This is a genomic window from Nonomuraea sp. NPDC049725 (assembly GCF_040674795.1).
Taxonomy (GTDB): domain Bacteria; phylum Actinomycetota; class Actinomycetes; order Streptosporangiales; family Streptosporangiaceae; genus Nonomuraea; species Nonomuraea ceibae.
This window is the reverse complement of record NZ_JBFANJ010000002.1, coordinates 569,651-626,716: the sequence shown is the minus strand read 5'-3', so window position 1 is coordinate 626,716 and position 57,066 is coordinate 569,651. Positions and strand designations below refer to the sequence as shown.

48 protein-coding genes and 1 other RNA gene (2 of these 49 only partly in view) are annotated in these 57,066 nt (G+C 73.1%); 20 read left to right on the top strand and 29 right to left on the bottom strand.

Annotation, left to right across the window (positions count from 1 at the left end; genetic code table 11):
- Positions 1-1,546, top strand: partial view of an ATP-dependent RNA helicase HrpA gene (hrpA, locus tag AB0J53_RS07275; RefSeq protein WP_364169494.1) — the 3' end only. Its footprint begins 2,324 nt before the window's first position; the window shows 1,546 of its 3,870 coding nt (coding positions 2,325-3,870); its start codon lies beyond the left edge, outside the window; it ends in the stop codon at positions 1,544-1,546.
- On the opposite strand, the gene AB0J53_RS07270 is transcribed toward hrpA, so the two are convergent.
- The gene (locus AB0J53_RS07270) at positions 1,536-2,123 is read right to left on the bottom strand and encodes a Uma2 family endonuclease (protein ID WP_364169858.1); all 588 of its coding nucleotides are present in this window, start codon (positions 2,121-2,123) and stop codon (positions 1,536-1,538) included. The genes hrpA and AB0J53_RS07270 overlap by 11 nt on opposite strands.
- Before the next feature lie 49 nt (positions 2,124-2,172).
- Positions 2,173-4,176, bottom strand: coding sequence for a catalase (locus AB0J53_RS07265; RefSeq protein ID WP_357587264.1), 2,004 nt, complete (start codon positions 4,174-4,176; stop codon positions 2,173-2,175).
- Positions 4,177-4,281: 105 nt separating this feature from the next.
- On the opposite strand from AB0J53_RS07265, the gene AB0J53_RS07260 reads away from it, so the two are divergent.
- Entirely contained in the window at positions 4,282-4,938 is a 657-nt protein-coding gene (locus AB0J53_RS07260) for an HAD family hydrolase (protein WP_364169491.1), read from the top strand.
- Between the two features lie 10 nt (positions 4,939-4,948).
- On the opposite strand, the gene AB0J53_RS07255 is transcribed toward AB0J53_RS07260, so the two are convergent.
- From AB0J53_RS07255 to AB0J53_RS07235, 5 genes are all read right to left on the bottom strand, one after another.
- Positions 4,949-5,269: a DUF5709 domain-containing protein gene (locus tag AB0J53_RS07255; RefSeq protein ID WP_364169488.1), complete on the bottom strand. Its 321-nt coding sequence runs from the start codon at positions 5,267-5,269 to the stop codon at positions 4,949-4,951.
- A gap of 33 nt (positions 5,270-5,302) precedes the next feature.
- The gene (locus AB0J53_RS07250) at positions 5,303-5,836 is read right to left on the bottom strand and encodes a hemerythrin domain-containing protein (protein ID WP_364169485.1); all 534 of its coding nucleotides are present in this window, start codon (positions 5,834-5,836) and stop codon (positions 5,303-5,305) included.
- A 53-nt stretch (positions 5,837-5,889) separates the two neighbouring features.
- Entirely contained in the window at positions 5,890-7,185 is a 1,296-nt protein-coding gene (locus AB0J53_RS07245; RefSeq protein WP_364169482.1) for an MFS transporter, read from the bottom strand.
- A gap of 93 nt (positions 7,186-7,278) precedes the next feature.
- Positions 7,279-7,971 carry a Crp/Fnr family transcriptional regulator gene (locus AB0J53_RS07240; protein ID WP_364169479.1) on the bottom strand — a complete coding sequence of 231 codons (693 nt, stop codon included), beginning with the start codon at positions 7,969-7,971 and terminating at the stop codon, positions 7,279-7,281.
- A 51-nt stretch (positions 7,972-8,022) separates the two neighbouring features.
- Positions 8,023-9,756, bottom strand: coding sequence for an ABC transporter ATP-binding protein (locus tag AB0J53_RS07235; RefSeq protein WP_364169476.1), 1,734 nt, complete (start codon positions 9,754-9,756; stop codon positions 8,023-8,025).
- A gap of 58 nt (positions 9,757-9,814) precedes the next feature.
- Here AB0J53_RS07235 and AB0J53_RS07230 point away from each other — a divergent pair, with 58 nt between their 5' ends.
- Positions 9,815-10,234 (top strand): MarR family transcriptional regulator, encoded by a 420-nt coding sequence (locus AB0J53_RS07230; RefSeq protein ID WP_219511595.1) that lies wholly within the window; start codon positions 9,815-9,817, stop codon positions 10,232-10,234.
- 5 nt (positions 10,235-10,239) lie between these two features.
- Here the strand turns inward: AB0J53_RS07230 and AB0J53_RS07225 are convergent, their stop codons facing one another.
- Both AB0J53_RS07225 and AB0J53_RS07220 read right to left on the bottom strand, forming a co-directional pair.
- Complete coding sequence (locus tag AB0J53_RS07225; protein ID WP_364169473.1) at positions 10,240-11,247, bottom strand: hypothetical protein; 1,008 nt, start codon at positions 11,245-11,247, stop codon at positions 10,240-10,242.
- Between the two features lie 43 nt (positions 11,248-11,290).
- Positions 11,291-12,472 (bottom strand): helix-turn-helix domain-containing protein, encoded by a 1,182-nt coding sequence (locus tag AB0J53_RS07220; RefSeq protein ID WP_364169470.1) that lies wholly within the window; start codon positions 12,470-12,472, stop codon positions 11,291-11,293.
- Positions 12,473-12,578: 106 nt separating this feature from the next.
- Between AB0J53_RS07220 and AB0J53_RS07215 the strand changes: the two genes are divergently transcribed.
- Positions 12,579-14,696: a M6 family metalloprotease domain-containing protein gene (locus AB0J53_RS07215; RefSeq protein ID WP_364169468.1), complete on the top strand. Its 2,118-nt coding sequence runs from the start codon at positions 12,579-12,581 to the stop codon at positions 14,694-14,696.
- A gap of 75 nt (positions 14,697-14,771) precedes the next feature.
- Positions 14,772-17,288: a tetratricopeptide repeat protein gene (locus tag AB0J53_RS07210; protein ID WP_364169465.1), complete on the top strand. Its 2,517-nt coding sequence runs from the start codon at positions 14,772-14,774 to the stop codon at positions 17,286-17,288.
- Here the strand turns inward: AB0J53_RS07210 and AB0J53_RS07205 are convergent.
- Entirely contained in the window at positions 17,269-18,144 is an 876-nt protein-coding gene (locus AB0J53_RS07205) for a hypothetical protein (RefSeq protein WP_219511602.1), read from the bottom strand. The genes AB0J53_RS07210 and AB0J53_RS07205 overlap by 20 nt on opposite strands.
- Positions 18,145-18,217: 73 nt before the next feature.
- Here AB0J53_RS07205 and AB0J53_RS07200 point away from each other — a divergent pair, with 73 nt between their 5' ends.
- Positions 18,218-19,000, top strand: a complete 783-nt coding sequence (locus AB0J53_RS07200) for a tyrosine-protein phosphatase (protein ID WP_308126076.1) — start codon at positions 18,218-18,220, stop codon at positions 18,998-19,000.
- Between the two features lie 25 nt (positions 19,001-19,025).
- On the opposite strand, the gene AB0J53_RS07195 is transcribed toward AB0J53_RS07200, so the two are convergent.
- Both AB0J53_RS07195 and AB0J53_RS07190 read right to left on the bottom strand, forming a co-directional pair.
- The gene (locus AB0J53_RS07195) at positions 19,026-20,072 is read right to left on the bottom strand and encodes a Gfo/Idh/MocA family oxidoreductase (RefSeq protein ID WP_364169461.1); all 1,047 of its coding nucleotides are present in this window, start codon (positions 20,070-20,072) and stop codon (positions 19,026-19,028) included.
- Positions 20,065-20,964, bottom strand: coding sequence for a PAC2 family protein (locus AB0J53_RS07190; RefSeq protein WP_219511609.1), 900 nt, complete (start codon positions 20,962-20,964; stop codon positions 20,065-20,067). The genes AB0J53_RS07195 and AB0J53_RS07190 overlap by 8 nt, the downstream gene beginning before the upstream one ends.
- A gap of 94 nt (positions 20,965-21,058) precedes the next feature.
- Between AB0J53_RS07190 and AB0J53_RS07185 the strand changes: the two genes are divergently transcribed.
- Positions 21,059-21,445, top strand: a complete 387-nt coding sequence (locus AB0J53_RS07185) for an ankyrin repeat domain-containing protein (protein WP_364169458.1) — start codon at positions 21,059-21,061, stop codon at positions 21,443-21,445.
- A gap of 70 nt (positions 21,446-21,515) precedes the next feature.
- On the top strand, positions 21,516-22,517 hold the full coding sequence (locus AB0J53_RS07180) for a hypothetical protein (RefSeq protein ID WP_364169455.1): 1,002 nt from the start codon (positions 21,516-21,518) through the stop codon (positions 22,515-22,517).
- Positions 22,518-22,564: 47 nt separating this feature from the next.
- Here AB0J53_RS07180 and AB0J53_RS07175 read toward each other — a convergent pair whose 3' ends face one another.
- The 7 genes from AB0J53_RS07175 to AB0J53_RS07145 all read right to left on the bottom strand — a co-directional run bounded on the left by AB0J53_RS07175 (position 22,565) and on the right by AB0J53_RS07145 (position 35,040).
- Positions 22,565-24,679, bottom strand: a complete 2,115-nt coding sequence (locus AB0J53_RS07175) for an AAA family ATPase (protein WP_364169453.1) — start codon at positions 24,677-24,679, stop codon at positions 22,565-22,567.
- 206 nt (positions 24,680-24,885) lie between these two features.
- Positions 24,886-26,061 carry an FAD-dependent monooxygenase gene (locus AB0J53_RS07170; protein ID WP_364169450.1) on the bottom strand — a complete coding sequence of 392 codons (1,176 nt, stop codon included), beginning with the start codon at positions 26,059-26,061 and terminating at the stop codon, positions 24,886-24,888.
- 265 nt (positions 26,062-26,326) lie between these two features.
- Positions 26,327-29,647 (bottom strand): BTAD domain-containing putative transcriptional regulator, encoded by a 3,321-nt coding sequence (locus AB0J53_RS07165; protein WP_364169447.1) that lies wholly within the window; start codon positions 29,645-29,647, stop codon positions 26,327-26,329.
- Between the two features lie 75 nt (positions 29,648-29,722).
- On the bottom strand, positions 29,723-30,907 hold the full coding sequence (locus AB0J53_RS07160; RefSeq protein ID WP_364169443.1) for an FAD-dependent monooxygenase: 1,185 nt from the start codon (positions 30,905-30,907) through the stop codon (positions 29,723-29,725).
- A gap of 182 nt (positions 30,908-31,089) precedes the next feature.
- Positions 31,090-31,935: an ABC transporter permease subunit gene (locus tag AB0J53_RS07155; RefSeq protein WP_364169440.1), complete on the bottom strand. Its 846-nt coding sequence runs from the start codon at positions 31,933-31,935 to the stop codon at positions 31,090-31,092.
- Complete coding sequence (locus tag AB0J53_RS07150) at positions 31,932-34,586, bottom strand: alpha/beta fold hydrolase (RefSeq protein WP_364169437.1); 2,655 nt, start codon at positions 34,584-34,586, stop codon at positions 31,932-31,934. The genes AB0J53_RS07155 and AB0J53_RS07150 overlap by 4 nt, the downstream gene beginning before the upstream one ends.
- A gap of 46 nt (positions 34,587-34,632) precedes the next feature.
- The gene (locus AB0J53_RS07145; RefSeq protein ID WP_219518224.1) at positions 34,633-35,040 is read right to left on the bottom strand and encodes a PaaI family thioesterase; all 408 of its coding nucleotides are present in this window, start codon (positions 35,038-35,040) and stop codon (positions 34,633-34,635) included.
- Between the two features lie 25 nt (positions 35,041-35,065).
- Here AB0J53_RS07145 and AB0J53_RS07140 point away from each other — a divergent pair, with 25 nt between their 5' ends.
- Both AB0J53_RS07140 and AB0J53_RS07135 read left to right on the top strand, forming a co-directional pair.
- Positions 35,066-36,427, top strand: a complete 1,362-nt coding sequence (locus AB0J53_RS07140) for a cytochrome P450 (protein WP_364169433.1) — start codon at positions 35,066-35,068, stop codon at positions 36,425-36,427.
- A 127-nt stretch (positions 36,428-36,554) separates the two neighbouring features.
- Entirely contained in the window at positions 36,555-37,607 is a 1,053-nt protein-coding gene (locus tag AB0J53_RS07135; protein WP_364169430.1) for a hypothetical protein, read from the top strand.
- Here the strand turns inward: AB0J53_RS07135 and AB0J53_RS07130 are convergent.
- Together AB0J53_RS07130 and AB0J53_RS07125 are read right to left on the bottom strand one after the other, a co-directional pair.
- Positions 37,565-38,593: a CopD family protein gene (locus AB0J53_RS07130; RefSeq protein WP_364169427.1), complete on the bottom strand. Its 1,029-nt coding sequence runs from the start codon at positions 38,591-38,593 to the stop codon at positions 37,565-37,567. The genes AB0J53_RS07135 and AB0J53_RS07130 overlap by 43 nt on opposite strands.
- Positions 38,590-39,225, bottom strand: coding sequence for a copper resistance CopC family protein (locus AB0J53_RS07125; RefSeq protein ID WP_364169424.1), 636 nt, complete (start codon positions 39,223-39,225; stop codon positions 38,590-38,592). The genes AB0J53_RS07130 and AB0J53_RS07125 overlap by 4 nt, the downstream gene beginning before the upstream one ends.
- Positions 39,226-39,274: 49 nt before the next feature.
- Between AB0J53_RS07125 and AB0J53_RS07120 the strand changes: the two genes are divergently transcribed.
- Positions 39,275-40,033: a class I SAM-dependent methyltransferase gene (locus tag AB0J53_RS07120; protein ID WP_364169421.1), complete on the top strand. Its 759-nt coding sequence runs from the start codon at positions 39,275-39,277 to the stop codon at positions 40,031-40,033.
- A gap of 4 nt (positions 40,034-40,037) precedes the next feature.
- Here AB0J53_RS07120 and AB0J53_RS07115 read toward each other — a convergent pair whose 3' ends face one another.
- Together AB0J53_RS07115 and AB0J53_RS07110 are read right to left on the bottom strand one after the other, a co-directional pair.
- Positions 40,038-40,601: a TetR/AcrR family transcriptional regulator gene (locus tag AB0J53_RS07115; RefSeq protein ID WP_246646864.1), complete on the bottom strand. Its 564-nt coding sequence runs from the start codon at positions 40,599-40,601 to the stop codon at positions 40,038-40,040.
- Positions 40,602-40,693: 92 nt separating this feature from the next.
- Positions 40,694-42,031 (bottom strand): HAMP domain-containing sensor histidine kinase, encoded by a 1,338-nt coding sequence (locus tag AB0J53_RS07110; RefSeq protein ID WP_364169418.1) that lies wholly within the window; start codon positions 42,029-42,031, stop codon positions 40,694-40,696.
- Between the two features lie 160 nt (positions 42,032-42,191).
- On the opposite strand from AB0J53_RS07110, the gene AB0J53_RS07105 reads away from it, so the two are divergent.
- Genes AB0J53_RS07105 through AB0J53_RS07095 form a run of 3 tightly spaced genes read left to right on the top strand, consistent with a single transcriptional unit; the run spans position 42,192 to position 45,861 of the window.
- Positions 42,192-43,370 carry an acyl-CoA dehydrogenase family protein gene (locus tag AB0J53_RS07105; protein ID WP_364169415.1) on the top strand — a complete coding sequence of 393 codons (1,179 nt, stop codon included), beginning with the start codon at positions 42,192-42,194 and terminating at the stop codon, positions 43,368-43,370.
- Complete coding sequence (locus AB0J53_RS07100; RefSeq protein WP_364169412.1) at positions 43,367-44,398, top strand: acyl-CoA dehydrogenase; 1,032 nt, start codon at positions 43,367-43,369, stop codon at positions 44,396-44,398. The genes AB0J53_RS07105 and AB0J53_RS07100 overlap by 4 nt, the downstream gene beginning before the upstream one ends.
- On the top strand, positions 44,398-45,861 hold the full coding sequence (locus tag AB0J53_RS07095; RefSeq protein ID WP_364169409.1) for an AMP-binding protein: 1,464 nt from the start codon (positions 44,398-44,400) through the stop codon (positions 45,859-45,861). The genes AB0J53_RS07100 and AB0J53_RS07095 overlap by 1 nt, the downstream gene beginning before the upstream one ends.
- Here AB0J53_RS07095 and AB0J53_RS07090 read toward each other — a convergent pair.
- The 6 genes from AB0J53_RS07090 to AB0J53_RS07065 all read right to left on the bottom strand — a co-directional run bounded on the left by AB0J53_RS07090 (position 45,833) and on the right by AB0J53_RS07065 (position 52,860).
- Positions 45,833-46,960, bottom strand: a complete 1,128-nt coding sequence (locus AB0J53_RS07090) for a C45 family peptidase (protein ID WP_364169407.1) — start codon at positions 46,958-46,960, stop codon at positions 45,833-45,835. The two genes, AB0J53_RS07095 and AB0J53_RS07090, sit on opposite strands and share 29 nt — an antisense overlap.
- Positions 46,961-46,994: 34 nt before the next feature.
- A complete protein-coding gene (locus tag AB0J53_RS07085) occupies positions 46,995-47,957 on the bottom strand; it encodes a YafY family protein (RefSeq protein ID WP_357587219.1) in 963 nt (320 codons plus the stop codon).
- Positions 47,958-47,999: 42 nt separating this feature from the next.
- Positions 48,000-49,433 (bottom strand): Nramp family divalent metal transporter, encoded by a 1,434-nt coding sequence (locus tag AB0J53_RS07080; RefSeq protein WP_219517165.1) that lies wholly within the window; start codon positions 49,431-49,433, stop codon positions 48,000-48,002.
- Positions 49,434-49,490: 57 nt separating this feature from the next.
- Complete coding sequence (locus tag AB0J53_RS07075; RefSeq protein WP_364169403.1) at positions 49,491-50,294, bottom strand: GNAT family N-acetyltransferase; 804 nt, start codon at positions 50,292-50,294, stop codon at positions 49,491-49,493.
- 32 nt (positions 50,295-50,326) lie between these two features.
- Complete coding sequence (locus AB0J53_RS07070; RefSeq protein WP_364169400.1) at positions 50,327-51,355, bottom strand: membrane dipeptidase; 1,029 nt, start codon at positions 51,353-51,355, stop codon at positions 50,327-50,329.
- A gap of 74 nt (positions 51,356-51,429) precedes the next feature.
- Positions 51,430-52,860, bottom strand: coding sequence for an NAD(P)/FAD-dependent oxidoreductase (locus AB0J53_RS07065; protein ID WP_364169397.1), 1,431 nt, complete (start codon positions 52,858-52,860; stop codon positions 51,430-51,432).
- Between the two features lie 112 nt (positions 52,861-52,972).
- Between AB0J53_RS07065 and AB0J53_RS07060 the strand changes: the two genes are divergently transcribed.
- From AB0J53_RS07060 to AB0J53_RS07035, 6 genes are all read left to right on the top strand, one after another.
- On the top strand, positions 52,973-53,773 hold the full coding sequence (locus AB0J53_RS07060) for a Nif3-like dinuclear metal center hexameric protein (protein ID WP_364169394.1): 801 nt from the start codon (positions 52,973-52,975) through the stop codon (positions 53,771-53,773).
- Between the two features lie 2 nt (positions 53,774-53,775).
- Entirely contained in the window at positions 53,776-54,516 is a 741-nt protein-coding gene (locus AB0J53_RS07055; protein ID WP_364169391.1) for a C4-type zinc ribbon domain-containing protein, read from the top strand.
- Entirely contained in the window at positions 54,513-55,778 is a 1,266-nt protein-coding gene (locus AB0J53_RS07050) for a bifunctional RNase H/acid phosphatase (protein ID WP_364169388.1), read from the top strand. The genes AB0J53_RS07055 and AB0J53_RS07050 overlap by 4 nt, the downstream gene beginning before the upstream one ends.
- 148 nt (positions 55,779-55,926) lie before the next feature.
- Positions 55,927-56,331: RNase P RNA component class A (rnpB, locus tag AB0J53_RS07045), an RNA gene on the top strand.
- 42 nt (positions 56,332-56,373) lie between these two features.
- The gene (locus AB0J53_RS07040) at positions 56,374-56,817 is read left to right on the top strand and encodes a helix-turn-helix domain-containing protein (protein ID WP_364169385.1); all 444 of its coding nucleotides are present in this window, start codon (positions 56,374-56,376) and stop codon (positions 56,815-56,817) included.
- Between the two features lie 147 nt (positions 56,818-56,964).
- Positions 56,965-57,066: the beginning of a hypothetical protein gene (locus AB0J53_RS07035; protein ID WP_364169382.1), read on the top strand. 375 nt of this gene lie beyond the right edge of the window; the window shows 102 of its 477 coding nt (coding positions 1-102); it begins with the start codon at positions 56,965-56,967; the stop codon falls past the right edge of the window.

Genomic DNA, 57,066 nt, shown 5'->3' with positions numbered 1-57,066 from the left:
GGAGCTGGAGAACCGGGCCCGCCGCCGCGACATCATGGTCGACGACGAGGCGCTGTTCGACTTCTACGACCAGCGGGTGCCCGCCGACGTCGTCTCCGCCCGGCACTTCGACGCCTGGTGGAAGAAGGCGCGCACCGAGCAGCCGGAGCTGCTCACGTTCTCGCCCGACATGCTCGTCAACGAGGGCGCCGACGTCAGCGCCCGCGACTACCCCGACACCTGGCGGCAGCTCGGCCAGCGGATGAAGCTGACCTACCAGTTCGAGCCCGGGGCCGACGCCGACGGCGTCACCGTGCACGTGCCGCTGCAGGTGCTCAACCAGATCAACTCCGACGGGTTCGACTGGCAGATCCCCGGCCTGCGCGAGGAGCTCATCACCGCGCTCATCCGGTCGCTGCCCAAACACCTGCGCCGCAACTTCGTGCCCGCCCCCAACTACGCCAAGCAGGTGCTGGCCGCCGTCAAGCAGGGCGGCGAGCCGCTGCTGGAGGCCGTCGAGCGCGAGCTGCTGCGGCTGACCGGCGTCCGCGTGCCGCACGACGCCTGGCAGCTCGACCAGATCCCCGACCACCTGCGGATCACGTACCGGGTGATCGACGAGCGCAAGCGCACGATCGCCGAGGACAAGGACCTCGACGCGCTCAAGCGGCGCCTGGCGCCGCGCCTGCGCAAGTCGCTCTCGCAGGCGGGCGACGACCTGGAGCGCACCGGCCTGACCACGTGGAGCTTCGGCACCCTGCCCAAGGTGTTCGAGCAGGGCCGCATGAAGGGCTACCCGGCGCTTGTCGACGCCGGCGACTCCGTCTCCATCAAGATCTTCGAGACGGAGGCCGAGCAGCGCCGCTCCCACTGGACCGGCACCCGCCGCCTGCTCCTGCTCAACGTCACCAACCCGGCCAGGTCGCTGCTCGGCGGCCTGTCCAACCAGGCCAAGCTCGCGCTGTCACGCAGCCCCCACGGCGGCGCGGTCGCGCTGTTCGACGACATCGTCAACGCCTCCGTCGACAAGCTGACGAACGACGTCGGCGGCCCCGCCTGGGACCCGGTCGCCTTCGACCGCCTCTACCAGCACGTACGGGCCCACCTGTGGGACACCGCCGCCGAGGTGCTGTCGCGGGTGGAGCAGATCCTCACCGTCTGGCACGCCATCGGCACCCGCCTCGACGGGCTGCGCGCCGGCGCCTCCACCCAGGACGTACGCGACCAGCTCGGCAGGCTCGTCTTCCCGGGGTTCGTCACCGCCACCGGCCACCGCCGCCTCCCCGACATCCTGCGCTATCTGCGTGCCGTCGAGCGCCGCCTCACCAAGCTGCCCGAGGAGCCGTGGCGCGACGAGGAGTGGATGGACCGGGTGCACCGGGTGGAGGACGACTACCAGGACCTTCTCGACCGCCTGCACCCGGCCAGGCGCTCCGACCCGGACGTGGTGGAGATCCGGTGGATGATCGAGGAACTGCGGGTCAGCTTCTTCGCACAGACGCTCGGCACCCCGACCCCGGTGTCGGAGAAGCGCATCGCCAAGGCGATGGACAGGCTCAGCCCTTGAAGATCGACGTGTCCAGCTCGAACCCGACCGGCTCGGGCAGGGTGATCGGCGAGCCGACCGTCACCTTGGTCATCGAGGTGTAGGCGCCGTCGACCGGCTTGCTGTAGACGGTCACGCCCGGCTCGTCGCCGATCGGGTCGATGAGCAGGTAGACGGGCACCTTGCCCTTGGCGTAGACCTTGGGCTTGTCGTCGCGGTCGATGCGGGCGCTGCCCGGCGAGACCACCTCGGCCGCGAGGAGGATGCCGGAGGAGAGCAGCTCCAGGTGGCCCCAGCGGGGGCAGTCGGGTGGCGAGAGCACGTAGTCGGGCTGGCAGGAGTCGCGCGGGCCCTCGATGCAGACGTTGACGCCGCCGGGGGCTCCCCGCCAGCCGTGCTCCCTCCTGAGAGGCAGGAGCGCGTCGTGCAGGTCGCTCGCCATCCAGCTGTGCTCGGGGGTGCCTAGTGGGCTCAAAATGACCTTCCCTTCGATGACCTCTGCCCGGACGTCGGGCATGGGGGGTAGGGCGTCGAAGACGTCTCGGAGATGATGCGGTGCGGTGTCGCTCACGGCGGGCTCCGGCTTGCTGATCGTCATGGTCGCCATGAACATGTCCCTTCGTGTTCGAGCAGGCACGCTCAGTATTTCACGCGGGAAGGCTGGACACGTCCCGGTCGTAGAAGCGGTGGGCGGCGACGGCCTCGGCGAACGGCTGGGCGATGTCGTCGCCGGTGACGACGCCGGTGCTGCCGGGCAGGCGGGCGGCCTCCACGAGCTGCGCGCCGGAGCCGACGGCGCCGATGGGCTTGCCGTGCTTGTACGCCTCCATGATCCAGAACTGGGCGCGGCCCATGGCGGCCAGGGCCTGGCCGTCGGCGGCCACGACCGCGTCGTACAGGACCGAGTTGGCGGCGCTGAGCTGGCGGTCGACCGGGATGCCGCCGATCGAGCCCTCGTGCGGGGCGATGATCTCGCAGATCGCGCCCTGCCCCTCCAGCGCCTGCTTGAGCGCGGTGACGGCGGCGGCGTCGGTGCCGTCGGCCATGAGGATGGCGATCTTGCGGGTGGCGACGCCGCCGGGCTGGTTCGTCATGCTGAGCGCGGGCGAGGCGTCGGAGTGCACCGGGCCGCCCTGCGGCACGGGCAGGCCGAGGCCGTGGGCGACCTGTTCGGCCAGGTCGGGGTGGACCGAGCCGAGCTGCTTGAGCACGCCCTCCTTGATGTGCTTGCGCTCGACGTGTCCCAGCTCGAACAGGAACGCTGAGACGATGTGCCGCTTCTCCCAGTCGGCCATGCTGTTCCAGAAGAGCGTGGCCTGGGTGTAGTGGTCCTCGAAGCTGGGGCTGCGCTTGCGGATCTTGGTTCCGTCGATCTTCTCCTGGTAGTGCTTGTAGCCGTCGATGGCGGCGGGGCAGCCGCCGCTGATGGAGTTGATCGCGTAGCTGGTGCGCGACTCGTGGATGAGGTGCTGGTGGAAGCCGTCACGCTGGTCGTTGCGCACCGGGCTGACGGGCTGGTTGACGGGGATCTGCGGGAAGTTCGGGCCGCCCAGGCGCAGCAGCTGGGTGTCCAGGTAGGAGAAGAGCCTGCCCTGGAGCAGCGGGTCATTGGTGAAGTCGATGCCGGGCACCACGTTCCCGAGGTGGAAGGCGACCTGCTCGGTCTCGGCGAAGAAGTTCTGCGGGTTGCGGTTGAGCACCATCCTGCCGATGGGCTTCAGCGGCACCTGCTCCTCAGGGATGATCTTCGTGGCGTCGAGCAGGTCGAAGTCGAAGTCGTGCTCGGCCGACTCGGGCACGAGCTGCACGCACAGCTCGTACTCGGGGTAGGCGCCCCGCTCGATGGCCTCCCACAGGTCGCGCCGGTTGAAGTCGGGGTCGTTGCCCTGAATGCGCAGCACCTCGTCCCACACCAGCGAGTGGGTGCCGAGCACGGGCCGCCAGTGGAACTTGACGAACGTGGCCCGCCCCACGTTGCTGACGAACCGGAACGTGTGCACGCCGAAGCCCTGCATCATCCGGTACGAGCGCGGGATGGCCCGGTCGGACATCAGCCACATGACCATGTGCATCGTCTCGGGCTGCATCTGGACAAAGTCCCAGAACGTGTCGTGCGCCGACTGCGCCTGCGGGATCTCGTTGTGCGGCTCCGGCTTGACGGCGTGCACGAAGTCGGGGAACTTGATGCCGTCCTGGATGAAGAAGACGGGGAAGTTGTTGCCGACCAGGTCGAAGTTGCCCTGGCTGGTGTAGAACTTGGTGGCGAAGCCGCGCACGTCGCGCACGGTGTCGGCCGACCCGCGCGAGCCCGCCACGGTGGAGAAGCGCACGAACACGGGGGTCCGCGCCGTCGTGTCGTTCAGGAACTCGGCGCACGTCACGTCGGCCATCGACTCGTAGACCTGGAAGTAGCCGTACGCGCCCGAGCCCCGGGCGTGCACCACCCGCTCGGGGATGCGCTCGTGGTCGAAGCGGGTGACCTTCTCGCGGAAGTGGAAGTCCTCCATGATGGTCGGACCCCGGGTGCCGGCCTTCAACGAGTTGTCGGTGTCGTCGACCGGGCAGCCCTGGTCCGTGGTCATGGGCGCGTCGTCCAGCGGCACCCGGTACTGGCGGAGCTGGGTGTCCTTGGCGTCGGTCTCAGGCTTCATGAGGTCCCCCCTGGCTGTCGAACCACACCTACCCCGGGGGCATCACTGGCCACTCCGGCGGATCCGTACAGTGGAGGGAAAATTCCAGATAACGGATGGGTTTTGATGATCAAGGCAGTGGTGCTGGACGTCGGTGAGACGCTCATCGACGAGACGCGCATCTGGTCGCGGTGGGCCGACCGGCTCGGGGTGCCCAGGTTCGTGCTGATGGGCGCGCTCGGCGGGATGGCCGCGCTCGACCGGTCCCACAGCGACGCGTTCGAGCTCGTACGGCCCGGCTTCGACTTCGAGGCGGAGAACGCGGCGTGGGAGCGGGACGAGCCCGGCAGCCTGCGCAACCATTTCGACGCCGACGACCTCTACCCGGACGTGCGGGAGGCGCTCGCCGCGCTGCGGGCGGCCGGCTACCAGGTGATCATCGCGGGCAACCAGCCGGAGCGGGCCTACGACGCGCTGGTGGCGATGGAGCTGCCGGTCGACTCGGTGCACACCTCCGACGGGTGGGGGGTGGCCAAGCCCGCGCCGGAGTTCTTCGGCAAGGTCGCGGCGGTCGCCGGTCGGCAGCCGGGGGAGATCCTGTACGTGGGGGACCGGCTGGACAACGACGTGCTGCCGGCCTCGGCGGCGGGCATGCGCACGGCGCTGCTGCGCCGGGGGCCGTGGGGCTACCTGCACGCCGAGCGGGCACAGGCCGCCCAGGTCGCCGACGTCATCGTCGACGACCTGCACGCCCTGCTCCCCGCCCTGCGCGGCATGGCCTGACGGCGGGGAGTCACTCGTCGTCGCGCTCGATGTGCACGGCGCGTTCCTCGGCCGACAGGTCGCCGCCGTCCTCGCCCCAGTCGGAGCCGATCTCGCGGTCCTCCGCGTCGGCCTCCAGGCCCTCGTCCGGCTGGGTCAGCCGGTGCTCGGGCCGGGGCGGGTGGCGCAGCCTGTCGGGCAGCTCGCGTCTGAGCCGTTCGTCGAGTGAGTCGCGATGCCGGGGATCATCCTCGGTGATCTCGTGGTTGAGACCCCGGTCGTCGGTCCATTCCTCGACCGTGATCCCCTGCTCGTCGCTGTATCCGTATCGGTCCGGAGGCTGTTCGGTCATACGCGTCCCCTACCCCGTGGACGGGCCGAAATCCTAGGTTCCGGCCTGCCGCAGGGCGTCACGCAGTTCCTGCTTGTCCATCCGCGACCTGCCGGGGATGTCGGCGCGCTGCGCCTGCTCGTACAGTTCGGCCTTGGTCTCGCCGGTGACGGTCAGCGCGCGCAGCTCCTCGTCGCGGCGCTGCTTGAAGGCCTGGCCGAGCTCGCGCAGCCGTTCGGGGGTCGCGGACTCGGTCAGCTGGGGGAGGAGTTCGTCCTCTTCCTCCTTGACGTGGTGGGTGACCGCGGCCTCGAGCCGCTGGAGGGTCTGGCGGAACTCCGCGCTGCCGGGCTCGGCGCGTACCAGGGAGTCGAGCAGGACCTCGGCCTCCTTGTGCTCCTCCACGCCGTGGTGGGCGTCGAGCTGGGGGTAGACGCGGTCCTCCTCGGCGCGGGAGTGGGCGGTGAGCAGGGCGTGCAGCTCGGCCGCGGTGGCGGCCTGGTCGCCCTGGCCGCTCCTGAGCCGTTCGAAGAGGGCTTCGACCTCGCGGTGGTCCTGGGTGATGAGGGAGATGACGTCGCTTGTCATGAGCACCGGGGCTACCCCGCCGGCGGCGGTCCAATCACGGTGGCGGGCACCGGTCAGGCGTTCTCCAGAACCGGGTTCAGCGTGCGGGCGGGCGCGGGCCGTACGGGCTGCGGGGCGCGCTGCGGGGCCGGGGCGGGGGCGGGGCGGCGGGCGAGCCTGGCGAACGCCACGGCGGCCAGCAGCGTCGCCGCCACGCAGGCCACGCCGCCCGCCTCCAGGGCCGCGCGCGGGCCGAAGGCGTCGCTCAGCCAGCCGAGCACCGGGCCGCCGAGCGCGCCCGAGGCCGCGCCGACCATGCCGACCGCGGCGATGACCCGGCCGCGCATGGCGTCGGGGCTGTCGAGCTGTGCCCGCGCCGAGACCGTGGTGTCCACCAGGATGGCCCCGGCCGCGATCGGCAGCATGGCGACGGCGAACGCGGGCAGGGTCGGCAGCAGCCCGCTCAGCGCCTGCAGGACGCTGATGGCGAGGGCGGAGACGAGCAGCAGCCGCAGCGTCAGCCGCGCGCGGGAGGCGGTGATGACGCCGCCCACCACGGTGCCCACGGCGAAGACCGTGGACAGCAGGCCGTAGCCGCCCGCGCCGCCCTCCAGCGGGCCCGCGCTCATCGCGGCCATGGTGACCTGGTAGTTGCGCCCCAGGCTGCCCAGCACCAGCGACAGCGCCAGCATCACGAGCAGCCACGGGGTGCGCAGCACGTACCGGAGCCCGGCGGCGATGGCGCCGGGCTCGCGCGCGCCGCTCTCCAGCTCGTGGAACTCCGACGCGCGCATGGCGGCGACCGCCGCGATCACCGCGAAGAACGTGACCGCGTTGATCACGAACAGCCCGCCCTGACCGGTGACGGGCAGCATCACGCCCGCGATCGACATGCCCAGGATGCGCCCGGCGGAGTTGATGACGGAGCCGAGCGCCATCGCGTTCGGCAGGTCCTCGCGCGGCACCACCTCCGCGCCGAACCGGCCGAGCGCGGGCCCGCCGAGCGCCGAGACGACGCCGCCCGCCAGCGCCACCGCGTAGATGGGCAGCATGGAGTCCACGCCCGTCAGCGCGATCACGGCCAGCACGGCGGCCAGCGCGGCCTGGGCGAGCTGGGCCGCGATCACCACCGGGCGGCTCGGCAGCCGGTCGGCCAGCGCTCCGCCCCACATGCCCAGCAGCAGCGTCGGCAGCGCCTGCATGACCAGGCTGAGGCCCATGCTGGTGGCCGACCCCGTCATGGACAGCACGAGCCAGTTGACCCCGAGGACCTGCATCCAGGTGCCGGTGATGGAGACCAGGTCCGCGCCTGCCCAGAGCCGGTAGTTGTGATGACGGAGGGCGCGGAACGTGGAGGAGGTGAGGGACAAGACTTTTCCTGTGCTTGACGGGGGCGACAGGTGGTGAACACGCGCTTTACGGACACGGATTCCGGTATGTCCGAAAAGTGAGGTAAGTCACGTTTAAAACGCGCGGAAGTCGGCCAGGGTCGCCAGGGCCGTCACGTCCAGGATCTCGATCCGCCCGTCGACCGGCCGGATCAGCCGGCGTCGCCGCAGGTCGCGCAGGGCTTTGGCGGCCAGGTCCGGGTCGGCGCCCGCCAGCGCCGCCAGCTCCGGCCCCGACAGCGGCACGCCGACGTCCAGGCCCCGAGTCCCGTGCCTGCCGTGCCGCCCGGCCAGCGACAGCAGCAGCCGTGCCAGGCACGCCCCCGTGTCGTAGCCGGCCAGGTCGAGCCTGCTCTGCTCGGCCCAGCGCAGCCGGTCCACGATGAACCGGCTCATCGCCAGCCCCGCGGGCGCCGAGCTCCTGACGAAGTCCAGGAACGCCGGCCCGCTGACGACCGAGGCGCGCACGGCGCCGCAGGTGGTCACGGTGGCCGTGTGCAGGCTGTGCGTCAGCGGCACCATGTCGCCCACCACGTCACCGGCCACCCGGACGGCCAGCAGCGACTCGTGGCCGCCGGCCGGCCTGGCCGACACCTTGGTGACGCCCTCCAGCAGCACGAAGATCGGCGTGCTGGCCTCGCCCTGGCGCATCAGCACCTGCCCGGCCGCGTAGTGGACCTCGGCGCCCAGGGCCAGCAGCCGCTCGCGCACGGCGGGCGGCAGGTAATGGAGGAAGGTGCCCTCGGGAAAGCTGCGCAGACCGGTCATGTCCCCCTCCGGCATCCCTCGCCTGTCGCGAATATGGCACCGGATCGGGGATCAGACCAGTTCGAGTGGGCTATCCCGGTTGGCCAGAGCCGCGTAGTGCCCGCCGGCGGCCATGAGCGTGTCGTGGGTGCCGCGCTCCACCACCCGGCCGCCGTCCAGCACGACGATCTCATCGGCGTCGCGGATCGTCGACAGGCGGTGCGCGATCGTGATCGTGGTGCGGCCCCTGGCCAGCGCGTCGAGGGCCTCCTGGACGGCCCGCTCGGTCTGGGTGTCGAGCGCGCTGGTGGCCTCGTCCAGGATCAGCACCGGCGGGTCGCGCAGCAGCGTGCGGGCGATGGCCAGGCGCTGCTTCTCGCCGCCGGAGAAGCGGTGGCCGCGCTCGCCCACGAGCGTGTCGTAGCCGTCGGGCAGCGCGGCGATGTGGTCGTGGATGCGGGCAGCCCGCGCCGCCGCCTCGACCTCCTCGTCGGTGGCCGACGGGGCGCCGAAGCGCAGGTTGTCCGCGATCGAGGCGTGGAAGAGGTACGTCTCCTGCGAGACCACGCCGACCGTCTCGGCCAGCGACTCGAAGGTCAGCTCGCGCACGTCCACGCCGTCGATCGTGACCCGCCCCTCGGCCACGTCGTACAGCCGGGGCGGCAGGTAGCCGAGCGTCGTCTTGCCCGAGCCCGTCTCCCCCACCACGGCCAGGCTGCCGCCCGCCGGGACGGTGAGGTCGATCCCGCTGAGCGTGGGCGCGTCGCCGTAGGAGAAGCCGACGCCCTCGAAGCGGACCTCGCCGCGCACTCCGCGCAGCGTGCGGGTGCCGGGGCGGATGTCGACGGGCAGGTCCAGGTACTCGAAGATGCGCCCGAACAGCGCCAGCGAGCTCTGCACCTCCACGCCCAGCCGCAGCAGCGACACCGTGGGCCTGAACAGCGCGGCCTGCAACGTGGTGAAGGCCACCAGGGTGCCGACCGAGATCGCGCCGGTGTGGCCGACCGCCCAGTAGACGGCCGCGGGCATCGCCGCCATGATCACCTGGATGGTCGACTGCCGCCACCGCCCGGCCATGCTCGCCTTGACGCCCAGCGCGGCCAGCTCGTCGGAGGAGCGGGCGAAGCGCCCGGCCAGGTCCTCGGCGCGGCCCATCGTCCGGCCGAGCAGGATGCCGCTGATCGACAGCGACTCCTGCACCATGGCGGAGATCGCCGCCAGCTTGCGCTGCCGCTCGGCGGTGATGCGCTTGCGCTCGCGGCCCACCTTGCGGCTGATCCACACGAACAGCGGCAGCAGCAGGAGCGAGACCGCCGTCAGCCGCCAGTCGAGCGCGAGCATCGCGACGATCGTGGCGATCACCGTGGTCAGGTTGGAGACCAGGGAGGTGGCGGTCGAGGTGACGACCGCCTGCATGCCGCCGATGTCGTTGGCGATGCGCGACTGGATCTCGCCCGTCTTCGTGCGCGTGAAGAAGGCCAGGGACATGCGCTGGAGGTGGCCGTAGACGGCGGTGCGCAGGTCGTGCATGACGTGCTGGCCGACGGTGGTGGACACCAGCGTCTGCACCACGTCGAACACGCTGGTGGTGACGGCGACGGCGATCATGCCGAGCGCGAGCAGCGTGAGCAGGCCGGTGTCGCGGGACGGGATCGCCACGTCCAGCACCTCGCGCAGCAGGAACGGCGAGGCGAGCGAGACCAGGGAGGCCAGCAGGATCAGCGCGCCGACCAGGGCCAGGCGGCCGCGGTAGGGGCGGAAGAGGGTGATGATGCGCCGCAGGGGCGCCCGTGGCTCATCGGCCAAATCAGTACCTCGTTTCTGATGTTGTCTCAAACTGAGGTTACCTCAGTAAGCTGGCGTCATGGAGGACACAGAGCTCGCCGAGCTGTTCCACCAGGTCGGGCGGCGGCTGCGGCACCGCTACGCGCACCTGCTGGAGCCGCACGGCCTCAACCCGGGCCAGGCGCGGGCGCTGCGCGCGCTCGCCGACGCGGGGCGCCCGCTCAGGATGGTGCAGCTCGCCGAGGCGCTGCGCATCGTGCCGCGGTCGGTCACGCCCGTCGCCGACGCGCTGGAGGAGGCGGGGCTGGTGCGCCGGGAGGTCGACCCGGCCAACCGCCGCTCGACGCTGGTCGTCCTCACCGGCGCGGGCCGCGCCGCCGTCGAGCGCGCCCGCGAGGCGCGCCGCCAGGCCGGGCAGGAGCTGTTCGCGGTCCTGTCCGAGGACGAGCGCGACCGGCTCAAGGAGCTGCTGCGGGCGGTGGACGGCCAGTTCTCCTGAAGGGCTCAGGTGACCGTCCGGCCGCCGACGACGGTGCCCAGGCAGCCGGACCCGCCCAGCAGGGCCGCGTACGGGTAGCGTCCCCGGGCGTCGAAGACCGCGAAGTCGGCCCGGCCCCCGGCGTGCAGCGAGCCCGCGCCGCCCGGCCCGCCCGCCATCCCCAGCGCCCGCGCCCCGCCGAGCGTCGCCGCCCGCACCAGCCGCTCGTCCAGGTCCCGCACCCGGCCGCCGAGCCCGCGCACGCCCTCGCGTACGGCCGCCGCCCGGGCGAGCGGGCCGGCCGCGGGCGCGTCCCCGGGGCCGGTGCCGAACGCCAGGACGTTGCCCTCGTCCAGCAGCGCCAGCCACTCCTCCGGGTACGGCGGCGACGGGCACAGGGCGACGGCGGCGCCGCGCAGGCGCAGGAGCTTGCGCTCGCCGGGGTCCAGGGCCCGGGCGCAGGCGACGTGGCAGTGCGGGCCGAGCAGGCCGGCCTCGTCGAGGGCGGCGGGCGCGTGCCGGTCGAGACGCACCAGCAGCCGCAGGCCGAACGTCCTGGCCAGCACCGCCACGTCCTCCAGCACGTGCGGGTCGCGGGTGACCGGCGCGACGCCGACGCCGCACGGCCGGTCCACCTCGCGGATCGCGGTGATGAGGGCGTCGCGCCCGCGTTCCTCCCACTCCCGTTCCGAGGCGCAGCGCACCTCGGCGTAGCAGACGCCGGGGAGTGCGCCGGGGTCGGCGGCCACGACGGCCCGCGCGGTGACCCCGGGGGCGGGCGGGCCCGGCGCGGCGCAGGCGTCGACCAGCCCCGCGACGATCATCCCCGGCCAGCGCCGCTCGCTCGCCACGGGGCAGGAGGCCAGCAGCTCCGCCCGTGGGCCCACCGCCAGCACCCGCTCGCCCCGCACGGCGACGGCGCCGTCGCGGACCGGTCCGGCGGTGATGGGCAGGACGAGCGGGGCGGAGTGCAGGACGACGGGTGCGGGCGCGCGGGCGTTCAGCGTGGTTCCGGAACGCCGCGCGGACCTCATCGGAGCTCCCGTCTCGACTGGCGGATTGTCCCCCTTTATGGCATTAAACGGGGTCTTGTCCTACCTGCGCAATCACCTGGTGAACGCCACGCGGGCGGTAACGGCCCGACAGCCGGGCCAGCTTGAGGCTCAGGTGGAGCGCCAGCCGCTCGCCGCCGTCCTTCAGGTCCGTGCGGGCCAGCTCCTCCACCCGTTGCAGCCGGTAGTAGAGCGAGGTCCGGTGCAGCCGCAGCGCCCGCGAGGTCGCCACCGCGCTGCCCGCCAGGTCCAGGTACGTCTCCAGCGTCTCCAGCAGCGGCAGGTGCTGGTCCTCGGCGAGCAGCAGCTCCAGCCCGGGGTGCAGCTCGTGGTCGGGCAGCCCGGTGAGCATCCGGTAGACGCCGAGCCGGTCCCAGCGGGCCGTGTGCCCGAGCCCGGGAACCCGCGCCGCCACCTCGGCCGCGTGCCGGGCCTCGGCGTACGAGCCCGCCGCCTCGGCCAGCGACGGCCGGGGCCGCCCGACGCCGACGACGACCCGGACCGACAGGGCGGCGTGCAGCTCGTCCGGCGCGAGCGGGGCGCCGGACACGAGCAGCACGGCGTGGTCGTAGCGGACCAGGTGCAGCGGATGGTGGCCGCTCAGCCGCCGCCGCACCGCCAGCAGGCCCTGCTCCAGCGCCAGCCGCACCGCCTCGTCCGGCTCGCCCGACGGCGGCCTGGCGACCAGCGCGGTCACCGGCTGGCCCTGCGGGAACGCGCCGGCCTCGATGAGCTGCCTGGCCGCGTCGCGCTCGCCGCGCAGCAGCCCGGTCACCGCCTCCAGCTCCCGGTGCGAGGCCAGGCCGGTGGCCAGGCTCTCGTGGTAGAGCGCCAGGGCCAGCCCGGGTGCCGCCGCCGCGGCCTCCTCGACCTGGTCGGCGGTCATGGGCGGCGGGGCGTCGATGAACCACAGGAAGCCCAGCAGCCCGGCCTCGTGCCGTACCGGGACGCACACGCGGGGCAGCAGGCCGAGGTGGGGCGCGCCCGGGGTGCGCAGCGGGCCGGGGGAGTCGTGCGCCCCGGCGTCGCGCAGCCACTGGCGGACCTCGGGCGTGGTGTGGCGGCGCAGGATGGAGTCGCGGCGGATGTCGTCCATGACGCCGTTCTGCTCGCTGTAGGCGACGACCCGTTGCAGGCGGTCCTCCAGCAGCAGCGGACGCTCGAGCCGAGCGGCGAGCTCGTCGACGATCCGCTGAAGATCCGCCACAGACGCCCCTTTATGTGGGTTTTTCAACAAATGTCGGAACGGCCACTACAGCTCTTCCCTACAACTGAACGGTGATCTCGGTCAATAGGGTCTATACCGTCAACTCGTGAACGCCCCGAAGAAGCTGCTCAAGGGCTTGCTAGCGGTCATCGTGACGATCCCGCTGAGCCTGATGGCGACCCCCGCTTCCGCAGCACCCCCCGCAGACGACCCCGAGCACCCCTGGCGGCTGGAGCACTGGCCGCAGACCCAGCCGTGGCAGCGCGACGCGCCCGAGGAGGCCCCGTCGCTGCGCCGCGACCGCCCCTCCACCGGCGTCAAGCCGATCGACCCGCAGAACTGGGTCAACCCCGACCACATGACGTGGGCGGACTACAAGCAGATCCCCGGCACCAAGTGGAACGACCCCGCGGTCAAGGGCTCCAAGCGCACCTTCAAGGGCGCCCTCGTCCTGCTGGACTACCCCAACCAGCCGTTCGTGGTGACCCAGCCCCGGGGCTCGACCATCTTCGCCAACCCCAGCGCCCAGGCCCACGACGTGCCGCGCGACCAGGTGGCCAAGTTCTACCAGGACTTCCTCAACACCCCGAACGACCTCAACCGGGGTCACACCATCCACGAATACTGGATGGAGGACTCCGGCGGCCGCTACGGCGTCGAGCTGACCGGGTTCGGCCCGTACACGATGCCCGGCAAGGACCACGAGTACGCCATGGAGATGCAGGGCGGCGAGGGCTGCCCCTCGGGCGACTCCTGCAACAAGAACCTGCGCGCCGACGGCAACGCCGCCTGGCTGGCCGACGTCGGCAAGGAGACCGCCGACCAGTTCGACTTCGTCTTCTACCTGAGCGCCGGCCAGGACGAGTCGTCCACCTGGCAGGAATTCGGCATGATGAAGTTCCCCACCAAGGAGGACGTGCCCGACGAGTGGGGCCCCGAGGGCGACCCCGCGCTGCCCAACTGGTCCAGGACCCGCTACGTCGAGTGGACCTCCTGGCAGTCCGGCTCCACCTTCTGGCCCAACGCCCGCTTCGGCGTCGACTCCGTGCAGGCCGAGAGCTCCGGCATGGGCGTCTACGCCCACGAGCTGAGCCACATCATGGGCATCGCCGACAACTACAACAACCCGTACGGGAAGCCGCCCCGGCGCGCCTACACCGGCATCTGGGAGATGCTCAGCCGCGGCAGCTTCAACGGGCCGGGCGGCCCGCACTCCCGCTGGCTGATCCCGCCCACCTCCGGCGGCTCGATGGGCGCCCAGCACATGCTCCGCAACAAGATCAAGCTGGAGATGGTCGACGAGGCCAACGTGCTGCGCCTGTCACGCGAGGCGCTCGACGAGTCCGGCCTGGTCACCGCCCGGATCACCGCCCGCGCCGCGCAGCCCGGCCCGAAGGGGCTGGCCGGCGTGAACATCCAGTTCGACACCCGCGACGAGAGCACCGGCTCCTGTGACGAGAAGGTCGACCCGCTCTGCGACGGCGGCGGCTACGACAACTACACCGTCGAGGTCGTGGACCGGATGGGCACCGACTCCTTCACCCCCGACTCCGGCGTCCTGCTGGCCAAGACCAAGAACATCGACGACGCCCCGTTCGAGTGGGTGATCGACGCCAACCCGCAGGACATCGGCATGACCGACTACGTGATGCCCGACGGGACCAAGGTGCCGATCACGATCGGCGACTACCGGCAGCTGTCCGACGCCCTCTTCCACGCCGGCACCGACTCCGGCAGCGAGTACGAGTACGTCGACGAGGCCAACCGGCTGCACTTCTACATCACCGACGTGCACCGCGACCGCCAGGGCGTGCTGTCCTACACCGTCGCCGTCCGCTCCCTCGACGGCGCGGGCCCGCAGCGGCGCGGCGTCCGGCTGCTGCCCGCCGCCGGCGTCCCGACCGGCAAGAACCTGTCCACGTGCAAGTTCCCGCTCTTCAACACCGGCCGCTCCGGCCCGGTGCGCGGGCAGCACCCCGAGGACGTCAGCGCCTACCTCGGCTCCGACGTCTACCGTCTCAAGGCCGAGGTGTCGGGCAAGGGCTGGACCGCCCAGCTGCCCAACGCGCTGGCCTCCGTCGCCGCCGGCGAGCACGCCAAGGTGACGGTCAACGCGCTCCGCGGCGACGGCGGCTCCCGCCTCGCCCGGGTCAAGCTGACCGCCACCTCGGAGAGCGACCCGGCCAAGTCGATGACGGCCACCTGTCACGTGATCGGCCTGTAGCTGAACGACGGGGCACGGGCTGGCGCGGCCCGTGCCCCGTCGGTTTGAATCACCCCCGGAAGGGGGGTCACGTACGTGACAGCTGAGTTGGACAAGCCGCAGCGCCGGCGCAAGCTCGGGGTGGCCGCGCCCGTCGCCGCCGGCGTCGCGGCCGCCGCGGCCAGCATCCTCGCGGCGGCCCTCGAATGGGAGATCCCGCCCCTGGCCAAGGTCGGGGTCACCGCCGGCGCGGCGCTCCTGGTCGGCCTGGCCACCTGGGCCACCACCGAGAGCCGGCCCCGGCGCGGCGTCCCCGCCGAGCCGTCCTCACGCCCGCCCGACCAGTGGCCGCCCGTCCCCGAGCACTTCACCGGCCGCGCCGAGAGCCTCGCCGAGCTGCGCGAGGTCTTCGCCGCCCGCCGCCGGTCCGCCGCCGGCTCCCCGCCGCTCGTGGTCTCCCTGTACGGGCGCGGCGGCGTCGGCAAGTCGGCCCTCATGACCCGCTTCGGGGACGAGGTCGCCGCCTGGTTCCCCGACGGCCGCCTCTACGCCGACCTGCGCGGCGGCGTCGACGCCCCGGTACGGCCCGAGGAGGTGCTGACCGGGTTCCTGCGCGCGCTCGGCGTCCGGCTCACCATCGACCCCGGCGGCCTGGAGGAGCTGCGCAAGCTCTGGCTGACCTGGACCAAGGGCCGCCGCATCCTCATCGGCCTGGACAACGCGCACGACGCCGAACAGGTCAAGGCGCTGATCCCGGCCGAGCGCGGCTGCGCGGTGCTGGTCACCTCCCGCCAGCCGCTGTTCCTGAACGGCACCCACGACACGCGGCTCGGCGTGTTCAGCGAGGCGCAGGGCGTGGAGCTGCTGGCCCGGCTGGCCGGCGGCGCCCGGGTGAGCGACGACCTGGAGTCGGCCCGGCGCATCGTCCGCCAGTGCGACCACCTGCCGCTGGCCGTCACCATCTGCGGCGGCCGGCTCGCCACCCGCGAGCAGTGGACGCTGCGCCAGATGGCCGACCGGCTGCACGACGAGCGCCGCCGCCTCGACCAGCTCGAACTCGCGCCCACCGTGGACAAGAGCGTGCGCGCCTCCGTCCAGCTCAGCTACGACGACTGCACCGGCGTGCAGCGCCGGCTGCTGCGGCTGCTCAGCGCGCTGCCCGCGCCCGACGTGCCCGCCTGGGTCGCGGGGGAGCTGCTCGACGTCTCCGGGCTCGACGGCGCCGACCAGCTGGAGGCGCTCATCGACGCCCAGCTCGCCGAGTGCTCCGGCACCGACGCCACCGGCGCGCTGCGCTACCGGCTGCACGACCTCGTCGCGCTGTTCGCCGCCGAGCTGGCCGGCGAGGACGACCCCGAGCGGCGCGGCGACGCCATCGAGCGGGTGCTGCACGGCTACCGCCGCCGCGCCGAGGAGGCCGCCCAGGACCGGTGGCCGCAGGACTGGAGCAAGGGCGGCCGCCGCTCCAGCACGGAGGGGCAGATCCACGCCGGCGACTGGCTCAACGCCGAGCGGCTCACGCTCATGTCGATGATCACGCTGGCCAGGCAGCTGGAGATGTGGGAGCTCACCTGGGGGCTGGCCAGGGCGTTCTGCTCGCTGTGCCACTCGCTGCGCGCCTACTGGGCCGACTGGCACACGGTGGCCGACCTCGGCTGCGAGGCCGCCGAGCGGGCCGGCGACCGGCGCGCCCAGGCGATCTCCATGCTCGACCGCGCCGCCGTACAGGGTGGTCAGGGCGGGCAGGAGCGGGGCCGCGCGGACGCCGAGTGGGCGCTGGAGGTCTTCACCGAGCTCGGCGAGCCGTGGTGGGCGGCCAGGGCGATGCGGGCCATCGGCATGACGCTGTTCAGCGACGGCCACCTCGACCGGGCGCAGGAGCATCTCATCGGCGCGATCACCGCGTTCAGGGGCGAGGAGGACTTCTGGTGGATGGCCCGCACCCAGCGCAACCTGGCCGAGCTGCGGCTGGCCGAACGGCGGCCGGAGGAGGCCAGGCGGCTGCTGGAGGACTCGCTGGAGGTCTTCGAGCGGGCGGGCAACCGCTACTCGGAGGCGCAGACGTTGCGCGTCTACGGCGAGGTGCTGGCCGCCCAGGCGCGCGGCCTGCGCCGGGCCGGTGAGCACCGGGCCGCGCAGGACAGCTTCGCCCGGGCCGGCCACAGCCTGGACCGGGCGGCCGAGATGTTCCGGCAGCGCGGCGAGCTGTGGGAGGAGGCCCGCTGCCTGCGCGCCGCGGGCGAGGTCGGCGACCCGGCCAACGGCCCGCGCGAGCTGGAGCTGGCCCGGCGGGCCGAGGAGATGCTGGCGGTGCTCGGCGACTCCTGGGGGGTGGCCCGCACCGCCGCCTCCATCGGCCGGGCGCTCGGCCGGCTGGGCCGGATGGCGGAGGCCGAGCACGAGCTGCGCCGGGCCGTGGGCGCGTTCGAGGAGCTGGGCGACCGCTGGTGGATGGCGCTCAGCCTGCGCTACCTGGGCGAGGCGCACCTGGACAACGGCGGGCGCGCCCCGGCGGTGCCGCCGTTGCGCCAGGCCAGGGACCTCTACCGCAGCCTGGGCAACGAGGCGGGCATGAGCAGGACGCTGGAGCTGCTCAGACGAGCGGAGACCTGAGCAGCTCGCCGGCCGCCTGCCTGGCCTCGTGGATGCTCTGCTCGAACAGCCTGCGCACCTGCGTGGCCTGGTCGGACAGCTCCTTGATGTGCGCGCGGGCCAGGTCGTCGCGCACGGTCTCGGCCACGAGCTGCTGGTAGTCCGGGGTACGCGCGGCCAGCGCCTCCAGCCGCTGGTGCGCGTGGAAGACCCGGTCGGCCTTGACCACCTGCTTGGCGTACTTCTCCAGGTTGCGCACCCGTCTGCACAGGGACGTCCAGGCGGCGTCGAGTGCCGAGCTGTAGGGCTTGAACGCGTCCTCCAGACCGGAGGGCAGGTCGCGGGGGACCAGCCGGCCGTGCTCGGCGTGCATGGCCGACAGCTTGGCCAGCCGCCGGCTGATCTGCCACAGCTCCTCCGGGAGCGTGACGCGGTTGTCGGTCGTGTCGATCAGTCCGGCCCGGTGCACCTGTGAGCCGAGGATCGCGTCGGCCGCCGCCTGCGCCCGGCGCAGCAGCACCTGGCAGGGGTGGTCGAGGTCCTCGGGCAGCACGTAGTGGCCGGCGTACTCGTAGGCGAGCCGGAGACGCCGCCTGGCGGCGCGGTTGGTGGCGTCGACCGCCATCCACCGCAGCATCGCGATCAGGCTCAGGCCCACCGCCGTCATCGCCACGCCGGCCACGCTGCCGGTCGCCAGCCAGATGAACAGCAGTGCGCCCGGCACGACGAACAGCCAGGTCGAAGAGTGGGAGGGCTCCATCCGCCGGCCGGTCCTGGCCATGCGGAGCACCTGAGGGCTGGAGCGCAGTTCGGCCGAGATGTCCGGGGGCAGCGATGGATCGATCACCATCCGTGGGGGCAGGGAGCGCGGATCCATACGTTCATGCTGCGTTATGGAGACCGAATCCGCTCAGTTTTGCCGGACATATAGGGTCAACGTGATGAACGCGATGACGAGATGGATCGATCTGGAAGGCGCGGTCAACGTCCGGGACCTGGGCGGGCTGCCCACCCGGGACGGCGGCGTCACCCGCTACGGCCGGATCCTGCGCTCCGACAACCTTCAGGCGCTCACCCCCGCCGACGTCTCCCGCCTGGTCGGCGACCTGAAGCTCCGGCACGTCGTGGACCTGCGCTCCACGGCCGAGGTCGCCCTTGAGGGGCCCGGCCCGCTCACCGCGGTGCCCGAGGTGACCCACCACCACCTGACGCTGTTCGCCGAGGGCGGGCGGCACACCGACGTCGAGGCCGACACCATCGACGCCGAGCGCGTGCTGCCCTGGCACGAGCGGCAGATCGACGAGGAGCTGCGCGTCACCGGCTTCTACTACGGCTACCTGCGCGACCGGCCCGACGCCGTCGTGGCGGCGCTGCGCGCGATGGCGCTGGCCGACGGCGCGGCCGTGGTGCACTGCGCGGCCGGCAAGGACCGCACCGGCGTGCTGTCGGCGCTGGCGCTGGAGATCGCGGGCGTGACCCGCGAGGCCATCGTGGCGGACTACGCGGCCACCGGCGAGCGGCTGGAGGCCGTCCTGCGGCGGCTGCGCGGCAGCTCCACCTACCGCGACGACCTCGACTCGCGCCCGGCCGACGACCACATGCCGCGCCCGCGCTACATCCAGCAGTTCCTCGCCGTGCTCGACGACCGCTTCGGCGGGCCGCAGGGCTGGCTGGCCCGGCACGGCTGGACGCCGGACGACACCGCCACGATGCGGGCCCGCCTGCGCGAGTGATCGGCCGAGGCTGACGGGCGAGCGGTCAGCCGAGGCTGATGACGGCCGACTCCTCGGCCGACCGGCGGGCGGCCTCGATCACGGTCAGCGCCTCGACCGCGCTCTCGGGGCGCACCGGCACGGGCGCGCCCGCGCGCAGCGCCCGCTCGACGCCGCGGTAGAAGCCGAGGTAGTCGCCGGCCTCGGTCGGCACCGCACGCAGCTCGTCGCCGGCCCCGAGGACTCCCCACCGGTCCTCGGGCTCGTCGCCGAACCCCGCCTCGCCGGGCGAGCGCCCCGCCCGCAGCCGCTCCTCCTGGACGTCCAGGCCGTGCTTGACGTAGGCGGCCTTCGAGCCCAGCACCCGGAAGCGCGGCCCGAGCTGGGCGGCCAGCGAGCTCGCCCACAGGTGGGAGCGGGCGCCGCCCGCGTGCGTCAGCGCCACGAACGTGTCGTCGTCCGCGCCTACACCCTCGCGCCGCACGTCGCTCTCGCAGTAAACCGACCGGACCGGGCCGAGCAGCTGGATCGCCTGGTCGACCAGGTGGCTGCCCAGGTCGTACAGCAGGCCGCCGGCCTCGCCGGGGCCGCCCGACTCGCGCCAGCCGCCCTTGGGCGCCGGCCGCCAGCGCTCGAAGCGCGACTCCAGCCGCAGCACCTCGCCCAGCTCCCCGTCACCGGCCAGCCGGCGCACGGTCAGGAAGTCGCCGTCCCACCGCCGGTTCTGGAACACGGTCAGCGGCAGCCCGCGCTCGGCGGCCAGCCGCACGACCGGCTCCGCCTCCTCGGCGGTGCGGGCGAACGGCTTGTCGACGACCACCGCCCTGCCGTGGCGCAGCGCCTCGGTGGCCAGGCTCGCGTGGGTCCGGTTGGGAGAGGCCACCACGACCAGGTCGCAGCGATCCCACAGCAGGTCCACGTCGCCGACTCCCTCGGCGCCGTAGCGCGCGGCCACCTCGGCCTGCCGCTCCGGGTCGCGCGTCACCACGGCAGCCAGCCGCAGCCCGCCGGTCGCGTGGATCAGCGGCGCGTGGAAGAACGCCCCCGCGGTCCCGTAGCCGACGAGGCCCACCCGGACCGGCTGCTCACTCATCGTCGCGCTCCGCCAGGAACCGCTCGAACTGGGCGGCGAGCTCGTCGCCCGTGGGCATCGGGGTGGCGTCGGCGATCAGGTTCTCCCGCTCGGAGCCGGCCGCGAACGCGTCGTACTGCTGCTCCAGCCCGGTGATCGCGCTGGACAGCTCGGCCGACGCGCCGATCTGCTCCTCGATCTCCGACGTCGTGCGCTGGGCCGCCTCGCGCAGGCCGTCCATCGGGAAGACCAGCCCGGTGTTGCGGGTGACCGCCTCCAGCCCGGTGACGGCGGCGGTCGGGTACTCGGCCTGCGACAGGTAGTGCGGCACGTGCACGGCGTAGCCGACCGCGTCGCGGCCCTCGGCGCCGAGCCGGAACTCCAGCAGCGCCGCCACGCTGCCCGGCACCTGCACCCGGCCGAACGCGCTGGTCTGCGGGCCGATCAGCTCGGGGCGGCTGGCGTGCATGGTGATGCCGAGCGGCCGGGTGTGCGGCACCGCCATCGGGATGCCGTGCAGCGTGACCATCCGGCTCACGCCCAGGCGCTCGACCAGGGTGGCGACCGCGCGGGTGAACAGCTCCCACTCCCGGTCCGGCTCCGGGCCGCTCATCAGCAGGAACGGGGTGCCGGTGGTGTCCTCGGCCGCGTACAGGGCCAGCTCGGGGGTCTCCACCTCCACCCATCTGTCGGTGTCGAACGTCATGATGGGCCGGCGCGAGCGGTAGTCGAGCAACCGGTCCACGTCGAACGTCGCCACGACCCGGTGCTCCAGCTCGGCCAGCAGGTGGCCCAACGCGAGGCGCCCGGCGGCGCCGGCGTCGACGAAACCGTCGAAGTGGTACAGCAACACCGGATCGGTCAGCTCGGGGACATCGTCTGCGAGCTTGTAGAGATCCGTCGGGTCGAACACGTCTGGTCAGCCTTTCCTTAGGTACTCATCTCCAGAACCCACGGCGAGCCGGAACGATTCCGTGATCGGCACCCTATCGAGGCACAATGGGCTCATGGACGGGGACCCGGAGCTCGAAGAGTTCGCCACCAGGATGTTCGACCTGGCCAGGAGCGGTGACACCGACGCGCTGCGCGCGTACGTGGAGGCCGGAGTCCCGGCCGATCTCACCAATGGCAAAGGTGACACTTTGCTGATGCTCGCGGCCTATCACGGGCACGCGGCCACCGTGAGCATGCTCATCGAGCGGGGAGCCGATCCGGGGCGGGCCAACGACCGCGGCCAGACGCCGCTCGCGGGCGCGGTGTTCAAGAAGGAGCCGGCCGTGGTCAGGGCGCTGCTCGACGGCGGGGCCGACCCGGCCGCCGGGAACCCGTCGGCCGTCGACACGGCCAGGATGTTCGCACACGACGAGTTTTTGGAATGGTTTGGGGCAAAGTAGTTCATAATATGAAATATGTACGAATGAGGGGAGTATGGCCTTTCGAACGGTCCATCGTCATGCTGGATGAGTGGCTAATTCTGCGCATTCCTTCAGTAGGCGACCACTCCAGATCCCTCCGCTGCCCTGCCCGTTCCCCAATGAGATAAACGAGCACGCCGCCGAGGTCGACGCCGAGAGCCATAGCTGGCTGGCCGCCTCACACCTGCTGCCCGGAGCCGAGACCCTCGAGCACTTCCGGCGCTCCAAGATCGGCATGCTCGCCGCGCGGACCAACCCCTTAGTGCCCCGCGACGCGCTCCGCCTGATCAACGACTGGTACAACTGGCTGTTCGCCTTCGACGACGCGTTCTGCGAAGGCGAACTGATGGGGCACCGCGCCTCCGCGCTGGCCCGCGCCCTCCCGCCCCTCCTGGAGATCCTCGACCGGCGCCGCGAACCCGACGGCGGCGACCCGTTCGGCGTCACCCTGCGCGAACTCCTCGACCGCATCGCCGAGTCCGGCACCCCCGCCCAGGTCGACCGGTGGCGCACCACGGTGAAGGAATACCTGTTCGCCCAGATCTGGGAGGCCGCCAACCGGGAGGTCGACCTCATCCCCACCCCCGAGGACTACGTGCTCATGCGCCGCATCACCGGGGCCACCTTCACCTGCTTCGCGCTCATCGACGTCGGCGGCGGCTACAGGCTCGAAGCCGAAGAATGGCACCACCCCGACGTGCGCATGCTCTCCGACCTGGCCTGCGACCTCATCGGCTGGGACAACGACCTGCTCTCGTACGCCAAGGAACGGGGCAACGACAAGGCCCGGCACAACCTCGTCACGGTGCTGGCCACGCACCGGACGTTCAACCTCCAGGAGGCGCTCGAAGAGGTGTCGAAGATGCACAACGCGGCCATCGCCGCCTTCGTCGAGCGGCGCGCGGCGCTCGACAAGTGGGCGTCGCTGCCCGTCCGCCGATACGTGCGCGGACTCGAACACTGGGTGCGCGGGCACATCGAGTTCTCCCTCGGCAGCGCCCGCTACGTGCACGCCTGGCCCACCGACACCCGCTGGCCGCAAGCCGTCTAGGTGAGCGCGGGCTCCATCGTCACACCCCGCCCAGGTCCCGGACCCCCTCAGACAACGCCGTCCTCCGAGGCGTCCAGGTCGCCGAGCGCGAGCGCGGACGCCTCGTCGAGGTCCAGCCGCCCGCCCTCCTCGAACGCCGCCTGGTAGTCCCGCTCGCCCATCGCCTTCTGGCACTCCTTGACGCACTGATCGTGGTCACCGGTCAGGAACGGCGCGCCCAGCATCGGCAGGCCCGCCGTCTTCCAGTTCTGCTGCAACGCGCCCAGCAGCCGGGCCGCCAGCGGCTCCTGCCCCATCGCGGCGAAGATCCGCGCCGTCGTCTCCAGCACCAGCAGCGTGCCCAGCGTGTCGTGGAAGTGACGCTTGATCCGCAGCCCCTCGCGGGCCGCGTCCAGCGCCTCGCCCGGCCGGTTGCTGCCCAGCTTGGTCAGCGACATCGCCCACTGCGCGTAGGAGCTCACCCACAGCTCACCGCGCTCCTTGCACACCTGGAGGCAGTCGTTCAGCAGCGACTCGGCCTCGTACAGCTCGCCCTGCGCCGACAGCACCAGCGACAGCTCCACGATCGCCGGCAGCAGGCCCGGGTTGAGCTCCTTGTTGTCGGTGTTGAACTCGATCGCCACGCCCAGCAGCGCGCTCGCCTTCTGCAGGTCGTCCTGCAGCAGCGCGGCGGTGCCCTGCATCTTCGAGGCCAGGATCACCGCCCTGGAGTCGCCGACCCGCACCGCCTCGGTGCTGCACCGCTCGGCCGCCTCCAGCGCGCCCACGCTGTCACCCTGGGCGCTGCGCACGTACGACAGCACCCACAGCGCCTTGCAGCGCTCCTTGCTGAAGCCCTTGTTGGCCTCCAGCGCCCGCTCCAGATAGAGGCGGCCCTCGCGGACGAAACCACAGCACACCCACATGAACCACAGCGACGACAGCAGCGTCAGCGCCAGAATCGTCTCACCCGGCGTGCGCAGCGCGTGCTCCAGCGCGAGGCGGACGTTGTCGTGCTCCTGCCGCATGCGCACGAACCAGTAGATCTGCCTCGGCCCCGACCAGGCGTCCTCGCTGCGCTGCGCCAGGCTCAGGTAGTAGGCCAGGTGCTTGTGGCGCAGGTTCTGCTTCTGGCCGAGCTTCTCCAGCCACTCCTCGCCGTACTCCGCCAGCGTGTCGATCAGCTTGTAGCGGACGCCGGCGTGGTTGCTGCTGATCATCAGGATCGACTTCTCCACCAGCCCCGTGACCAGGTCGGTGATGTCGCTTTCCGGCAGCCGCTCGTCGGAGCAGACGGCACGCGCCGCCTCCAGCTCGAAGTCACCGGCGAACACCGACAGCCGCGCCCACAGCAGCCGCTCGGCCGGCTCGCACAGCTCGTGACTCCACCCGATCGCCGCGCGCAGCGTCTGATGCCGCGGCAGCGCCGTCCGGCTCGCGCCCGCCAGCAGGCTGAACCGGTCGGCCAGGAGCGCCAGGATCTGCTCCACCGACAGCGCCCGCAGCCGCACCGCCGCCAGCTCGATCGCCAGCGGGATGCCGTCGAGACGACGGCACAGCTCCGCCACCGCGTTGATGTTGTACTCGTCCAGCGCGAAATCGGGCACCACCGCCCCGGCCCGCGCCGCGAACAACTGCACCGACTCGTTGGTGAACAGGTTCTCCACCGGGTCGTCGCCCGGCACCTGCAGCGGCGGCACCGGCACCACGTGCTCGTACGGCAGGTGCAGCGACTGGCGGCTGGTGGCCAGCACCTTCAGGTTGGGCGCCGCCTCCAGCAGCTCGTGCACCAGCTCCGCGCAGCCCTGCACCAGATGCTCGCACGTGTCGATGATGAGCAGCATGTCGCGCGTGCCCACCCACTCTGACAGCGTCTCCGACTCCGCCCGCGACGACTGGTCGGCGATGCCGAGCGCGGACGCGATCGTGTGCCGGACCATGCCCGCGTCCTGCAACCGGGCCAGATCGGCGAACCAGACACCGTCGGGATAATGGTTGCGCACCTGGTGCGCCAGCCGCAGCACCGTGCGCGACTTGCCCACGCCGCCGATGCCCGTGACCGTCACCAGGCGGGACTCGCCCAGGTGCCGCTTGAGGTTGGCGAGCAGGCGCGTCCGGCCGACGAAGCTGGTGAGCTCCGCCGGCAGATTGCCTTCTCGCCGCCATCCTGTCGGGGTGGCCATGGGCAGCCTCTCGGGGGGATAGGCGACAACCTGCTTAGGCATCGTACCGCCGAGATCGCCGGGTGTCCCGGCGCCTGGAACGCCCGCGGGGTCGGCTTTGTATCACTCGGTAGCATGTATTCCGTGCAGAATTCTCTCCCGGAGCAGACCTCCGACGACACCGACCTCGGCTGGGGCGACTGGCCCGAGACCGACCCCGACGCCTTCTACCTCGAAAACAAGCCGCCGCACTGGGCATAGTCCTTCAGCTCGATGCCGGTCGCGAACCAATCCGTGGCCTTGAGCATCGCCCGCATCATCACCCTGCGGCGGAGCATCCAGTTGCGCATCCTGATCCGCGCCGGCGTCGCCGGCGCCAGGAACGACCCGGCGTTCCCCTGCCGCGCCACCTTGGCGTAGCCGCGGAACGCCTCCTGATAGGCCGCGAACCCGGCCCGGTGATCACCGCCCGCCGCCGCCAGCTCACCCGCCAGCACATACGCGCCCACGAGCGCCAGACCGCTGCCGAAACCGCCCAGCGTGTTCCCGTACGCCGCGTCGCCCAGCAGCACCACGCGGCCCCTGGCGTACTCGTCCGTCTCGACCCGGCTGATCGAGTCCAGATGGATGTCCTCGACCCCCGCCAGCCTGTCCAGCACCTCCGGGATCCGCCACCCGGCGCCCCGATAGGCGTCCATCAGGACGCGCCGCTGCTGCTCCACGTCATAACGGTCGTAGTCCAGCGGCTCGGAGGCGAAGACGAAGAAGCTCGGCGCCTTCACCCCGCCCAGCGCCGCCATCCTGCCCGGCTCGTTGTACATCTGGCTGCCCGACTCCAGGTCGAGCTGCACCAGCGCGTAGTAGTGGCCCAGGAAGCGGACGAACTCCTCCTCCGGGCCGAACGCCAGCCGCCGCACGTTCGAGTGGATCCCGTCCGCCCCCACCACCAGGTCGAACGTACGCGGCGCCGCCCGCTCGAACGTCACGTCCACGCCCCCGGCCGACTGCGTCAGCGACGTGATCGAGTCGCCGAAGACGTACTCGCAGCCCTCCCGCGTCCGCTCGTACAGCAGCTCCGCCAGGTCGCCCCGCAGGATCTCCACGTCGCCGCCGGTGAACTCGCCCGGCATCACGGCCAGCCGCCTGCCCCGCGCGTCGACGATCTCCTGGTCCGACCCGCCGGTCCGGCGGCGGTACACCTCCTCCAGGATGCCCATGCGCTCCAGCACGGTACGGTGCACGGCGCCCTTGAAGTCGACCGCCTGCCCGCCCAGCCGCAGCGCGGGCGCCTTCTCCACCACGGTGACGCGGCACCCGTACCGGTGCAGCCAGTAGGCGATCGCGGGGCCGGCGACGCTTGCGCCGGAGACGAGGACCGAGGTGTTCTTCATAGCGGTGTCCATGGGACCGAGCATGGGCGCCACCGCTGACAACCCACCGCGCCCCCGCTGACACCCCGGCCGGCCGCACCCCCGCACTGTCAGCGGACCGCACCGGGCGCCGTGCGGGCCGGGCGCCATGCGGACCGGGCGCCGCGCGGGCCGGGCACCATGCGGGCCGGGCGCCATGCGCACTGGGCGCCGGCGGGCTGGCGCCGGCGGGCCTGGCGCTAGCCGGTCCGGTGCGTCGGGGGGTCGCCCTCGCCGGTCAGGCGCGCCCCTTCGGCGGTCATTCGGCGGTCAGGGCCGTCAGCACGTCCGCTCGCGTCAGGGCCCTGCCACGGGCGTGCGCGCGGTCGAACGCCTCGGCCCCCAGCACCTCGCGTGCCGCCTCGGCGGTCGCGGCAACCTGCCGATCACCGGCCACCGCCGCCCCCCGCACCGCCACCCCCGCCCCCAGCAACACCGCCGCCCTCTCCGCCACCCCCGCAGAAACCGCACCCTGCCCCGCCACCCCCGCGGCCCACCCGGCCACGCTCTCCAGGACCAGCGCCCCGGCCAGCCCCTCGGCGACGTCCGCCAGGTCGGCGGCCAGGCCGACGTCGAGCACCGCCGTCACCGCCTCCCCGTACAGCCGCCGCGCCTCCCCGTCGCCCCCGGACCCCCGTACACCGGCCCGCCGCTCGGCCTGCAGCTCGGTCCGCCGCTCGGCCGCCGTGAGGCGGGCCAGCGCGACGAGCACGCGCGCCCGCGCCTGCCGCGCCCCGAACCCGCCGCTCCCCGACGCCGCCAGCGCCCGCTCGAACCGCCGCCGCGCCTCACCCGTGTCACCCGCCGCCTGGGCCAGCTCGCCCAGCCCCACCTCCACCATCACCGGCGCCCCGCCCCGCCCGGCACGCAGCGCGGCCTCCTCGGCCCGCCGGTAGGCGGCGGCCCCGCCCGCCAGGTCGCCTTCGCGCACCAGCGCCTCGGCCTGCCGCCCGAGCACGTCCGCCATCTCCTCCAGCGCCCCCAGCTCGCCGAGCAGGTCCAGCGCCTCCCGCCACATCTCCCCGGCCCGCCGCCAGTCGCCACGCCACCCGGCGAGCATGGCCAGCCAGTCGAGCCCCTGCGCGATGCCCCACCGCTCGCCCACCGCGCGGAACCGCCCGAGCACGTCCTCCAGATCCCGCTCACCCCCGGCAGGATCGCCGTCGATCACCCGCAGCAGTGCCCGCCCGAGCCGCCCCAGCGCCTCGCTCCACGGGTCGGAGCCGAGCACCCAGTCGGTCTCCGGCCCGACCGGCCGCGCCGGCGGCCCCACCGTCATCCCCCACAGCGCGGCGGTGATCGGATGCCGCAACGGCCGGTCCAGCCCGGCGACGAACGCCGCCGCCCGCTCCCAGTGCTCCGCCGCGGCCGGGGGAGAGGCGTGCACCACGCACATCACGTACCCCTCCTCCAGCCCTTCGACGGGCCGCCCGACGGCCTCCAGCAGCTCGGCGGCGGGCTCCCCGGCCTGGCTCTGCCGCCCGCTCAGCCACCAGTAGGACGCCAGGGCCGCCACCATGCGCAGCGCCCTGTCGCGGTCGTGGCGCACGGCCCAGCGCAGCGCCCCCATGAGGTTGCCGTGGTCGGCGGACAGCCGCCGCAGCCATTCCAGCTGTTCGCCGCGCCGCAGGTGCGGGTCTGCCCGCTGCGCCAGCGCCTCGAAGCAGCGCCCGTGCCGCTCCCGCGTCGGTTCGAGCTCGCCGGACTCGGCCAGCCGTTCCGCGCAGAACAGCCGGATCGTCTCCAGCATCCGGTACCGGCCGTCGGCGTGCTCGACGAGCGACTTGTCCACCAGGTCGCCCAGCAGCCCCGCCGCGTCGTCCAGCCCGCACACCTCCTCCACCGCCGCCACCGTCGCGCCGCCCGCGAACACCGAGAACCGCCGCGCCAGCGCCTGCTCGCCGGCCGTCAGCAGGTCCCAGCTCCACTCGACGGCCGCGCGCAACGTCCGGTGCCGCGCCGCCGCCGTACGATCCCCGCGCGACAGCAGCCGGAACCGGCCGTCCTCCGCCAGCCGCGCCGCGATCTCCTCCACCTCGAACGACCGCAGCCGCGCCGCCGCCAGCTCGATCGCCAGCGGCACCCCCTCCAGCGCCGCGCAGATCCGCACGACCGCCTCCACGTTGCCGGGCCCCACCTCGAACCCCTGCCGCACGGCCCCCGCCCGGTCCGCGAACAGCCGCACGGCCGGGTACGCCATCGCCTCACCCACTGCCGTCCGGCCGGCGGGCACTGCCGTCCGGCCGGTGGGCGGCGTCGCCAGCGGCGTCAGCGTCACCAGCGCCTCGCCGGTGATCCCGAGCGGTTCGCGGCTCGTGGCCAGCACCCGCAGCCCGGGGCACTCCCCGAGCAGCTCCCGCACCAGCCCGGCCGCGGCGCCCACCACGTGCTCGCAGTTGTCGAGGACGAGCAGCGCCTCCCGCCCGCCGCCCAGCGCCGCCGCCAGCCGCCGCACCGGGTCCACCGGGTACGGCGCCCGCAGCCCGCCCTCCCGCACGCCGAGCGCCCCCAGCACCACGTGAGCGACCTCCTCGCCCCCCACCCCCTCGCCGGTCAGCTCGGCCAGCGGAGTGAGATCCACGAAACACACCCCACCCGCCCCGGCCCCGCCCCCCGCAACAGGCCCGGCCACCTCCCGCGCGGCCACCTTCTGGACGGCCGACTCGCGGGCGGCCATCTTCTGGGCGGCCGTCTCCCGCGCGGCCGCCTCGACCGCCAGCCGGGTCTTGCCGGTGCCGCCAGGCCCCACGACGGTGACCAACCGGGCATCCCGCAGCCGCCCGATCAGCGCCAGCTCCTCCTCCCGGCCCACGAAGCTGGTCAACTGCGCGGGCAGCCCCCGCCGCGTCACGGGCACGGGCTCGGCCCCCCGCAGCACGTCCAGATGAGCGCCCGCCAGCTCGGCGCCGGGATCGACCCCCAGCTCGTCCGCCAGCAGCCGCCGCCCCTCCTCGAACACCTCCAGCGCCTCGGCCTGCCGCCCCGCCGCGTGCAGCGCCCGCATCAGCTGCGCCCGCAGCCGCTCCCGCAACGGATGCGCGTCCACCAGCCCCCGCAGCTCCGCCACCGAAGCCCCCTCGGGCAACCCCAGCTCGGCCTCCGCCAGATCCTCCAGCGCCCCGAGCCGCAGCTCCTCCAGCCGCGCCGCCTGCGCCACGCCCGACGGCAGGTCGCTCAGCGCCGGCCCGCGCCACAACGCCAGACCCTCCCGCAGCAGCGCCGCCCCCCGCGCGTGGTGCCCGGCCGCCACCAGCCGCCGCCCCTCCCGGGCCAGCCGCTCGAACCTGTGCGCGTCCACGTCGTCCGGATCGACCGCCAGCCGGTACCCGTTCCCGTGGAACTCGACCAGCCCGGCTCCGAGCCCCCGCCGCAACCGCGACACCTGCGCCTGCACCGCGTTGGCCGCCCCGGCCGGCGGCTCCTCCCCGTACTGGCCGTCGATCAGCTCCTCGACGGTCACCACCCGGCCGGCGTTCAGCAGCAGCATCACCAGCAGCGCCCGTGGCCGGGGCCCGCCGACGGACACCACCTCACCGGAGGCCCCGCGCACCTCCAAGCCCCCCAGGACACCGAACCGCATGCGCCGATTCTGCCCGATCCCGGCAACACGCCCGCCGCGTTCCGATCACCGCACCCCCGTGGACCAGGGCGCGGCTCACTCCGCGAGGCCGTAGTCGGGAAGGGCGAGGCCGAGGCTGGCGGCGGACACCTGCTTCCCGGGCAGCAGCTCCGGGTCGCGCAGCGCCGCGTTGCGCGCGTCGAGCTCCTCCCGCGTACGGGGCAGGAGGGCGGAGCCGCCTCCCATGACCAGGGCCTGGTTCGTCTCGACGAACTCCCGCGCCGTCTTCTCGTAGGCGTCGAACGCGGCCGCGTGCCCGTCCCGCACGGCCAGCTCGCCCGCCAGGATGTACGCGCCGACGAGGGCGATGCTCGACCCCTGCCCCGACATGAACGAGGGCGCGTACGCGGCGTCGCCGACCAGCGCGACACGGCCCCGCGACCAGGCGGGCAGGTGGATCTGGCTGACGAGGTCGAAGAACAGGTCGTCGGCCTCGCGCATGGCGGCCACCAGCCGGGGCACCTTCCAACCGGCGCCCGCGAACTCGGCGGCGACCAGGTCACGCAGGGCGGCGGGGTCGCGCAGGACGTCGAAGGGCGGCTCGTCCCGGGCGAACACCAGGAAACCGTGCACCGGGGTGCCGGGCTCGTGCGCGTTGAGGACGGCGGCCTTGCCCGGGACGTTCCAGATGAACGCTTCGTGCGCCGGGCCGAGGTCGCCGGGCAGCGTGAACCCGGCGAAGCAGCAGCCCAGATAGCGGTGGAAGGGCCCCTCGGGGCCGAAGACGTGGGCGCGGGTGCCGGAGTGCAGGCCGTCGGCGCCGATCACCAGGTCGTACGTCCGCGTCCGGCCGCTGTCGAACGCGACCTCCACCCGGTCGCCGTCGTCGTGCAGGACGGCGATGGAGTCGCCGAACAAGAACTCGACCCGGTCACGGATCACGTCGACCAGCGCGTCGGCCAGGTCGCCGCGCCGCACCTCCAGGTCGACGCCCTCCGTGCCGCCCACCACGTCCTGGGCCGGAATGGCGGCGATCACCTCGCCCTCCGGATCGACGAACGAGACCTTCTGCGAGTCGACGTGGGCGTCCCGGAGCCGGGGAAGCAGCCCCATCCGCTCGACCACGCCGAGCGCGGTGCCACGGATGTCGACGGCGTAACCACCGCCCCGGACCGCGGGAGCCCGCTCCACGACCGTGACGTCGAAGCCGTAGCGGTCGAGCCAGTAGGCCACGGCAGGACCGGCGATGCTGGCACCGGACACGAGAACGCGACGAGTCATGAGACCTCCTTACCCGCCCCAGCCCCCACCCCCGCCCACCCGTCCCGCACCACCACGTCCAACGGACCAGCAGGCGGCGGTGCTCCGTGTCGCGCGGGGCAGCGGGCGGGTCAGCGGGCGTGGTCCGGTGGCGCATTACGGCGCGCCTCCGGACCACCACCGTCACCCCCGCCGGGGCGCGGTCAGCTCACCACGTCCTTGCTGCGGAAGCGGCGGAAGGCGATGGCGATGAGGACGGCCGCGTACGTGATCGACACCGAGGCGCCTTTGGCCATGCCGCTCCAGTCCAGCTCCGGGGCGAGCGCGTCGATCCAGGCGTTGTTCCAGAACGTGGGCAGGAACTCGCGCAGCGCCCCCAGCGCCTCCACCGCCTGGAGGATGGTGCAGACGATCCACAGGCCGACCGCCCCGCCCACGGCGCCCAGCGGCGAATCGGTCATCGTGGAGATCAGGAACGCCAGAGCCGCCACGACGAGCTGGCTGACCATGGCGTAACCGATCACGATGCCGAAGCGCGGCAGCACGTCGAGCGCCGGGATGGTCTCGCCGGTGCCGGGGACCTGGATGTCGGCCCAGCCGAACGCGAGGGTCCCCGCCAGGAGCGCCATCAGCGGCAGGCTGATCACGGCGGCGGCCGAGTAGCCGAGCGCCACGACGAGCTTCTGCCGCAGCAGCCGGTCACGCGGCACCGGCGCCGCCAGCAGGTAGCGCAGCGACGACCAGTTGGCCTCGCTGGCCACCGTGTCGCCGCAGAACAGCGCCACCGCGACCACCAGCAGGAAGCTCGCCGACACCGACAGCGCGAACGCCGCGAAGTTGAGCCCGCTGGCCGTGGCCAGGTCGGAGATGCGCAGCGACGACTGGTCGCCGAAGCCGTCGGGGCCGAGCTGGAACGCGATCACCAGGATCCACGGCAGCGCCAGCAGCAGCCCGAACATGCCCAGCGTGCGCCGCCGCTTGAACTGCCTGACGATCTCGACCCTCAGCGGGAGGGTCCGGCGGGGCGAATAACCCGTGGCGGCGGTCATGCCTTCTCCCCGATGAGGTCCAGGAACACGTCTTCCAGGCGCGGCCCGTGCCCGTTGCCGGTCGCGGCCGAGCTGAGCAGCGCCGACACCGGCCCGGCCGACACGAGCCTGCCGCGCTGCATGACGACCACGTGGGTGCAGGTCTGCTCCACCTCGGCCAGCAGGTGACTGGAGACGATCACCGTACGGCCGTCGCGCGCGTAGCGCTTGAGCACCTCGCGCATCTCCCGGATCTGGGGTGGGTCGAGGCCGTTGGTGGGCTCGTCGAGCACGAGCAGGTCCGGCAGGCCGAGCATGGCCTGGGCGATGGCCAGGCGCTGGCGCATGCCCTGCGAGTAGGTGCGCACGGCCCGCTCCAGCGCGGTGCCGAGACCGGCGATCTCCAGCGCCTCGTCGAACCGGGCGTCGGCCGCGGGGCGGCCGGTGGCGGCCCAGTAGAGCTCCAGGTTGTCGCGCCCGGACAGGTGCGGCAGGAACCCGGGGCCCTCGACGAACGAGCCCAATCGGGACAGGACCGGCGCCCCGGGGGTGACGGGCTCGCCGAAGATCCGGATCTCGCCGCCGTCGGGGTGGATGAGGCCCATCATCATGCGCATCGTGGTCGTCTTGCCGGCGCCGTTGGGGCCGAGCAGGCCCAGCACCTGGCCCTGCTCCACCCGGAACGACAGGCCGTCCACGGCGGGCTCCCCGTTGCGGTAGGCCTTGCTCAGCCCCCGGATGTCCAGCGGCACCTCGGCCGTCCCGGCGGGCACCGGCGCCTCCGCTTCGGCGGCGGAGGAAGCCACGGCGTCCGGCGACGCGCCGGCTCCGGTGGTGGCCGGGGCCGGGCGGCGGCGGCCGGTGGCGAGGACGGCGGCGGCGACGAGGATCGCCGTCAGCGGCATCGCCCACACCCACCAGGCGATCCCGGCGGGCGGGGCGGCGAGGGTGGCGACCGTCGGGACGGACACCGTGGGGGAGGCGAGGGCGACGCGGTAAGAGGCCGGCTCGGCCGGGGTCGCGTAGCCCATGTCGGTCGTGGCGACGACCAGCCGCAGCCGATGGCCGATCTCGAAGCGGTGGTCGACGGCCGGGAGCGTGACGGTGACCTCGGCGCTGCCCGCGCCCTCGGGGATCGTCACGCGCAGGGGCGCGACCAGACCGGCGGGCAGGGTCGGCGGCTGCATCGAGTCGGGGACGTCGAACAGCTTGGCGAACAGGGTCACCTCGCCCGAGCCCGACACCTTGATCCTGGCCGTCGGCGAGCCCGTGAGCTGGAGCGGCCCGGTGAGCGGCGCGGACTCGAACGCGGCGCTCTGGCCGGGCATGTCGAGCGAGACGCTCATGCCGCTCTGACCGCTGCCGCCGCCGAGCAGGCTGCCGACGCCCGGGACCGTGGAGATCGAGGCGGGTGAGCCGCCGGGCGGGTTGACGACGTGCTGCTCGGGCCCGGCGAGCGGGACGGCGGTGACGTCGGTGCCGCCCAGGCCGGGATAGGCGGTGGCCTCGGGGTGCAGGCGGATGCGCTGCCGGGTGCCCGGGTCGCGGCCGCCGTCGCGGGTCACGGTGAAGGCGCTGACAGGCGTCCCGGCGGCGGTGCCGGCGGTGGTGCCGGTGCCGGCGGTGGTGGTGGCGGCCTGCGGGGCGGTGGCGCCGGCGTTCTTCAGGTAGTGGTCGAACCAGGCCGCCGTCTGCTCGTACAGCCATTCGGCCTCGCCGTCGCCGCCGTCATGGCCGCCGTCGAACCAGGCCAGGCTGACCGGGGTGCCCGCGGCGGCGATCGCCTTGGCGTTGGCGTCGGCGTGGTCGAGCGGGAACAGCGAGTCGCGCTGCCCCTGGATGAGCAGCGTCGGCGCCTTGATCCGGCCCGCGACGGAGACGGGGCTCGACTTGCGCAGCAGCTCGATCGCCTCCGGCGTGGCCTTGCCGGTCTTGGCGACCTCCTGGTAGATCTCGCAGATCGCGGGCAGGAACCGGCCGCAGCGCGCCTGCTCCGCGGTCAGCGGCTCGGGCCGCTCGGTGAGCGCCTCCAGGCCCTGCGGCACGCCCGCGCCGCCCCGGCCGAAGAAGATGCCCGCCCACATGCGCTTGAACACGCCGTTTTCGGGCCCCTTGCCGGTGGCGTCGGGGAAGAGCGCGCCGGCCAGGTCGGACCAGGTGATCTGGGGCACGATCGCGTCGACGCGGGCGTCATGGGCGGCCGTCATGAGCGCGATCGCGCCGCCGTAGGAGCCGCCCGCGATGCCGACGCGCGGGTCGCCCGACCCGTCGAGCGCGACCTCCGGCCGCTTGGCCAGCCAGTCGATGAGCTGCTTGACGTCCTTGACCTCGTAGTCGGCGGAGTTGAGCGCGATCTCGCCGCCGGAGCGGCCGAAGCCGCGCGCCGACCAGGTCAGCACCGCGTAGCCCGACCCGGCCAGGCGCTCGGCCTGCTCGCTCACGCTGCGCTTGCTGCCGCCGAACCCGTGCGCGAGCAGCACCGCGGGCGCCTTGTCAGCACCGGCCGGCGGGTAGAACGTGGTGTCGATCTGGACCCGCTGGTCGTCGGCGGGGCCGTCGACGACGGTGATCATCTGGTCCTGGCCGCGCGCGTCGGGCGCTGACGGCCACACCAGCCACGTCGTCACCCCCAGAAGGGCGAGCACCGCGACCAGCGCGGCCGTACGTTTCATGAGGTGGAATCCTACTTTCCCCACCTGAGAGATTTCTGAGACGCGATCACGCGAGGAGGGCGTAGACCGTCGAGGCGCGGGCGGCCGGGTCGCTCTCGCCCGCGGCGGTGAGCGTGACCTCGCTGAAGGCCAGCGTGCGCCCCAGCTTGGAGATGCGGACCTCGACCAGCACGTCCTTGTCCACGACCGGCCGCTGGAACGTCGTGGACTGCTGCACGGTCGTCATCGGCACGAACCCGCCCCGGGCGGCGGAGATCGCGACGACGGTGGCGGTGTCGGCGGCGGCCATCATCGCCTGGCCGCTCAGCCCGCCGCCCTCCCGGGCCAGCTCGGCCGACCACGGCAGGCGCAGCACGGCGTGCCGGTCGCCCACCTCCTCGACCAGCAGGCCGAGCCGCCGCACCCAGGGCGCGAAGTATTCGGCGAGGATCGCCTGTCCCTCTTCTGGAGTCACGCGCCCATCCTGCACCCTGGACGTCATGAGCGAGGAGACGCCGCGACCTCCTGTGGACGACACGCCCGGAACGGCCTCCCCTGTGGACGACACCGGCCGCACCCACGGTGACCTGCGGGAAGACGTCTTCCTGCCGTCCACGTACGAGCGGGCCATCCCGTACGAGCTGTTCGCCCGGCTGCGCAGGGAAGCGCCCGTCTGCCGGATCCCCGAGCCGGCGGTCGGCCCGTGGAAGGAGGGGCCCGGCTACTGGGCGGTGTTCCGGCACGCCGACGTCAAGCACGTCCTGCGCACCCCTGAGGACTTCTCCTCCCATCTCGGCGCCACCCAGATCCGCGACCCCGACACCCCGGCCGACCTGGAGTTCGTCCGGGCGATGATGCTCAACACCGATCCGCCCGCGCACTCCAGGCTGCGCCGGATCGTCGCCGCCGCGTTCACCCCGCGCGCCGTGCGGGCCCTGGAGCGGGAGATCGCCGAGCGGGCGCGCGGCCTGTTCGCCGAGGGCGAGTGCGACTTCGTCGAGGTGGCCGCCGACCTGCCCGTGTGGACGCTCGCGCACGTCATGGGCGTGCCGGACCGCGACCGGAGGCTGCTGTACGACTGGGCGTCGCGGGTGATCGGCTACCAGGACGCCGACTACGCGGGCCTGTCCACGGCCGAGACGGACGCGCTCACCCCGATGGGCCGCCAGGCGGTCGCCCGGCGCCCGGAGCCGCGCCCCGGCGCGAACCCGCGCTCCCGGGCGGCGCTCGCCGACATGTTCGCCTACGCGCACGCGCTGGCCGTGAGCCCGCCGGGCGACTCGGTGATGTCCGCCATGCTGCGCGGCGGCCTGACGGAGGCCGAGTTCGAGAACATGTTCTTCCTGTTCGCCGTCGCCGGGAACGAGACCCTGCGCAACGGCATCCCCGGCGGCCTGCTCACGCTCCTCGGCCACCCGGGGGAGCTGGCCCGGCTGCGCGAGGACCCGTCGCTGCTCGGCCCGGCCGTGGAGGAGATGCTGCGCTTCTGGCCGCCGGTGATGGACTTCCGGCGCACCGCCACCCGCGACCTCACGCTCGGCGGGCAGCGGATCCGCCGGGGCGACAAGGTCGTCGTCTACCACGCCTCCGCCAACCGCGACCCGTCGGTCTTCCCCGACCCCGACCGCTTCGACGTCGGCCGCACCCCGAACGACCACGTCAGCTTCGGCGCCGGCCCGCACCTCTGCCTGGGCGCGCACCTCGCCCGCGCCCAGATGCGCGCCGTCTTCGGCGAACTGCTCTCCTGGGACGTCACCCTGACGGGCGCGCCGCGCCGCCTCACCTCCAACTTCCAGAACGGTCTCAAACACCTACCGGTACGGCTGCGCCGCCGCCGGGCCGTGAGCCGCCCACCGGCATGACCGTAAGATTTGCGCCGTGATGTCACCAGCGACGCTTAAGAACTGGGCCCTGCCCTACTGGACGAGGGGCCCCGCGGGACGCGAGACGCCGCATGATCTGTTCCGTGTGCTGTATTTCGGGTGGCTGGTGGCGTTTGCCCTGAAGGTCCTCGGCTCGGCGTGGGACGTCTCGTGGCACTTCATGTGGCTGCGCGACGACCTGGCCCCGCCGCACCTGCTCAACTCGGCCGGCACCGCCATCGTGGTCGCCCTGACGATCATCCACGGCTACACCGGCTACGGCGTCGACCGGGCCGCGCTCCGGCTGATCCAGTGGGGCACCGGCGTGTTCCTCGTCGCGGTGCCGCTCGACCTGATCAACCACCGCATCAACGGCCTCGACATCACGTCGTGGAGCCCGTCCCACATCATGCTGTACGTCGGCACGTTCTTCATGATCGCCGGCGTGGTCCGGGGCTGGTTCATGGGCGCGCCGCCCGGCCGCGAGCGCACGGTGGTGCTGGGCGCGTTCCTGGCGTTCTTCCTGGAGAACGTGCACTTCCCCGAGCAGCACCAGGAGTACGGCATCCTGTCGCTCGGCGCCTGGGACAACAAGGTGATCTACGCCGAGAAGATCCTGCTCGACTTCGCCGCCGAGCAGATGGGCCGCCCGGTCGACCGCATCATGATCACCAACTTCACGCTGCCCGTCCCCGACACGCTCTACCCCGTGTACGCGGTCGTCGCCGGGCTGGGCGTGCTGGTCGCGGCCCGGATGATGATCGGCAGGTTCGGCGCGGCGACGCTGGTGGCCGCCGCGTACGTGGTGTTCCGGGTGGCGATCTGGCCCCTGCTCACCGTGGCCGGCTTCCCGCCGTCGGCGGTGCCGTTCTTCCTGGTGGCCGGCGGCCTGCTGGTCGACCTGGCGTTCGCGCTGCGCCACCCGGCCGTGCGCGCCGTCGTCGGCGCCGCCGGCGCGACCGCCGCCGTCTACGGCGCGCTCATCGCGCAGGACGCGGTCATGGGCCCGGTGTACGGGTTCCTCAAGGGCCAGGAGGGGCTGCACGGCTCGCCGCCCCTGGCCACGGCGTCGGCCGTGTGGGCCGGGCTCGGCCTGCTGGTCGTCTGGCTGGCCTGCGAATGGTGGGCCGGCCGCCGTCAGCCGATCGAGGCCCGGGTGATCGCCACCGCCACCCCGTAGGCCAGGCCCATCACCGCGACCTCGGCCGTCGCCCAGCCGGCGACGGCCGTGGCCCGGCCCGCGCGGATGGCCGGCAGCAGCCGGAACCTGATGTGCGCGGCCAGCGGCACCAGCAGCGCCGTCAGGGTCACCTTGACCACGACGAGCAGCCCGTACTGGCTGGTCACGATCGCCCCGGGCAGCTCCACGCCGGGCGTCAGCGCCATCGTGCCGAGGCCGCTGACCAGGCCCGACAGGCCCACCATGAGCAGGCACACGGTCGCCAGCCTGGAGAAGCGCGGCAGCGCCACGGCCAGCAGCTCCGCGCGCGGCGCCACGAACACCGCCAGCGCGATCAGCCCGCCCGTCCACGCGGCGGCGCCGATCACGTGCACCTCCATCATGATCATGATGGGGTCGTGCCACACCGAGTCCACCGCGTGGCCGGTGACGGGGATCGGCAGCAGCCCGAACAGCGCCACCACGATCCGCAGCTCGGCCGGCACCTTCTCGCCGAACCGCACCGCCATCAGCCCGATCCCCGCCGCCGCCAGCGCGCACGCCGCGCTGAACAGCAGGCCCTGGCCGGTGCCGACGGTGTCGACGTACGAGGCGATCATGCCGAGCGTGGGGACGCGGCCGGGGTTCAGCTCGGCGGTCTGGAACACGATCGTCAGCAGCGCGCACACCGCCCACGCCCAGGCGGCGGTGACGGCGAGCGGCCGGACCCGGCGCAGCACCGGCTCGCTGCGCTCGGGGGCGTCGAACCCGAGCAGCTTCGGCACCAGGCTCAGCCCGACGACGGCCACGGCGGCCACGTCGAGCAGCACCCGCACCACGGGCAGGCCCACGGTGACCAGCGGCCCCGGCATCGGGATGCCGGGCACGGCCTCCTGCGCGGTCAGCGTGCTCGCGACGACGACGGCGACCACCGCGCTCACGGCGAACACGCCGCCCGCGAGCTGCCCCCGGACCGCCCTCCCGGCGGCGACCTGCGTGGCCGTCACGCCCGCGCCCCCTTCCCGTCACGCCCGCCGGAACCACCGGACCCTACGCCCTCCGAAGCTCCGCCCTCGGCGGTGCTGGAAGGGCCGGTGGGAGGCGGGGTGGCGCGGCGGAGGGCCAGGGCGGTGCCGGCGGCCAGGATGAAGAGGGCGGCGACGATCCACACCACGGCCATCCCCGCACCCCCGTTGGCCGCTGCCTCGGCGGCGGCGGCGCCCGCGTCGGGGGCGGCGGCGGGGGCGGTGGCGGCGTCACCGGACGGGGCGGCGGCGCCGGTCCCGGCGACGGTGAAGGTGAGCTTGCCGGTCACCGGGTGCCCGTCGGACGACAGGATGCGGTAGCCGACCACGTAGCTCCCGGCCGGCATCGGCCTGACCGCGACGGACACCTTCTCGGCCGACACCACGGCGGCCCCGTCGGCCCACGCGGAGCCGTCGCCGCCGGTGACGCCGATCTGGGCGTAGCCCTGGCGCGCGGGCTGGTCGAAGGTCAGCGTGATCCGCGACGGCGGCGCGGCCAGCGTCGCCCCGTCGGCCGGGTCGCTGCCGACCAGCACGTTGTGCGCCCATGCGGGGGACGCCAGGCCCGCCGCCGCGCAGGCCGCCAGCAGCAGGACCGTGAGTAGCCGCCTCAACGAACAACCTTCCATCGAGCGTGTTCAAATCCCGTCTATGGTGCCATCCATGAGTGACCTGTTCGGCGGTGCGGCTCCCTACTACGCCCGTTATCGGGCCCCGCACGGCGACGAGGCGATCGCGTACCTGGCGCGGGTGGCCGGCTCGGGCGCGTGCGTGCTGGACCTGGGCTGCGGGCCGGGCACGGTGGCGATCCCGCTGGCGGCGCGGGTGCGCGAGGTGATCGCGGTGGACCCGGACCCGGCGATGCTGGCGGCGGGCGAGCAGCTGGCGGAGGGGGCGGGCAACGTCCGCTGGCTGCGCGGCGACTCCACGACGCTGGCGGCGCTGCCCCCGTTCGACCACGTGGTGATGGGCCGCTCGTTCCACTGGATGGACCGGCGGGCGGTGCTGGCGGAGCTGGACGTGCTGCTGCCGCCGGGCGGCACGGTGATGCTGGTGGGCCCGTCGAGGGATCACCCGGACGAGCCGTGGGAGCCGGTGGTGCGGGCGGTGCGGGAGAGGTTCGGGCTGGGGGAGATGACGGCCCGCGACTCGTTCCAGGCGACCGGCGAGCACCACGATGACGTGCTGAAGCGCTCGCCGTTCTGCCGGCTGGAGGAGGCGCAGTTCGCCTGGACGCTGCCCCGGGACGTGGACGCCGTGGTCGGCCTGCAGCTGTCCTACTCCTACAGCTCGCCGGCGCGGCTCGGCGACCGGGTGACGCGGTTCGCCGCCGCCGTGCGTGAGGCGCTGCTGGAGGCGCGCCCGTCGGGGGTGTGGGAGCAGCGGGTCGTCACGTCGGTGCTGGTCGCCAGGCGGTCCTGACAGGTCACAGGTCCTCGGCGGTCAGCCCCAGCTCGCGGGCGGCGGCGGTGCGGACGAGCCGGCTGGCGCGGCGGCGCGACAGGACCCTGCCGTGCACGTTCAGCTGGATCGCCAGCCCGTCGCTCAGCGCGAAGATGCGCCAGGTGGCGTCGTCGGGGTCGTCGCAGGTGAAGTCGCCGGAGGCGACGCCGGCCTCGATGATGCCGCGCATCACGAGCCTGCCCTGCACGTCGAGGCGCCGCGAGGTCTCCTCCAGGTCCTTGCTGCGCATGGACTCGGCCCAGGCGTCGATCCACAGCCGCCAGCCTTCGGGGGAGCCGCCGGGGGAGCAGAGCCGCAGCAGGGCGCGCAGCCGGTCGAGCGGCGGCCGGGGGGAGCGTTCCACTCCGGCCAGGGCATCCAGGTGCCGCCGGGCGGCGTAGGCGAAGGCCTGGGCGAACAGCCCGTCCTTCGTCTCGAAGTGGTAGAAGAGCAGCGCCTGGCTGACCCCCGCGGCCCGGGCGATGTCGACTGTCCTCGTATGCCCGAATCCTTGTGCGGCGATCACTTCGCAGGCGGTCTTCAGCAAATCTTCGCGCCGTAACCGGCTAAAACCTGGAGTCACAGCCGGTTACTTTAATCAACGCTCAGAGGTATTCGTAGGGACAAAAAGGACGAGCATTACGTTTCCCGGAGCGGAAGGCGCAGAACGAACCGAGCGCCGGTCTCCGAATCCTCGATCGTGAGCGTTCCGTGATGGGCGGCGGCGATCTCCCGCGCGATCGGCAGCCCCAGCCCGGTGCCGCCCGCGTCGCGGCTGCGCGAGGCGTCCAGCCGGGTGAACCGGTTGAAGACCATCTCCCGCTTGTCCGGCGCGATGCCGGCGCCGTCGTCCAGCACCTCCAGCAGCGCCTGGCCGTCCTTCCTGACGGTGACGATGACCGTGCACTCGGCGTGGCGGTCGGCGTTGTCGAGCAGGTTGGTGAGCAGGCGGGCCAGGCGCAGCCGGTCGCCGGTGACGACCACGCCGGGCTGGACGGTGACGACCACCCGGTGCGCGCGCGGCCTGCGGGTCTCGGCGGTGACCAGCTCGCCCAGGTCCACCGGCTCCAGCCGGGGCGGCTCGCCCGCGTCCAGCTTGGCCAGCGTCAGCAGGTCGCTGACGATCGCCTGCAGCCGGTCCAGGCTGGCCAGCAGCGCCTCGCCGGTCTGCGGCCAGTCGGCGTCGTGCGGGTGCAGCATCGCCTCCTCCACCTGGGCGCGCATGGCGGTGATGGGGCTGCGCAGGTCGTGGGAGGCGTCGGAGGCGAAGCGGCGCTGCTGCTCGGCGGCCTCCTCCAGCCGGTCGAGCGTCTGGTTGGCGGTCAGGGCCAGGTCGCGGATCTCGTCGTCGGTCTCCGGCACCGGCACCCGCATGCCGCTGCGCGTGGCGCTGACCTCGGCGAGCTTGGCGCGGATCCGGTCCACCGGCGCGAGCGTCCTGGCCACCACCCGGGACACGCCGAGCCAGGTCAGGGCCACCAGCCCGGCCGACAGCCCGAACAGGAAGAGCGGCACCTGCGGCGTGACGTACCAGGGGACGGTGGCGTCGCTGACGTACACCAGCCAGTCGCCCTCGGGCTGGTAGACGCGGAAGACGGCCAGCATCTGGCAGCCGTCGGGCAGCGCGGGCACGTCGCAGATGACGTCGACGTGGTTGACGCTGTTGGCGTGCGGCGACAGGTGGCTGATGCGCGGCGCCCCGGTGAGGTGCTCGCCGGCGGCGATCACCCGGCCGGAGGCGTCGACGACCTGGACGCCGTCCATCCCGGAGCTGATCCTGTCGGGCAGCCGGTTCCGCTTGATCATGTGGACGACGTGCAGCGCGTAGTCGACGACCTCGACGCGCTTGTACTCGACGGTCGCGTTGTAGAGCGCGTACAGCACGAAGGAGTTGACCACGACGCAGATCAGCGCCATGGCCAAGCTGGCGAACAGTGCCAGCCGCCTGCGCATGGAGCCGCCGAACCGCGTGATCACACCTCCCCCTCCGGTAATCAGGTGATCACAGTAGGTCACGGCAATGCTAATTAGCGGAGATTCAACGACAAATCCCCCTAAAACACCTCCAGATCAATGCTCTGTACGCCCCGCCGCGCGCTCGTTAGAGTAAGTGAGCACTGATTGCCGAGGAGTCGATGTGAATCTCGCTGTGAACCTCGCTGATTACCGGCGTGCGGCCAGGGACTGGCTGCGGGAGAACGCACCATCGGACGACGAACCCGGCGGCGACCCGATCGCCCGGGCGAAGGACTTCATGGCCCGGCTGCACGACGCCGGCTACTCCGGCATCACGTGGCCGGAGCGGTGGGGCGGCCAGGGCCTGACCCAGGCGGAGGAGCGGGCGTTCGCCGCCGAGGCCAAGGACTACACGCTGCCCACCTACGTCTTCTCGATCGGCCTGGGCATGACCGGCCCGACGATCGTCGACCGGGGCACCGACGAGCAGCGCGAGCGCTTCCTGCGCCCGCTGCTGCGCGGCGAGGAGATCTGGTGCCAGCTCTTCTCCGAGCCGGGCGCCGGCAGCGACGTGGCCGCCCTCCAGACGCGGGCCGTGCGCGACGGCGCCGGCTGGGTGGTCAACGGGCAGAAGGTGTGGACGTCGGTCGCCCAGCACGCCGACTGGGGGCTGCTCCTCGCCCGCACCGACGTGGACGTGCCCAAGCACCGGGGCCTGACGATGTTCGTGGTGGACATGCGCCACCCGGGCGTCACCGTGCGACCGCTGCGCGACATGAGCGGCCGCGCCAACTTCAACGAGATCTTCTTCGACGACGTGCACATCCCCGACGAGCACCGCATCGGCGAGGTGAACGACGGCTGGAGCGTCGCCGTCACGACCCTGCTGCACGAGCGGCTGTCGATCTCCGCCGGCGTCGGCATGAGCGGTCAGCGTGACAACCCCGCCTCGCTGGAGGCGCTGCGCCGCACCCTCGACACCAGCGACCCGCTCGTCCGCGACGAGCTCGTCGAGCTGCACATCCGCACCCGCGCGCTGGCGCTGTTCAACCAGCGGCTGGCCCAGGAGACCAGCGCCGGGCAGTTCCCCGGCGCCCGGGGCAGCGCCGCCAAGCTGCTGCTGGCCGAGCTCTACCTGTTCCAGGCCGACCTGGCCACCCGCCTGACCGGCCCCGAGTCGGTCGTCGGCGACCACCCGCTCGGCTTCACGCTCGCCGCCGCCCCCGGCATGGCGCTCGGCGGCGGCACCAACGAGATCATGCGCAACATCGTCGGCGACCGGGTGCTCGGCCTGCCGCCGGAGCCCCGGATGGACAAGACCGTGCCGTTCAAGGACCTGAAGGTGGGGACGCAGGCGTGAAGCTCGTACTCAGCCAGGAGCAGCAGGAGCTGCGCGCCGCCGTCCGCGCGTTCCTGGCCGCCGCCTCGCCGCTGCCCAAGGCCCGCGAGGGCTACGACCCCGCCGTCTACGCGCGGCTCAACGGCGAGCTCGGCCTGGCGGGCCTGATCGTCGGCGAGGAGTACGGCGGCGCCGGCGCCGGGTTCGCCGACCTGGCCGTCGCCCTGGAGGAGACGGGCGCGGCGCTGCTGCCCGGCCCGTTCCTGGCCACGACGTTCGCCGCGATCGCGCTGGCCGGCACGCCCGACAAGGAGCTGCTGACCGGCATCGCCGAAGGCCGGATCTCCGCCGCCCTCGTCCTGCCGGGGGCCGCGATCCCGCTGCGCGACGGCGCGCTCACCGGCGCGCTGCCGCAGGTGCTGTCCGGCATGGACGCGGACGTGCTGCTGGTGCCCGCGACGGCGGACGGGGGCGCCGTCCTGACGGCCGTCACGCTCGACGGGCCGGGCGTCACTCGGACGCCGCTGGAGACCCTCGACCTCACGCGCGACCAGGCCCGCGTCGAGCTCACGGCGGCCGCCGCCAGGGTGCTCGGCCCCCTTCCGGACGCCGCCGGCGTCGCCGACCGGCTGGCCGTCGCGCTGGCCGCCGAGCAGCTCGGCGTGATGCGCGCCGCGCTCGACGCCATCGTCGCCTACGCCAAGGCGCGGGTCGCCTTCGGCCGCTACATCGGCTCCTACCAGGGCGTCAAGCACAAGCTCGCCGACATGCACGGCAAGCTGGAGCAGGCCGAGTCGATCGTCCGCTACGCGGCCTGGGCCGCCGACGAGTCGCCCGGCGAGCTGCCGGAGGCCGCCGCGCTCGCCCAGGCGTACGTGGGCCGCGCCTGCTTCGAGGTGGCCCGCGACCACCTGCTGCTGCACGGCGGCATCGGCTACACCTGGGAGCACGACGCGCACCTGTACTACAAGCGCGCCAAGACGGACGAGGTGCTGCTGGGGCCGCCGCGCGAGCACCGGGCCAGGCTCGCCCGCCTGCTGGAGCTGTGATGGACGTCAGCGCCCTGCCCGGCTTCTACGCCATCGCCCAGGCCGACCCCGGCCGGCTCGCCGTCATCGGCCCCGACGGCGCCCGCACCACCTACGGGGAGCTGCTCGCCCTGGTCAACCAGGTGTCCCACGGGCTGCGCGAGCGCGGCCTCGGCGGCGGCGACGTGGTGGCGGGCGTGCTGCCCAACGGCCTGGACGCCGTCGTCATGCTGATGGCGACCGGGCAGATCGGCCTCTACTACGTGCCGGTCAACTGGCATCTGACCGAGGCGGAGATCGCGTACATCGTCGGGGACTGCGACGCCAGGCTGGTCGTGACGGCGGAGGAGGGGGCGGCGGGGCTGGCCGCAGGGCAGCCCTCGGGCGCGCCCGGCGAGCGGGCGGCCGGGGCGGTCATGTGGTACACCTCCGGCACCACCGGCTTCCCCAAGGGCGTGCAGCGCCCCCTGCCCGGCGCCGAGCCCGAGGCCGTCGTGCCGCTCTACACGTGGTTCCTCGGCGAGGTCGTCGACCTGCGGCCGGGCGACGGCGTCCACCTGGTGACCTCGCCGATGTACCACTCCGCGCCGTGCGCCCACACGCAGTTCGCGCTGCACCTCGGGCACACGGTGGTGATCGCGCCGAAGTTCGGGCCGGAGACCGTGCTGGAGCTGATCGGGCGGCACCGGGTGACGAACGCGATGATGGTGCCCACGATGTTCCACCGGATGCTGCAACTGCCGCAGGAGGTCCGCGACCGCTACGACGTGTCCAGCCTCCAGCAGGTCATCCACACCGCCGCCGCCTGCCCCGTCGCCGTCAAGCAGCAGATCATGGACTGGTGGGGGCCGGTGCTCTACGAGTACTACGGCTCCACCGAGTCGGCGATCGCCTTCGCCGTCAAGCCGCACGACTGGCTGGCCAGGCCCGGCACCGTCGGCAGGCCCGCGCCCACGTTCGAGGCGCGCGTCCTCGACGACGACGGGAACGAGCTGCCGCCCGGCGAACCCGGCCTCGTCTACGTCAAGTCGAGCCTCGGCTCGTTCGAGTACCGCAAGGACCCGGCCAAGACCGCCGCCAGCATGCGCGGCGAGTGGTACACCCCGGGCGACATCGGCTACCTGGACAAGGACGGCTTCCTGTTCCTGTGCGACCGGCGGACCGACCTCATCGTGTCGGGCGGGGTCAACATCTACCCGGCCGAGATCGAGGCCGCGCTGCTGGAGCATCCGGCGGTGGCCGACGTGGCCGTCATCGGCGTCCCCGACGAGGAGTGGGGCCACAACGTGGTCGCCCTCGTCGAGCCCGCCGAAGGCGTCACGCCGGGCCCCGGGCTCACCGCCGAGCTGCTGGAGCACTGCGGCCCGCGCATCGCCAGGTTCAAGCACCCGAAGGTGATCGCCTACCGTGACAGCCTGCCGCGCACGCCCACGGGCAAGCTGTCACGCTCGAAGGTCAGGCAGTCCTACCTGGACGGGGAGTGAACACCAGCTCCTCGCTGTAGCCGGCCTCGTCGCCCAGGTAGAAACGGGTCGACAGGGTGCGGTCGTGCGTGTCGAACACGGTGGTCCAGATCGTGCGCCAGGGCCCCTCCGTGCCCGCAGGCACGGCCACCGAGGCCAGGCTCGCGCGCAGGTCGTCCGGCGACATGAGCACGCCCTTGCTCCGCTCGTACAGCGTGCGCAGCCTGCCGTACGTGCCGAAGCTCGCCTCGCCGTCCTGCGGCAGGTTCATCGGGTCGGGGTTGCGGTGCAGCAGGTGGTTGGTGACGCACAGCGGCCCGTCGCCGACCTCGATGACGTGCTCGGTGCCGTCCCGGCCGCGCTCCCACACGAACGCGCCGCCGCGCGCGTCGGCGACCAGGTAGTGCAGCGGGGCGCCGTGGTCGTAGTGCTTGGCGCCGAGCAGCGCCTGCTTGGCCTGCTCGACGTTCTCGCAGGTGTCGACGAGGAACCGGGGGAGCTGCACGCTGCCGAGCCCGACCTGCGGGTCGGCCGTCTCCGGCGGCGTCGTGTGCTCGATGTCGGCGATGAGCAGCATCACCGCCAGCCCGGCCTCGTTGATGCCGTCCATGCAGCCGTCCAGCTCGTTCATCGTGATCACGGTCGAGGCCAGGCCCTCGTCCGGCACCGTGGTGATCACGTACGGGCGCGAGGCGATCGGCAGCTCGCCTGGCGTGCTTTCCCGGCCCATGAACTCGCTGGTCGTCAGCGTGAAGAAGTCGTAGTTGCGGCCCGCCCTGCCGTGCCCGTCGGGGGCCGCCGACGGCGGGCACCACAGCGCCGAGCAGCCCGACCCGCCCGGGATCACGCTCAGGCCGTCCAGCGCCAGCTCGTCCTGCTCGGGGTCGAGGCCGAGCGCCTGCGCCGCGCCGTCCATGCGGGCGTGATGCTGCGGCCAGTGCCGCTCGAACCAGGTGCGGCGGGCCCGGCTCACCACCGGGTCGATCCGCTGCGGCTGCCAGCCGAGCCGCCGCGCCTCCTCGGTGAGCCGCCTGCCGATCTCCTCCTGGGAACCGCCGACGGTCAGGTGGTGCACGGTCTGGAAGTCGCCCCTGCCGCCCGCGATCTGCGTGATTGTCATGACCTCACGATGCGCGCGGGGGCTGACCGCCGCCCTACCGCCCGCTGACCGCGCGCCGGTAGCGCTCTGACAGCTCCCGTACGACCTCCGCCAGCTCCGGCGGGTCCAGCACCTCGAAGTCCAGGCCGAGGAAGCCCACCCAGACGGCCATCCCAGTCAGGTCGTCGCCGCCCAGCCGGAGCAGGCAGGTGGCGTCGTCGACCGGCTCCACGTCCAGCCCGGCGGTCGCGCCCAGCTCCCGCACCCGCTCGGCGGGGGCGTGCACCAGCACCGTGCCCCGGTGGCGCCACATCGCCGTGCTGACGGCCCGCTCCACGAACGCGGCCACGTCGCCGTCCTCTGGCAGCTCGCGCGGCGTGAACCGGGGCCCGCCCGGCGTGCGCGGCGTGAGCCGGTCCACCCGGTAGGTCCGCCAGCCGTCGCGGCCCACGTCGTAGCCGAGCAGGTACCAGCGGCCCCGGCGGTGCACCAGCCGGTACGGCTCCGCGTCGCGCTCGCTCTCGGCGCCGTCGTGCCCGGTGTAGCCGAAGCGGAGCCGTTCGCGGTCGCGGGCCGCGTTCGCGATCGTGGTCAGCACGCCGGGCGGCACCGACGGGGCGGCGCCGGGGATCTGCACGGTGTAGGAGTTCAGCGCGCTGACCCGGTGCCGCAGCCGCGACGGCAGCACCTGCTCCAGCTTGGCCAGCGCCCGCACCGACGACTCCTCGATGCCCTCGACGCCGCCGCCCGCCGCCCGGCCGAGCCCGACGGCCACGGCCACCGCCTCCTCGTCGTCGAGCAGCAGCGGGGGCAGCGCGGCGCCCGCGCCGAGCCGGTAGCCGCCGGACACGCCCGGGGTGGCGTGCACCGGGTAGCCGAGCGTGCGCAGCCGCTCCACGTCGTTGCGGATGGTCCTGGTGGAGACCCCGAGCCGCCGTGACAGCTCGGGGCCGGTCCACTCCCTGTGCGCCTGGAGCAGCGACAGCAGCTTGAGCAGGCGGGCCGAGGTTTCCAGCATGCCGACCAGTCTGCCGCCGATCGCGGAAGGAGCGCTTCCGCGTCAGCCGCCGAACAGCTTGCGTCCCTGCTCGATCAGCGTCAGCACGGTCAGCCCGCCGAAGAAGGCCACCGACCAGACCAGCGCGCCCAGCCGGTAGGAGCGCACCTTGATGGCGTCGGGCAGCGCGCCCCGGTTCAGCACGATGAGCAGGATCGAGTAGACGAACATCATCACGGCCGCGACGCTGCCCGACACCACCAGCAGGATGAGCGGCTGGTCGAAGCCCAGGAGCAGGATCGCGGCGCCGGCCAGCGCCATCGCCCACACGACGTAGAAGTAGACGCGGTTCACCGACACGGCCCGCTCGCGCAGGTAGACGGTCTTGATCGTGTCGGAGGCCAGCCGCGAGGTGTAGTCGACGATGCCCATCGCCGAGGCGAACAGCGCCAGCGCGCCGATCAGCCAGAACAGCACGCCGAACCAGGGCCCGACGACCTCCTGCAGCACCTGGCCCTCGATCCGCAGGAAGTCGATGCTGTTGGCCAGCCCCTCCCGGCCGAACACCGTCGAGTAGGCCAGCATCGACATGAACGCGATCGTCAGGAACGACACCAGCGCGAACGTGGCGCCCTGCTCCACGTTGGCGAAGCGCCACCACTGCCGCCAGCGCTCCAGGTTCGCCTTCGTCGGCGCGAACTGGTAGCCGGTGGACGAGGCCGCCTCCTCCTGCCCGGTGACCGGGCTGACCAGGCGGGGCACGTACGCGCCCATGCCGAAGCCCTTGTCGCGGATCCAGTTGCTCTGGCACAGGTTCTGGCCGCCGCCCGCGCCGGCGTAGGCGATGGCGCCCATCACCAGCGCGAACCCCAGGTCGTCGGCGGGGAACCCGGCGTTCACCGTCAGGCCGCGGCCGAGCTCGACCCAGCTCTCGGCGTTGATCGCGAACAGGATCGCGACGACGATCAGCGTGACGACCAGCGCGATCTTCACGAAGATCACCCGCTCCAGCGCGGTGTAGATCACCGGCGCGAGCGTCAGCCCGAGCGCGATCACCGCCAGCATGCCGACCGCGATCCAGCGCACGCTCTCCGCGCCGGTGCCGGTCAGGTACGTCACCATCGTCGCCGACGTGGTGACCCAGCCGGGCCACAGGTTCGCGCAGAGCGTCATGAGCACGAACACCAGGCCCCAGTGCCGCCACATCCGGCTGAACCCGGTGAGCGCCGTCTCGCCGGTGGCCAGCGTGTAGCGCTCGATCTCCATGTTGAGGAACCACTGCGTGATGATGCCGATCGCCGCCCCCCACAGGAAGATCAGGCCGACCTGGGAGGCGATGTACGGCCAGAGGATGAACTCGCCGGAGGCCAGCCCGACCCCGGCGCCGACCAGGCCGGGGCCGATGACGCGCCAGGTCGAGCGGGGCGGTTCGGGAAGGTCGCGGACGGTGACGGGAGGCAGGACCCGCGTGGGCACGGTGGGGGTGAAGTCCGTCATGCGGAGCTCCTTGCTGCAGTCCTGATCGCCGCGCTTTACGCGGCTTTCGACAGCTTGTTACCCCCGCTCGACCACGTAATCCCCGTCGTCGGTGAACCCGGTGACGCGGGCGCCCCCGGCGAGCAGCCCGCCGAGCACCCGGCGCGTCGCCAGCCGCCACTCCCGGGCCGCGCCCGGGTCGGCGCGGCGCAGCGTCTCCACGTCGTCCGGCGTGGCCACCAGCACCACCGGCCCGTCCGCGTCGGTGACGACCGGCCGCTCGCCCACCGCGTCCAGCAGCCGCGCCGCCCCGGGCGCGACCCGGCCGCCGCCCGGCGGCCGGGTCAGGTGCCACACCGCCAGCAGCCGGTCGGAGTCGTCGCCCTCGTTGATCGCGTCGGCCATCGCGCCGTAGAAGCTCTCCAGGTACGCCTCGGGCCGCGCGCCCAGCTTGGCCAGGTTGAACCGGGCGTTCCTGCGCACCAGCGGATCGAACGTCCAGGTGATGCGGTCCAGCCCGCGCCGCAGGCACCAGGCGCGCTGGTGCAGCTTGAGCGCGTAGCCGACGCCGCGCCCGACCAGCGCCCCGGTGACGTGCGAGTGCAGGGCGCGCCCGGCCGCCAGGAAGCCGACCGACGCGCCCACGAGCACGTCGTCCTCGTAGGCGCCGGCCACGTAGCCGCCCGCGTGCGCGAAGGCGATCATCAGCTCCAGCGGCACCGGCACGTTGCCCGGGTCGGGATGCCAGATGTCGTCGAACAGCCGCAGCGCCTGCCGGAACTCGGCCATCGCGTGCAGCTCGCGGATGGCCACCCCGCTCCGCGCGGCGGCCCCGGCCGCCAGGTCCTCGCCGGTCAGGTCGGTCACACCCTCACTCGTCACACCCTGGTCGTACCCGTGCTCGCGCCCGCCTGTCACACGAGCAGCTCGGCGAAGAGCCGGTGCACGTTGCCGCCGAGGATCTTCAGCACGTCCTTCTCCGGCACGCCGCGCCCGAGCAGGCCCTCGGTGACCATCGGCAGCCCCGACGGCCCCTCCAGGCCGGGGATGGCCGCCCGCGTGTCGACGCCCCTGAGCTGCAGGTCCTCGCAGCAGGGCGGGGTCAGGTCGTCCATCACCTCGCGGATGAAGTCGGGGCCCAGGCCGACGTGGTCGATCCCGGCCACCGAGGCGACGTGCTCGATGTGGTCGAGCAGGTGGTCGAGGGTCGCCTCGTGCTCGCGCTCGGTGAGGAACGGCGCGAAGAAGTTCACGCACACCACGCCGCCCGTGGCCGCCACGGCGCGCAGCTGCTCGTCGGTGAGGTTGCGGTGGTGGTCGCGCAGCGCGCGGGCCGAGGAGTGCGTCGCGATGAGCGGCTTGGCGGTCAGCTCCAGCACGTGCGCGACGCCGGAGGCGCCCAGGTGGGAGACGTCGAAGACGACGCCGAGCCGCTCCATCTCGCGCAGCGCCGCCACGCCGTGCGAGGTGAGCCCGCTGCCGGTGGCGTCCTCGCCGCTGCCGTCGGCCAGCGGGGTGCGGCCCCAGTGCGCGATCGAGGCCACCCGCACGCCCAGCCGGCGCACCGTGGAGATCAGCTCCACGCTCGCGTCCAGGCCCGGCATGCTCTCCAGCGCCAGCACGAGGGCGATCAGGCCGGCGTCGAGCGCGGCGTCGATCTCCGCCGCGTCACGGCAGAGCCGGACGTGCTCCGGGTTGCCCTCGGCGATCACGTGGGCGCACTCGATCATGCGCAGCGTCTGGCGCAGCGCGCCCTCCGGCCGGTACTGGTCGTCGATGAAGACGGGCAGCACCTGGAGGTTCACGCCGCCCGCGACGAGCTGCGGCAGCCAGCGCTCGCGGAAGAAGTCCGCCCACCGCTCCGGCGGGCGCGCCGAGACGGCCATGAGCAGGTCGTTGTGGGTGTCCGCGACGAGCGCGCGCTGATGCAGGGAGGTCGTCATGCGAGGGACGCTACCGCCCCGGCCACGCCGGTGCCATGTGGCATCGTACGGAAATCGCGGCGCGCGTTGGACGCTCACACCTGCCGGTAGGCCGTGCGCGGCGGCCGGGCCGTCAGGCGGCGGTAGAGCGGCGCCGGGCCCGGCCAGTTGTTGGTGACGCGGCCCTCGGCGTTCTTGTACCAGCTCCGGCATCCGGCGCCCCACACCATGCGGGCCATCGCCGCGTCGAGCTGGGCGCGCCAGGCCGCCATCGCCTCCGGGCGCACCTCCAGCCGCCGCCCGCCCGACAGGTGCGGCAGGCACGCCATGACATGCGCCACCTGGCATTCGAGCATGAACACGATCGAGTTGTGCCCCAGGTTCGTGTGGGGCCCGTACAGCAGGAACAGGTTCGGGAAGTGCGGCACCGAGATGCCCAGGTACGCCTCCGGGCCGCCGGCCCACTGCTCGGCCAGCTCGCGCCCGGCCCGGCCCGTCACCCGGATCGGCGCCAGGAACTCGGTGGCGCGGAAACCGGTCGCGTAGACGATCGTGTCGGCCTCGTACGCGGTCGCGGCCGTCTCGACCCCCTTGGGCGTGATGCGGGAGATCGGGTCGGTGACCACCTCCACGCCGGCGCGGCACAGCGCCGGGTAGAACGAGCTGTCGATGATCACCCGCTTGCAGCCGGGCGGGTGATCGGGCGTGAGCTTGGCGCGCAGCTCCGGGTCGGGCACCTGGTCGCGCAGGTGGCCCAGGGCCCGCTTGCGCAGCAGGTCACGGCTCCAGCCGCCGGCGAGCGCGGGGTAGAGTGCGGCCTCGGCGTAGCGGAAGATCCACTCCCGGTAGGCGCGCTGGAGCCCCGGCACGAACCGGAACGCCAGCCTGGCCGCCGTGCCGAACTCGGCGTCGGGCTTGGGGATCACCCAGTTGGGCGTGCGCTGGAACACGGTCAGCCGCTCGGCGCGCTCGGCCACCCGGGGGATGAGCTGCGCCGCCGACGAGCCGCTGCCGATCACCGCGACCCGCCTACCGGTCAGGTCGTGGCCGTGGTCCCAGCGGGCGGAGTGGAAGGCGGCGCCCTCGAAGTCGTCCATGCCGGGGATCTCGGGCAGCCGCGGGCGGTTGAGCTGGCCGACGCTCATCACGACGACGTCGAACGCCTCGCTCTGGCCGCCGGCGGTGACCTGCCAGCGGGAGCCGTCGAAGGCGGCGTCGGTGACCTCGGCGTTGAACCTGATTTTCCGCCTGACGTCGTACTTGTCGGCGCAGTGTTCTAAGTAGGCCAGGATCTCGGGCTGTTCCGGGTATCTGCGCGTCCAGCTCGCGTACTTCTCGAACGAGTACGAGTACAGGTGCGACGGGATGTCGCAGCCCGCCCCCGGATAGCTGTTGTCGCGCCACGTGCCGCCGAGCGCGCCCGCCTTCTCGAACACCGTGTAGGAGCCGATCCCGGCCTTCTCCAGCCGGATCGCCATGCACAGCCCGCCGAACCCCGCCCCGATGATCGCGACCTTCGGTGTCATGCGCCCTCCGCCCGAGTCAGGATTCACTTACATTACGCCCGAAGGGATGCCGCGCCCAGCCCCGCGCTCCTCGTCCGGCCGTAGATCCCGATAGTCTTCCCAGGTGGCTGCTGTGACGCTGACTGACGTGATCGACGTGCTCGAGGCGGCCTACCCGCCCGCCCGGGCCGAGTCCTGGGACGCCGTGGGCCTGGTCTGCGGCGATCCCGCCCAGCCGGTGGGGCGGGTGCTGTTCGCGGTCGACCCGGTCGCCGCCGTCGCCGACGAGGCGCTGGAGTGGGGCGCCGACCTGATCGTCACCCACCACCCCCTCTATCTGCGCGGCACCACCAGCGTCGCCGCGACCACCCCCAAGGGCCGGCTGATCCACACCCTGATCAAGCACGACATCGCCCTCTACACCGCCCACACCAACGCCGACGTGGCCAACCCGGGCGTCTCCGACGCGCTGGCCCGCGCCGTCGGCCTCACCGGCGGCCTGACGCCGCTGCGGCCGCTGCCCGACGACCCCGCGTGCGGGCTCGGCCGCGTCGGCGACCTGCCGGAGGCGACCACGCTCGGCGACTTCGCCGCCCGCGCCGCCGCCGGGCTGCCCGCCACCTCGTGGGGCATCCGCGTCGCCGGCGACGTGAGCCGTCCCGTCTCGCGGGTCGCCGTCAGCGGGGGAGCGGGCGACTCGCTGCTGGCCGACGCGCGCGCCGCCGGGGCGGACGTGTTCCTCACCGCCGACCTCCGCCACCACCCCGCCAGCGAGTTCATGGAGGCGGGCGGGCCCGCGCTGATCGACGCCGCCCACTGGGCCACCGAATGGCCGTGGCTCGACGGCGCCGCGTCCATCCTGGCCGCCGGTGGCGTTAACGTTGAGACGCGCGTCTCCGCCGCGGTCACCGATGCTTGGACACGAGGATATTGATCATGAAAGCAGCCCCCGAGGCCCAGAAGAGACTTCTCGATCTGGCCGCGCTCGACTCCCAGCTCGACCGGCTGGCCCACCGCCGCCGCACCCTGCCGGAGCTGGCCGAGATCGACGAGCGGTCCAAGCGGTTCGCCAAGCTCGCCACCGAGGTGATCGAGGCCGAGACCGAGGCGGGCGACCTGGCGCGCGAGCAGGCCAAGGCCGAGAGCGACGTCGACACCGTCCGCGCCCGCGCCGACCGCGACCAGAAGCGCCTCGACTCCGGCGCCGTCACCTCCCCGCGCGACTTGGCGAGCCTGCAGTCGGAGATCACCTCGCTGCAGCGCCGCCAGAGCGACCTGGAGGAGGTCGTGCTGGAGATCATGGAGCGCCGAGAGGCCGCCGACGCCCGCGTCCGCGACCTGGTGGCCCAGCGTGACGAGGTGGCCGCCGGCCTGACCGCCGCCGAGGGCGGCCGCGACGCCGCGCTCGGCGACATCGGCAAGGAGACCGACGAGGTGCAGGGCCGCCGCGACGCCCTCTCCGGCGAGATCCCCGCCGACCTGCTGGCCCTCTACGACAAGCTCAAGGCCCAGTACGGCGTCGGCGCCGCCATGCTGCACGGCGGCCGCTGCCAGGGGTGCAAGGTGGCGCTGTCCATCGCCGAGATGAACCGCATCAAGGCCGCCCCGCACGACGAGGTGCTGCGCTGCGACGAGTGCCGCCGGATCCTCGTCCGCACCCCAGAGTCGGGCCTGTGACCTCCTACCTCATCGAGGCCGACGGCGGCTCGCGCGGCAACCCGGGCCCCGCCGGTTACGGCGCCGTCGTCAAGGACGCCGCCGACGGGCAGGTGCTGGCCGAGGCGGCCGAGGCGATCGGCGTCACGACCAACAACGTGGCCGAGTACCGGGGCCTCATCGCCGGCCTGCAGACCGTGCTGTCGCTGGCCGGCGACGGGGCGCGGGTGGCGGTCCGGATGGACTCCAAGCTCGTCATCGAGCAGATGGCCGGCCGCTGGAAGATCAAGAACGAGGGCCTGCGCCCGCTGGCGCTCGAGGCGGGCAAGCTGGCCCGGCGGCTGCGGATCACCGAGTGGACGTGGATCCCGCGCGCCCACAACGCCCACGCCGACCGGCTGGCCAACGAGGCCATGGACGCCGCCGCCAAGGGCCTGGCCTGGTCCGCGGGCGGCTCCACCGCGGGCGCCACCGCCCCGCCGGCGACCGGCGGCGATCGCCTGTCGCCGGCGGGCGGCGACCGCCGCCCGCCGCTGGTGGAGCAGACCGACCTGCTCGACCTGTCCGCCCCCGCCGCCTCCGTGGCCGCCTCCGTGGCCGCCTCCGTGGCCGCCTCCGTGGCCGCCCAGGAGAGCGCGCCGGGCACCGGCTGGGCCCCGCCCACCCGCGTGGCCACCTCCCTGCTCCTGCTCCGGCACGGCGAGACCCCGCTGTCGGTGGAGCGCCGCTTCTCCGGCCTCGGCGACGCCGAGCTCACGCCCAACGGCCACGCCCAGGCCGAGGCGGCCGCCGCCCGGCTCTCCCGCGACCCGTATCGGCTCGACGCCGTCGTGAGCTCCCCGCTCACCCGCGCCCGCCAGACGGCCGAGGCCGTGGCCGGGCGCACCGGCCTGAGCGTCGAGGTGGACGACGACCTGCGGGAGGTCGACTTCGGCGCCTGGGAGGGGCTGACGTTCACCGAGGTGGGGCGCCGCTGGCCGGACGAGCTCACCGCCTGGCTCGCCGACCCCGCCACGCCGCCGCCCGGCGGCGAGAGCTTCACCGCCGTGGCCGACCGCGTCGAGCGCGCCCAGCGTCGGCTCATGGAGACCTACGAGGGCCGTACCGTCCTGGTGGTCTCCCACGTGACGCCGATCAAGACCCTGCTGCGCCTGGCCCTCACGGCGCCCCCCGCGGCCCTCTACCGCATGCACCTGGACGTGGCCTGCCTGTCGCTCATCGAGCACTACCTCGACGGCCAGGCCGTGGTGAAGTCGTTCAACGACACGTCCCACCTGCGCTGACCGGTTCCGGTCGTGCCGGGCGCCGCCAGAACACCCGGCACGACCACCGGTGCCTCCGCCCCCCTCAGGCGGTGACGGGTCCCATCCCATCGCCTCGATCTTGCTATTTGCTTGCGGTTGGCTTGTAGCTGATAGCCTCACCCACAGACGAGCCGGCCGGGCGGCCGCGTCGGGCCCGCACGGGCCCGCCGAGGAAGGTCCGGGCTCCACAGGGCAGGGTGGTCGGTAACGCCGACCCGGGGTGACCCGCGGGACAGTGCCACAGAAAGCAAACCGCCTCCCGGTTTTCCGGGCGGTAAGGGTGAAACGGTGGTGTAAGAGACCACCAGCGCCCACGGTGACGTGGGCGGCTCGGTAAACCCCACCTGGAGCAAGGTCAAGAAGGGTCGCTCTCCGGAGCGGCCCGCGCGCGCCGTCCGAGGGCTGCCCGCCCGAGGCGCGCGGGTAGACCGCTTGAGGCCGCCGGCAACGGCGGCCCTAGATGGATGGTCGCCCCTCCGTCCCCGGTCACGGGGCCGGAGGACAGAACCCGGCCTACAGGCCGGCTCGTCTCCCGCCGTCCGGCGCCGCGGGCGGGGTGCGGGAGACTGGACGGGTGAGCACCGAGAACGACTCCCGCCCCGCGACTCCCGTGAGCAGCACCTCCATCGTGGTGCTCACCCTGGCGCGGCGGATCGAGACCGAGCTCAACGCCGCCCTCGCGCCGCTCGACCTCACCGTCAGCAGGCTCGGGCTGCTCGGCCACATCTCCGCCATGCCCGGGGTGTCGTTCAGCGACCTGGCCCGGATGTCCGGCATCACCGTCCAGAGCGTCCACGGGGCGGTCAAGGCGCTGGCCGGGGCCGGGCTGGTGCGCGACACGACGGCCCGCGCCGGGTCCGCCTCCGCCATCGAGCTCACCGCCGACGGCGCCCGCCTGCTGCGGGCGGCGCGGGCGGCGGTGCAGGAGGTCGACGAGCGGATGTTCGGGCCTGCGGCCGACCCGATCCAGCGGCAGGTGGGCGACGCCGTACGCGCCGCGTTCGCGGGCCTGGCCTGACCCTCGGCGCCTCCGCCGACAGCACGGTCCTCCACCACTCCGGCCCCTCCTTCAGGGCCTCCCCTCCATCACTCCGGGCCCTCCTTCAGGGACCCTGAAGGTTGTCTGCTAAGTTTCAGGCAACCTGAAGGTCCCTGAGGAGAACTCATGGAAGATTTCCTGCTGTCCGTGCACGTGCTGGCCGCCATCGTGTTCATCGGCGGCTCGGCGGTCGCCACCAGCCTGTTCCCCCGATACGTGCCGGTCGCC

What these genes read in the sequence shown, in the direction of transcription:
- AB0J53_RS07250 (WP_364169485.1), bottom strand. Translation starts at nt 5,836, where the DNA reads ATGACAAGCGACGTCATCTCCCTCATCACCCAGGACCACCGCGAGGTC.
- AB0J53_RS07160 (WP_364169443.1), bottom strand. Translation starts at nt 30,907, where the DNA reads ATGACTCGTCGCGTTCTCGTGTCCGGTGCCAGCATCGCCGGTCCTGCC.
- AB0J53_RS07055 (WP_364169391.1), top strand. Translation starts at nt 53,776, where the DNA reads ATGAAAGCAGCCCCCGAGGCCCAGAAGAGACTTCTCGATCTGGCCGCG.
- AB0J53_RS07255 (WP_364169488.1), bottom strand. Translation starts at nt 5,269, where the DNA reads ATGACCGAACAGCCTCCGGACCGATACGGATACAGCGACGAGCAGGGG.
- AB0J53_RS07140 (WP_364169433.1), top strand. Translation starts at nt 35,066, where the DNA reads ATGAGCGAGGAGACGCCGCGACCTCCTGTGGACGACACGCCCGGAACG.
- AB0J53_RS07225 (WP_364169473.1), bottom strand. Translation starts at nt 11,247, where the DNA reads ATGAGGTCCGCGCGGCGTTCCGGAACCACGCTGAACGCCCGCGCGCCC.
- AB0J53_RS07175 (WP_364169453.1), bottom strand. Translation starts at nt 24,679, where the DNA reads ATGGCCACCCCGACAGGATGGCGGCGAGAAGGCAATCTGCCGGCGGAG.
- AB0J53_RS07260 (WP_364169491.1), top strand. Translation starts at nt 4,282, where the DNA reads ATGATCAAGGCAGTGGTGCTGGACGTCGGTGAGACGCTCATCGACGAG.
- AB0J53_RS07270 (WP_364169858.1), bottom strand. Translation starts at nt 2,123, where the DNA reads ATGACGATCAGCAAGCCGGAGCCCGCCGTGAGCGACACCGCACCGCAT.
- AB0J53_RS07240 (WP_364169479.1), bottom strand. Translation starts at nt 7,971, where the DNA reads ATGACCGGTCTGCGCAGCTTTCCCGAGGGCACCTTCCTCCATTACCTG.
- AB0J53_RS07080 (WP_219517165.1), bottom strand. Translation starts at nt 49,433, where the DNA reads ATGACGGACTTCACCCCCACCGTGCCCACGCGGGTCCTGCCTCCCGTC.
- AB0J53_RS07170 (WP_364169450.1), bottom strand. Translation starts at nt 26,061, where the DNA reads ATGGACACCGCTATGAAGAACACCTCGGTCCTCGTCTCCGGCGCAAGC.
- AB0J53_RS07070 (WP_364169400.1), bottom strand. Translation starts at nt 51,355, where the DNA reads ATGACGACCTCCCTGCATCAGCGCGCGCTCGTCGCGGACACCCACAAC.
- AB0J53_RS07230 (WP_219511595.1), top strand. Translation starts at nt 9,815, where the DNA reads ATGGAGGACACAGAGCTCGCCGAGCTGTTCCACCAGGTCGGGCGGCGG.
- AB0J53_RS07155 (WP_364169440.1), bottom strand. Translation starts at nt 31,935, where the DNA reads ATGACCGCCGCCACGGGTTATTCGCCCCGCCGGACCCTCCCGCTGAGG.
- AB0J53_RS07150 (WP_364169437.1), bottom strand. Translation starts at nt 34,586, where the DNA reads ATGAAACGTACGGCCGCGCTGGTCGCGGTGCTCGCCCTTCTGGGGGTG.
- AB0J53_RS07195 (WP_364169461.1), bottom strand. Translation starts at nt 20,072, where the DNA reads ATGAGTGAGCAGCCGGTCCGGGTGGGCCTCGTCGGCTACGGGACCGCG.
- AB0J53_RS07265 (WP_357587264.1), bottom strand. Translation starts at nt 4,176, where the DNA reads ATGAAGCCTGAGACCGACGCCAAGGACACCCAGCTCCGCCAGTACCGG.
- AB0J53_RS07120 (WP_364169421.1), top strand. Translation starts at nt 39,275, where the DNA reads ATGAGTGACCTGTTCGGCGGTGCGGCTCCCTACTACGCCCGTTATCGG.
- AB0J53_RS07085 (WP_357587219.1), bottom strand. Translation starts at nt 47,957, where the DNA reads ATGCTGGAAACCTCGGCCCGCCTGCTCAAGCTGCTGTCGCTGCTCCAG.
- AB0J53_RS07090 (WP_364169407.1), bottom strand. Translation starts at nt 46,960, where the DNA reads ATGACAATCACGCAGATCGCGGGCGGCAGGGGCGACTTCCAGACCGTG.
- AB0J53_RS07095 (WP_364169409.1), top strand. Translation starts at nt 44,398, where the DNA reads ATGGACGTCAGCGCCCTGCCCGGCTTCTACGCCATCGCCCAGGCCGAC.
- AB0J53_RS07165 (WP_364169447.1), bottom strand. Translation starts at nt 29,647, where the DNA reads ATGCGGTTCGGTGTCCTGGGGGGCTTGGAGGTGCGCGGGGCCTCCGGT.
- AB0J53_RS07200 (WP_308126076.1), top strand. Translation starts at nt 18,218, where the DNA reads ATGACGAGATGGATCGATCTGGAAGGCGCGGTCAACGTCCGGGACCTG.
- AB0J53_RS07205 (WP_219511602.1), bottom strand. Translation starts at nt 18,144, where the DNA reads ATGGATCCGCGCTCCCTGCCCCCACGGATGGTGATCGATCCATCGCTG.
- AB0J53_RS07185 (WP_364169458.1), top strand. Translation starts at nt 21,059, where the DNA reads ATGGACGGGGACCCGGAGCTCGAAGAGTTCGCCACCAGGATGTTCGAC.
- AB0J53_RS07065 (WP_364169397.1), bottom strand. Translation starts at nt 52,860, where the DNA reads ATGACACCGAAGGTCGCGATCATCGGGGCGGGGTTCGGCGGGCTGTGC.